The sequence below is a fragment of the Streptomyces rectiviolaceus genome (genome assembly GCF_039533825.1).
GTDB lineage: Bacteria > Actinomycetota > Actinomycetes > Streptomycetales > Streptomycetaceae > Streptomyces > Streptomyces rectiviolaceus.
In genome coordinates, this window is record NZ_BAAAUG010000025.1 from 41,821 (window position 1) to 99,491 (window position 57,671).

The following is a 57,671-nucleotide window of genomic DNA, read 5'->3' on the forward strand; positions in this document are numbered from 1 at the left end:
GGCGCCTCCCAGGCCAAACGCCGGACGGGCTGGATTTCCAGCCCGTCCGGCGTTTGAGGACGAACTCGGCGGAGCCGGTGATCGACGGTGCGGTGGAGCGGCGGGGGCTCAGCCCTGCGGGTGGTGCGCCGGGACGGGAGGCAACTCGCCCGTGGTCTCGTAGGCCGACAGCATGTCGATCCGCCGAGTGTGACGGGCCTCACCCGAGTACGGCGTCGAGAGGAAGATCTCGACGAACTTCGTCGCCTCTTCCCGCGAGTGCATCCGGCCGCCGATCGACACCACGTTCGCGTCGTTGTGCTCACGCCCGAGCGCGGCCGTCTGCTCGCTCCAGGCGAGGGCGGCCCTGACCCCCTTCACCTTGTTCGCGGCGATCTGCTCCCCGTTGCCGGAGCCCCCGATCACGATGCCGAGCGACGACGCGTCCGCCGCCGTCTTCTCCGCGGCGCGGAGGCAGAAGGGGGGGTAGTCGTCCTGGGCGTCATAGATGTGGGGCCCGCAGTCGACGGGCTCGTGGCCGTGGCTCTTGAGCCACTCGACCAGGTGGTTCTTCAGTTCGTAGCCGGCATGATCCGAGCCGAGGTACACGCGCATGCGACTGAGTGTGGCACGTCGCGGGGCGGGTAGCGGCGACCGGGGGCCGGGCCTTGGTCACCCAGGTCTGGGCCATTGGGCCGGAATACAACGATCCGGAGTCGGGACTTCCGTCACGGACACCCCTGAGTTTGAATGCGGGGGCTCGTGACCCGAGAACTTAAGGATTCGTCCATGACCTCGCAACCCTCCCTTGCGAAGGCAGACAGCACTCCCCCTACGCCTGGGGATCCGCAGTCTGGAGACACCAGTGACGGCCTCAAGGCCGGGCTGAAGAACCGCCACCTCTCCATGATCGCCATCGGTGGCGTCATCGGAGCAGGACTCTTCGTCGGCTCCAGCTCCGGAATCGCCGCCGCAGGGCCCGCCATCCTCGTCTCGTACGCCCTCGTCGGCACGATGGTCGTCCTCGTGATGCGGATGCTCGGTGAGATGGCCGCCGCACGGCCCACATCGGGCTCCTTCTCCACCTACGCGGACCAGGCGCTCGGCCGCTGGGCCGGTTTCTCCATCGGCTGGCTGTACTGGTTCTTCTGGGTCGTGGTGCTCGCGGTGGAGGCCACCGCCGGCGCCGTCATCCTCAACGGATGGATACCGGCCGTCCCGCAGTGGGGCTGGGCGCTCATCGTGATGGTGGTGCTCACCCTGACGAACCTCGTCTCGGTCGGCTCCTACGGCGAGTTCGAGTTCTGGTTCGCCGGCATCAAGGTCGTCGCCATCGGCGGGTTCGTGATCATCGGTCTGCTCGCCGTCTTCGGCGTGCTGCCCGGCTCCGACAACCCCGGCGCCGGATTCGCGCACCTCACCGACGCGGGCGGATTCATGCCCAACGGCGCGGGCGCCATCCTCACGGGCGTGCTCATGGTCGTCTTCTCGTTCATGGGCTCCGAGATCGTCACGCTGGCCGCCGGTGAGTCCGAGGACCCGCAGCGCGCCGTCACCAAGGCGACGAACAGCGTCATCTGGCGTATCGGCGTCTTCTACCTGGGCTCGATCTTCGTCGTCGTCACGCTGCTGCCCTGGGACGACAAGTCGATCCTCAAGGACGGTTCGTACGTCGCCGCGCTGAACTCGATCGGCATCCCGCACGCCGGTCAGGTCATGAACGTCATCGTCCTGACCGCCGTCCTCTCCTGCCTCAACTCCGGGCTCTACACCGCTTCCCGCATGGCCTTCTCGCTCGGCCAGCGCGGTGACGCCCCCAAGGCCTTCGCGCGCACCAACTCGCGCGGTGTGCCGCAGGCCGCGATCCTCGGGTCCGTCGTCTTCGGCTTCGTCGCCGTCTGGTTCAACTACCAGTGGCAGGACACCGTCTTCGACTTCCTGCTGAACTCGTCGGGCGCGGTGGCCCTCTTCGTCTGGCTGATGATCGCGTTCACGCAGCTGCGGATGCGCGGCATCATCCTGCGCGAGGAGCCGGAGAAGCTCGTCGTGAAGATGTGGCTCTTCCCGTACCTGACGTGGGTCACGATCGCGATGATCTCGTTCGTGCTCGTCTACATGCTGACCGACGAGGCCGGGCGCAAGCAGGTGCTGCTCTCGCTGCTCGCCGCGGCGTTCGTGGTGGCGTTCTCCGTCATACGCGAGAAGGTGCGGCCCCGCGTCGACACCGACAGCAGTGTCGACACCGACAACGACCCCGACACGGTGAGCGTCGACGCCTAGCCGGTGCCGTCCGACGGTGGTGTGGTCGACGTACCCGCCACCGTCGGCGGACGCGTGCTCGGTCCGGGCGGCTCCGTGCCGCCCGGATCGCGCGCGGTGAAGAACATGACGGCTGCCACGGCGGCCGCGACCAGCAGGACCAGGGCGGTCAGGACGCGGCCCCGCCAGTCGGCGGTCTGAACCTGCCCGGCCGATGTCTCCCGCGGCCTCGGTGGTGCCGCGAGCACCGCCCGCAGGGCCGCCTCCGTCTCGTCGAGGCCCGGACGCCGCTGCGGCTCCTTGGCCAGGAGCGCGGCGAGCAACGGATACAACCCGCTTGATTCCGGCGGCAGTTCAGGCGCCTCGTGCAGGACAGCGACCAGCGTGTTCAGCGCCGACGCACGGGCGAACGGCGAGCTGCCGCGCAGCGCGGTGCACAGCGTCGCCCCCAGGGACCAGAGGTCGGACGGCGGGCCCTGCTCAGCCCCCGAGACCCGCTCGGGTGCCATGTACTCGGGCGAGCCCACCAGCTGGCCCGTCAGCGTGAGGCGGCCCGTGTCCTGGAGCGCGGCGATGCCGAAATCGGTGAGGACGACCCGGTCGGCAGGCCCTCCGGGGCCCAGCAGGACGTTCTCCGGCTTGATGTCACGGTGCAGGACGCCCGCCGCGTGCACCCGGCGCAGCGCCGCCACCAGGGCGAGGCCTACGCGGGCCGCCTCGCGCTCGTCCAGCGGCCCCTCTTCGCCGACGTACCGGGCCAGAGAGCGCGCGTCGACCAGCTCCATGACGATCCAGAGGCGGCCGTCCTCCTCGGCGACGTCATAGACGCGTACGACACCGGGGTGATCGATCCGCGCGGTGGCCCGCGCCTCGCGCAGCGCGCGTTCTCTGCGGACGTGGGCGTCCCCCGTCTCGGGGCCGTCGAAGGCTCCTTCGATCCGCATCTCCTTGACCGCGACGCGGCGGTCGAGGAGTTCGTCGGCCGCGCGCCACACGCGGCCCATGCCGCCCTGTCCGATGACATCGAGCAGGCGGTAGCGGCCCGCGACCACGCGAGGCTCCGGCATGGGTTCACCCCCAACCCTCCTTTCATGACAGCACAGTTCACGCGGTTTCCCGAAGGCCCGGAAGGGCCCGGAAACGGCCCGGAAAACTTGACGGCAGATGTCAGGTTTTCCCGGGAAGCTCTGAGGTGTCAGCCAGCACTCCTTGGAGGATCACCGTGGACTTCACCGCTCAGCGACTCGTGTTCCGGCCCGGCGACGACGGGTACGACGAGGAGATCGCCGGATTCCAGACCGGTTTCGCGCAGCGGCCCTCGATCGTGTTCGCGGCCGGGAGCCCCGATGACGTCGTCGCCGCCGTCTCGTACGCCGCGGAGGCGGGGCTGCCCATCGGAGTGCAGGCCACCGGGCACGGACTTCCGGGGTCATCGGAGGACGGCGTACTGATCAGCACCCGGCGGATGGACTCCGTCCGGATCGATGCGGACGCGCGCACGGTCACCGTGGGCGCGGGCGTCCGCTGGGGCCAGGTCGTGGAGGCCGCGGCGGCGCACGGGCTCGCGCCGCTGAACGGGTCGGCGCCGGGCGTGGGAGCCGTCTCGTACACGCTGGGCGGTGGACTCGGCGTCCTGGCGCGGGAGTTCGGGTACGCGGCCGATCACGTCCGGTGGCTCGACGTCGTCACGGCGGACGGCACGCTGCGGCACGTCACGGCGGAGAGCGAGCCCGAGCTCTTCTGGGGGCTGCTCGGCGGGGGCGCGAACCTCGGGGTGGTGACAGCCCTGGAGATCGGCCTGGTGCCGGTGGCGCGGGTGTACGGCGGTGCGATCGATTTCGACGGGCGTGAGGTGGACCCCGGCCGGGTGCTCCGGGCGTACGAGGCGTGGACGCGGACGGTGCCGGACGAGCTGACCTCGTCGGTGGCGGCGCTGGTCTATCCGGACATCCCGCAGCTGCCGCCCCATCTGCGGGGCCGCTATCTCGTCACCGTCCGGGTCGCCTACACGGGCTCCGAGGCGGCGGGCGAACGGCTTGTGGCGCCGCTGCGGGAGATCGGGCCCATGATGTCGGACTCGCTGCGGGAGATGCCGTACACCGAAAGCCACACGATCCACAGCGACCCCGACTTCCCGCACTCCTACTACGGGGACAGCGTGGTCGTGCGCGAGCTGGATGTCGCGGCGGCGAGTGAGCTGTTCGCGATGACCGGTCCGGCCGCCGAGAAGATGCACGTCGTCCAGATCAACCAGCTGGGCGGGGCGCTGGCGAAGCCCGCGGGGACCGCCGAGAACGCGGTGCCGTACCGGGACGCGGGGTGGCTGGTGCGGGTGCTCTCGCCGCTGGACGGCACCGACCTCGACGCGGTGCGGGCCGTGCAGGCGCAGGCGTTCGGTCTCTTCGCGCCGGATGCCGCGGGGCGGTTGCTCAACTTCGCCTTCGGTGCGGGCGATCGGCCCGACGGTCTTTACGACGCCGGTACGCGGAAGAGGTTCGCCGGGCTGAAGGCCACGTACGACCCGGCGAACCTCTTCAGGCGGAACTACAACGTCAGTTGACCGCTCAGCGGTCGAGGAACTTCCACGCCGTGGGCAGCGCGCCCATCGCGAGCGCGGCCTTGAGGGCGTCGCCGATCAGGAAGGGCGTGAGCCCGGCGGCGACGGCCTGGGTCAGCGACATGCCGGTCGCGGCGGCGAGGTACGGGACGCCGACCGCGTAGATGATCGCGGAGCCGAGCACCATCGTGCCCGCGGTGCGCAGGACGGAACGGTCGCCGCCGCGGCGGGCGAGGGCGCCGACCACGGTGGCGGCAAGGAGCATGCCGAGGACGTAGCCGAGGGACGGCGCGGCGACGCCGGAGCCCGCCTCGGCGAACCACGGCATGCCCGCCATGCCGACGAGGGCGTACACGGCGAGGGAGAGGAAGCCGCGGCGGGCGCCGAGGGCGGTGCCGACGAGGAGGGCGGCGAAGGTCTGTCCCGTCACCGGTACGGGGGAACCCGGGACGGGCACGGCGATCTGGGCCGCTATGCCGGTGAGGGCGGCGCCGCCGAGGACGAAGGCCGCGTCCTTCGCGCGGGACGCGGGGAGCAGGTCCGCGAGGACCTGGCCGGGACGGGAAGAGACGGCGGCGATGCTCATCGGGACTCCGCGGGTTCTGGGACGGGCAGATGGGACCCCGCGACGCTATCTCAGGCGGGGGCGCCTTTCACCGGGGGTGGGCGACAAGGTCCCGGGTGGCCCGGTGGTGGGTTCCGCACAAAGTGCGGGAGGTACCCCTGCGGGGGGCGTGATGCTCGTCACTGAGGTGAGCGGCGTACGGGCCCCGTTTTGCGTACGGGGATGCCGTCCAGGGAGACTGTAGGTTCCCGCCAACTTCTTTGTGAGCCCGAGAGCAGCGCTAAGCACCATGCACGACGCACCCCCCGATGAGTCGGTACCCATGAAGGGGACGGCGGACCTGGAGCGCGAGCCGCTCGGCGGAGGCCTGAAGCAGCGGCACCTCACCATGCTCGGCCTTGGCGGTGTCATCGGGGCCGGTCTGTTCGTCGGGTCCGGGGCCGGGATCGCCGTCGCCGGGCCCGGCATCGTCGTCTCGTACCTCATCGCCGGTGCGCTCGCGATGTGCGTGATGCGGATGCTGGGCGAGATGTCGGCCGCGATGCCCGCGTCCGGGTCCTTCTCCGTGCACGCCGAACGCGCCCTCGGACGCTGGGCGGGGTTCAGCGTCGGGTGGCTCTACTGGTTCCTGCTCGTCGTCGTGCTCGCCGTGGAGGCGACCGGTGCCGCGCAGATCGCCAACAGCTGGGCGCCGGGCGTTCCGCAGTGGGCCTGGGTCCTTGTCTTCATGCTGGTGTTCACCGCGGCCAACCTCGCCGCCGTGAAGAACTTCGGCGAGTTCGAGTTCTGGTTCGCCGCGCTGAAGGTCTTCGCGATCGTCGCGTTCCTGGTGCTCGGGCTGCTCGCGATCTTCGGGGTCCTGCCCGACACGGACCCCGTGGGCCTCACCAACCTCACCGGACACGGCGGTTTCCTGCCCAACGGCTGGGAAGGCGTGACGTCCGGCGTACTGGCCGTCGTCTTCGCCTTCGGCGGCCTGGAGGTCGTGACGATCGCGGCGGCCGAGTCCGACGACCCGGTGCGCTCGGTCGCCCGCGCCGTGCGCAGCGCCGTCTACCGCATCCTCTTCTTCTACGTCGGTTCGATGCTGGTCATCGTGACGGTCCTGCCGTGGACGGCGGAGAAGGCAGGCGTCAGTCCCTATGTGACGGTCCTCGACTCGATCGGGGTGCCGTCCGCCGGCACGATCATGAACATCGTGGTGTTCGTGGCGCTGCTCTCGGCGCTGAACGCCAACCTCTACGGCTCGTCCCGGATGGTCTTCTCCCTCGCCGAGCGCGGCGAGGCGCCCAAGGCCCTGCTGAAGGTGTCGCGCGGCGGGGTCCCGCGCCGGGCGGTCCTCGCGTCGGTGGCCTTCGGCTTCGTGTCCGTCGTACTGAATCTGAAGTGGCCCGACTCGGTCTTCCTCTACATGCTCAACTCGGTCGGCGCGGTACTCCTTTTCGTGTGGGCGCTGATCGCGGTCTCGCAGCTGCGGCTGCGGCGGCGCATCGAGCGCGAGGCGCCGGAGCGCCTCGTCCTGCGGATGTGGGCGTTCCCCTACCTGACATGGGCGGCGCTCGCGGCGATGGCGGCCGTGCTCGGGCTGATGCTGACCGATGACGGGGCGCGGCCGCAGCTGCTGTGGTCGGCGGGTGCGACAGGGCTCGTCCTGGCGGTCGCGGGGCTGCGGGAGTGGCGCGCGGCGCGCATGAAACGGGCGTGAACAACTTGTGCCCACTTCTTCACAACGTGTGAGCGTCGTGTCCGTATAGCGGTCAGGTGTTCCCTGTCAGCGGTGCCGGACTTCAGACTGTGGGCCGCTTGCCCACCGCGCCGTGGGCCGCTTGCTCACCCCGCTCAGCTCCCCCGTCTCAGCTACTGAACAGGGCACGCCCATGTCTCGGACGTCCACCCCCCAGGACGCATCACCCGACGCGGCCCCCGAGGCCCCCAAGGTCGATTCACCGCTCGTCCACGGCCTCAAGCAGCGGCATCTCTCCATGATCGCCCTCGGCGGCGTCATCGGAGCGGGCCTCTTCGTGGGCTCCGGAGCGGGCATCGCCGCGGCCGGTCCCTCGATCGTCCTCGCCTACGCGATATCCGGCGCGCTCGTCATGCTCGTGATGCGCATGCTCGGCGAGATGTCGGCGGCGAACCCGGCGTCCGGCTCCTTCTCGGTCCACGCCGAGCGCGCGATCGGCCCATGGGCGGGCTTCACCGCGGGCTGGGGCTTCTGGTTCCTGCTCTGCGTCGCCGTCGGCCTCGAAGGCATCGGCGCCGCGAAGATCATGGTGGGCTGGTTCCCCGACAGCCCCGAGTGGGCCTGGGTCGCGCTCTTCATGCTGGTGTTCTGCGGGGCCAACCTGACGGCCGTGAAGAACTTCGGCGAGTTCGAGTTCTGGTTCGCCGCGCTCAAGGTCGGCGCGATCGCGCTCTTCCTGGGCATCGGCGTCCTGGCGATCCTCGGCATCCTGCCCGGCTCGGACGCCTCCGCCCCCGGCACGGCCAACCTCACCGGTGAGGGCGGGTTCATGCCGCACGGCACGGACGGCCTGATCATCGGCCTCCTCGCGTCGGTCTTCGCGTACGGCGGTCTGGAAACCGTCACGATCGCGGCCGCGGAGTCCGAGAACCCGGTCCAGAGCGTCGCCAAGGCCGTGCGCACGGCGATGTGGCGCATCGCCCTCTTCTACGTCGGCTCGATGCTCGTCGTGGTGACCCTGCTCCCCTGGGACAACAAGGAGGTCGTGGCGAAGGGCCCGTACGTCGCCACCCTCGACCACCTGGGCATCCCCGGCGCCGGCCAGATCATGAACGTCATCGTCCTGATCGCCCTGCTCTCGGCGATGAACGCCAACATCTATGGCGCGTCGCGCATGTCGTACTCCCTGATCGCGCGCGGCCAGGGCCCCAAGGTGCTCGGCCGCGTCTACAGCGGCGTCCCGCGCCTCGCGGTCCTCGCCTCCTCGGTCTTCGGCTTCGTCTGCGTCCTGCTCAGCTACTGGCGCCCGGACGACGTCTTCCCCTGGCTCCTGAACATGATCGGCGCGATGATCCTGGTCGTCTGGATCTTCATCGCCGCCTCGCAGCTGATCCTGCGCCGCAGGACGGAGCGCGATGAGCCCGAGAAGCTGGTCGTGAAGATGTGGGCCTACCCGTTCCTGACCTGGGTCGCCCTCGCCGCGATGGCGTACATCTTCTACCTGATGACGGAGCAGCCGGACACCCGCAAGCAGCTTCTGGCCACGGGCACGCTGACGCTGGTGCTCGCGGCGATCGGCTTCGTCCGCCAGAAGACGGCGGAGAAGCGGGCGGCGGAGAAGCAGGCGGCGGTCGCCGCCGAGTAGCGACACCTTTGCGCGAACAGGGCCCCGAGTCGACGGACTCGGGGCCCTGTTCGCGTTCCCTGCGGCCTCCGGTCCTAGGACGAAGGGCTGATCACCCCTGCCCCGTGGAGGCCCTCTCCTGCTGCTAGCCTGCACTTGCATATAGGTTGCAATAAGCGTTGCACTACAGCAGAGCAGCAGTCGGAGGGCTCGGACATGGCCATTTACACGCTTCCTGAACTTCCGTACGACTACGCGGCGCTCGAGCCGGTCATCAATCCCCAGATCGTCGAGCTGCACCACGACAAGCACCACGCGGCGTACGTGAAGGGCGCGAACGACACCCTTGAGCAGCTGGAGGAGGCGCGCGACAAGGAGACGTGGGGCGCCATCAACGGCCTGGAGAAGAACCTGGCCTTCCACCTCTCCGGCCACATCCTGCACAGCATCTACTGGCACAACATGAACAGCCCGAAGGACGGTGGCGGCGGTGAGCCGCTGGCCGCGGACGGTGTCGGTGACCTCGCGGACGCGATCACCGAGTCCTTCGGCTCCTTCGCCAAGTTCAAGGCCCAACTGACCAAGGCCTCGGCGACCACACAGGGTTCGGGCTGGGGCGTGCTCGCCTACGAGCCGCTCAGCAACCGCCTCATCGTCGAGCAGGTCTACGACCACCAGGGCAACGTCGGCCAGGGCTCGACGCCGATCCTGGTCTTCGACGCCTGGGAGCACGCCTTCTACCTGCAGTACAAGAACCAGAAGGTCGACTTCATCGACGCCATGTGGGCCGTCGTCAACTGGCAGGACGTGGCCAAGCGTTACGACGCCGCGAAGCAGCGCGTGAACAGCCTGCTGCTGGCTCCCTGACGCCCTGAGACGTCCCGCCTCGTGATCGTCTTCTCAACCTTCGCGCGGGCGGGCGGAAAAAGGACAGGCCCCCGTGAGGACATGACTCACGGGGGCCTGTCGGTATCCGGGGTTCCGGTGGACCGTGTCGACATGACGACACCACGGAACATGTACTGCAGTACCTGCAAACGGGACGAGCCGCACCACCCGCTGAGCAAAGGCGAGCAGAAGCAGCTCAAGGACGACTCCGGCCTGAAGTACACCGGCGACTACTGGGCCTGCGACGCACCGGGCTGCGGAACCCTGCGTACAGCCTTCGACAAGTCGCCCTTCTATCTGCCCCGCAAGCTCAAATAGCGAGGCTCAGTCGAAGATCGGTCCCTGCGTCCGCGTCCGCTTGATCTCGTAGAAGCCCGGCGTGGACGCCACGAGCAGCGTGCCGTCCCACAGCTTCGCCGCCGCCTCGCCCTTCGGGGTGGGTGTCACGACAGGGCCGAAGAAGGCGACCTGCTCGCCGTCGGCGCCGGGGACGGCGATGACGGGCGTGCCCACGTCCTGGCCGACCTTGTCGATGCCCTCCTGGTGGGAGGCGCGCAGCTGGGTGTCGTACTCGTCCGAGTCCGCGTAGTCCGCGAGGTCCTCGGGCAGGCCGACGTCCTTGAGCGCGGCGACGATCGCCTCGCGGGTCGGGCCCTCGCCCTGGTTGTGGAAGCGGGTGCCAAGGGCGGTGTAGAGCTTTCCGGTGTAGTCGTCACCGTGCTTCTGCTGGGCGGCGATGACCACGCGGACCGGGCCCCAGGCCTTCGTCTCGAGCATGTCGCGGTACTCCTCGGGCAGCTCGTCGAGCCTGTCCTCGTTCAGTACGGCGAGGCTCATGACATGCCAGCGGACCTCGACGTCGCGGACCTTCTCCACCTCGAGCATCCAGCGCGAGGTCATCCAGGCCCACGGGCACAGCGGGTCGAACCAGAAGTCAGCTGTGGTCTTGCCGGGCTTGCCGTTCTCGGACATGTCTCTCCCTAGGGAATGCGTGCGCGCTTGGCCAGGGGAACGTCAGTGATCTACCCGGGCATTCCCCGATACCGCGCGCTGGGGGCACATGCGAGGATCGTAGACATTCGTACAGGTCGTGCGATCCACGACTTCCACCTGCGAGTACAAGGGAGTACCGCCCGTGCCCGGTGAGAATCTTTCCCGCGACGAGGCCCAGGAAAGGGCCGCGCTGTTGTCCGTCGACGGGTACGAGGTCTTTCTCGACCTGCGCTCCGCGATCGGCGAGAGCGACCAGGAGCCGCGCACGTTCCGCTCCGTCACCACGATCCGCTTCCGCTCCGCCGAACCCGGCGCCACGAGCTTCGCCGACCTGATCGCCCCGAGCGTCACGGCCCTCTCCCTCAACGGCAAGGACCTGGACCCCTCCGAGGTCTTCGACGGCACCCGGATCACGCTTGAGGACCTGTCCGCGGAGAACGAACTGGTGGTGGACGCCCAGTGCGCCTACAGCCGCACCGGCGAGGGCATGCACCGCTTCGTCGACCCGGAGGACGGCGAGGTCTATCTCTACACGCAGTACGAGCCCGCGGACTCACGGCGCGTCTTCGCCAACTTCGAGCAGCCCGACCTGAAGGCGCCCTTCCGGTTCGAGGTGCAGGCGCCCGAGGGATGGACCGCCTGGTCGAACGGCGCCGGTGAACTGGCCGACGGCGTATGGAAGTTCGCCGAGACGAAGCCGATCTCGACGTACATCACAGCTGTCGTCGCGGGTCCGTACCACTACGTGACGGACTCCTACAGCCGCACGTTCGACGACGGCACGACGCTGGACATCCCGCTCGGCGCGATGTGCAGGAAGGGGCTCGCGAAACACTTCGACGCGGACGACGTCTTCCTGGTCACCAAGCAGGGGCTCGACTTCTTCCACGACAACTTCGACTACCCCTACCCCTTCGGGAAGTACGACCAGGCCTTCGTCCCGGAGTACAACCTGGGCGCGATGGAGAACCCCGGCTGCGTGACCTTCCGCGAGGAGTTCATCTTCCGCGGCAAGGTGACCCAGGCGTCGTACGAACGCCGGGCCAACGTCATCCTGCACGAGATGGCGCACATGTGGTTCGGCGACCTCGTCACCATGCGCTGGTGGGACGACCTGTGGCTCAAGGAGTCATTCGCCGACTTCATGGGCTCCTTCTCGATGGTCGAGGCGACGCGCTTCACCAACGGCTGGATCACCTTCGCCAACAACCGCAAGGCGTGGGCCTACCGCGCCGACCAGCTGCCCTCCACGCACCCGGTCACGGCCGACATCCGCGACCTGGAGGACGCCAAGCTCAACTTCGACGGGATCACGTACGCGAAGGGCGCCTCAGTACTGAAGCAGCTCGTCGCCTATGCCGGACGTGACGCGTTCCTCGAGGGCGCGCGGCGCTACTTCAAGCGGCACGCGTACGGGAACACCCGGCTCGGTGACCTCCTCTCGGTCCTGGAGGAGACCTCCGGGCGCGACATGGCCTCCTGGTCGCGGTCCTGGCTCCAGACGGCGGGCGTCAACTCCCTTACGCCACAGGTCATCCTGAACGCGGAGGGCAGGATCACAGAGCTCTCCGTGCTCCAGGAGGCCGCCGAGTCCCACCCCGAACTGCGCCCGCACCGCGTGGCGGTGGGTCTGTACCGCCGCACGCCCGAGGGTGAGCTGACGCGGTACGCACGCGCGGAGGTGGACGTCGAAGGGCCGCGCACGGTGGTGTCCGAGCTGGGCGGCGAGGAGGCTCCCGATCTTGTCCTGGTCAACGACGACGACCTGACGTACTGCAAGATCCGCTTCGACGAGACCTCCCTCGACACACTGCGGGCGCACCTCGGTGACATCACCGATCCCCTCGCCCGCGCGCTGTGCTGGTCCGCGCTGTGGAGCCTCACCCGGGACGCGCTCATGCCCGCGCGGGACTTCATCGGACTCGTGCTGCGGTTCGCGGGGCGCGAGAGCGACATCGGGGTCCTGCAGATGCTGCACACGTGGGCGGACTCGGCCCTCACCTTCTACGCCGCCCCCGAGTGGCGCGAGGAGGGCGGGCGCGCGCTCGCCGAGGGTGCGCTGCGGGAGCTGCGGATCGCGGATCCCGGCAGCCAGCACCAGCTGACGTGGGCGAGGTTCTTCGCCGCGGTGGCCTCGTCGGAGGCCGATCTGCAGCTGCTGCGGACCCTGCTTGAAGGGACGGCGAAGATCGACGGCCTGGACGTCGACCAGGAGCTGCGCTGGTCCTTCCTCGGCCCGCTGGCCGCGCACGGCATCGCCGACGAGCAGGTGCTTGCCGCCGAACTGGCCAGGGACGACACGGCTTCGGGCAAGCGGCACCAGGTGCGGTGCCTGGCCGCGCGGCCTTCCGCGGCAGTGAAGGCGCAGGCGTGGGCCTCCGTGGTGGAGTCCGACTCCCTGTCCAACGCGTTGGTGGGGGCGACGATCTCGGGGTTCGCACAGTCGTCGCAGCGGGAGCTGACCGCTGCGTACGCGCCCAAGTACTTCGCTGTCATTGAGCGGGTGTGGGCCGAGCGGTCCATCCAGATCGGCATGGACGTGGTGAAGGGGCTCTTCCCCCACCTCCAGGACGATCAGGGGACGCTGGACGCGGCGGATCTGTGGCTCGCCTCGCACGAGTCGGCCGCGCCTGCCTTGCGGCGGCTTGTGCTGGAGGCGCGGGACGACCTTGCCCGGTCGCTGCGGGGGCAGGCCTGCGACGCGGCTGCCGCGTAGACCTCCGGCCCAGGGTGGGCGCCCGTCGACGGCTGCCCGGCAGCTTCGGCGCTGCGCCCGCCCTCCCCCGGACTCCCCCGGGCTCCAATCGGACTCCCTCGAACCCCCTCGGACTCCCGGCGGAACGTACCGCGCGGAAACGGACCTTTTCGGCAGTCGAACGTCTGCACTTTAGTGCGGGGTTGTCCGGTTATGTCGACGGGCCTGTAACAGCGGTTAGGGGGCGGAGCGGCAGCGGGAATGGCCCGGTCATGAACCACAACACCCCGCTCTCCCCCCGCCCCCTCCGCCACCTCGCCGACGTCCAGCGCCGCGTCATGAGCACCGCCCAGCTACGCGCCCACGGAGTCTCCGCCGCGGACGTCTCCGCCCACTGCCGCCCGGAAGGGCCCTGGCAGCAGCTGCTCCCGGGAGTCTGCCTGCTGCACCCGGGGCCGCCGACCAGTGAAGAGCGCCTGCACGGCGCCCTGTTGTTCGCGGGGCGCCCGCCGGCCAAGGCGGCGAAGACCGTGCCCGCGCAGCCCGGCGCAGGCGAGCCCCACGCCCCGTACGCCGACGCCCTGATCACGGGACTCGCGGCGCTCGCCCTGCACCGCTTCTCGTCGGCTCCCCCGCTGCTCTCCCTGGACCGCATCGACGTCCTCGTCCCGCGCACCCGGCGGCTGCGCTCCACCGGTTTCATCCGGCTCGTGCGCGCCCAGGCACTGCCGACCGCCGTACAGATCGCCGGAGTTCCGGTGGCCCCCGTGCCGCGCGCGCTCGCCGACGCCGTGGCCGGGCTCGCCGAGGCGGGTGCGGTGCGCAGACTGCTCACCGAGGCGGTGCGCGGCAACCACTGCGAACCCGCCGCCATCGTCCGGGAGTTGAACCAGGCGCGGCTGCTCACCCGGCCGCATGTCGTGGACGCGGTGGACTCGCTGCTCGCCGAAGGGCGGGCCATCGCCGAGGACCGGATCTACCAGATGGTCGCCGAGCACGGCCTGCCCGATCCGCTGTGGAACGTCGACCTGCGATTGCCCGGTGGGCCGCACCTCGGGGGCGTCGACGCCTACTGGCCCGACCTGGCCGTCGCGGTCGAGCTGGACACGCGGGCGCCCCGGCACGGCTTCCGGCAGGACGACGACGCACTGTGGTCCGAATACGCCCGTAAGCGCGAGCACTTGGAGCGGCTCGGCATCACCGTCGTCCACCTGACGCCCAAGAAGCTGCGCGAGTCCCTCGAACAGCAGGCGACCGTCGTACGGACCGCCCTGATGGCGTCGGCGGATCGGGATCCGGCGGCGTACGTCGTCGTACTGCCCAGGTAGGGAAAGGGGGCGAGGCCGGCACGATGACAGGCGGCCCCGCCCCCATTCACGTACGCAACACCCCTACTCCCTACGTCACTTCGCGCAGAACTCCGCGTTCAGGACAGCGGACCAGTCGCCGTCCGGGCCGTTGAAGTTCGCGGCGAGCGCGTGGCCGCCGTTCTCGGTCGCCAGCGCCATCGACGTCGAGCCGTGGATGTCGCCGCCGTGCCCCCAGACGACTGTGCCGCAGGAGGTCTTGACGCTCTCCAGGGCGAGGCCGTAGCGGCCGCCCGTCTCGCCGCCCTTCGGGACGGTCGTCTTCATCTCGGCGAGCTGCTTCTTCGGCATGAGCTTGCCGCGCAGCAGAGCGGTGTAAAAACGGTTCAGGTCAGCCGAGTTCGAGATCATCGAGCCTGCCGCCCCCGCCACGGACGGGTTGAACTCCGTCACGTCATGGTTCTTGGCGTCCGGTGCGTCGGAGAGTTTCGTGTACGCCCGTGAACTGGGCCGCGGCATCGCGGCGTCCGTCCCCGGCAGGGTCGTGTGGCGCAGGCCCAGCGGTTCGATGACCCGGCTGCGGATCTCGTCCGCGTACGTCTCCCCCGTCACCTTCTCGATGATCATGCCGGCCAGGATGTAGTTGGTGTTGGAGTAGTTCCAGCCCTTGCCGGGCTTGAAGTCCGGCTTGTGGCGCATGGCGATCTCGACCTCCTCTTCGGGGGTCCAGGTGTCGTAGCGGTGCTCCAGGAACTTCTCCGTGAACACCTTCTCCTGGAAGCCGCGGTCGGCCGACACATCGAAAACACCGCTGGTGTGGTTGAGGAGTTGGCGCACGGTGATCTTGTCGCCGTCGTGGCCGTTGCCCTCGACGACGCCCGGCAGCCACTCCCCGACCTTGTCGTCCAGGTCGAGCTCCCCTTCGGCCTCCAGTTGGAGCAGCACAGTGGCGACGAACGTCTTGGTAATGCTGGCGACGCGGTAGTGGTCGTGGCTTCCGCGCGGGCTGTTGCTTTCGAGGTCGCCGATACCCGCGGCCGAGTTCCAGGGCCCGTGCCGGTCCTTGGCCTGCACGGTCACGCCGGGGGCGTTCTCGTTGACGGCGGCCTCCATCGCCTTCTGCGTCGCCCGGTGCCGGTCGCCGTGCCCGCCACCACCGGACTCCCCCGCGAGCGCGGGCGCCGCGAATGCCCCCGCGGTCACCGTCATGGCCACCCCTGCGGCCACGCCCATCAGGCCTCTCGCACGTGCTGACATCCGATCTCCTCCGTTGACGACTGCGGTCGGCCGGAGGGACTCACGGGTCCGGTGAGGAGGTTGACCGCCTCGCCGGGGTTGAGCGGGTTTCAGCCCTTCTTGAGGATGAGCTCCGTGTTCCGGTCGCCCGGCTCGCCGCCAAGCGCGGGCTTGGCCCCCGGGGCGTTGAAGGACAGTTCGCGGTAGAGCGCGGCGAGGCCGGTCTGCGAAAGATCGGCGTAATCCGTGCGGTGCGGCGCCGACGACTCGATGAGGGTGGTGAAGAGGGAGATCGTGCCGTCGTGGTTGTCGCTCACCTCCACGACGCGGGCCAGCTGCGGGAAGTCGATGTGCGAGGCCGTGGAGACCTCCCAGAAGGAGCCGCGCGGGGTCTGGTGCGCGGTGATCTTGTTCTTGTGGCTGTGACCGTTGACCCAGGCAAGGACGGAGCGGTGGCGGCCGAGGAGGGCGACGATCTCGTCGCCGCCGTGCCTTCCCTCGCGCGGGCGGTCCGGGTCCTGGCGCAGATTGCGCATGGTCCGGCTGGTGTGGTGGCTGAAGACGATGACGTACGAACCGCCGCCGTCCTTCTCCTCGTTCGCCTTCAACTCCCGCTCGAGCCAGTCCATCTGGGCCGTGCCGAGCGAGCCTTCGTAGTGACCGCCGGGGTCCGTCGAGTCCAGGCTGATGCCGAGTACGTCGTCGCTGATGCGGAAGGAGTAGTACTGGGTACCCGAGTCGAGGTTCTCCTGCGTGTAGCCGTGGCCCGCGGGACCGTGCCCCTTGTACGCCGGGTCGAGGTGAGCCTTGACGTACTCGGCGGGAGTGAAGGGCGCGCGGCTCTCGTCCGGGGTGACCGAGCGCATCCGCCGCGCCTCGCTCTTCAGGAGCTCCTTGAACTGCGCGCCCTTGGGGTCACGGCCCTTCTTGACGGCCTTCCACAGGGCGGCGCCGCGCGACTCGTCCAGGGACATCAACTTGCGTCCTCCGACGGCGAATTCGGAGAAGTACGAGTCGCCGGGCCCCCAGCAGCCGCCGGGCAGCGCGTCGTGATTGCCGACGGTCGAGTACCAAGGCAGCCCGAGACCGGGGCTGTTGACCTCACGGAGAGCGGCCTTGAGGAAGCCGTCGACCTGCGGGAAGCCGAGGGCCTTGTCGGAGTCGCGGAGGTCGTCGTCCGGGTGCCAGTACAGCTTCAGGCCGCTGTCCTGGACACCTTCGTAGCGGCGCGGGTCACCGGTGTTGGGGTTGATGCGCCCGCCGCTCATGGTCTTGAGGAACCAGTCGAGCTCGGAGCGCGAGTTGTTGTCCGTGTTGTCGCCCGTCGTCACCACGCAGTGCAGCGGCGATCCGGTGGCGGGCGCGCCGCGCAGTGCGTTGACCCGCTCGACGAGCGCGACCGCGCCGGCCACCGAGAGGGCCTCCTGCGGGCGCCAGGCGCTCGCGGTCTGGGCGCGCAGATACTCGTACCGCAGCGGATGCTGCACGTCGACCAGGTGCAGGTCGGTGAACTGGACGAACGCGGCGAGCGAGGTGCGCCGCCCCTCGCGGCCGTTCTTGGCGGCGGCGAGGTCACCGCGGACCACCCGGTCCCAGGCGGGCCCGTCCCCGAGACGCCGGTAGCCGGAGGTGCCGCGCGGGGCGGCGACGGCGGCCAGCGTGGTGCCGCCCCGGTAGGGCATCAGGGGCGCGGCGGGCGCCTGCCGCGAGAGTGCGACGGGGGCAGGACCGCTGGCGGCGGCATGGCTGGTGCCGGGCCGCAGGGCATAGCCGATGCCCGCGGAGAGGGAGACGGCTCCGGTGGTCGCGAGGAAGGCCCGGCGGTCCACGGATGAAGCGGCACGGGCGGCGGTGTGGGTGGCGGTCTGGGCGGCGGTGGCGACAGAGCGTATGCGCGACATGGCGCGGTCTCCCCGATTGCGAACGCGTCGGCAGTGGTCGCGGGCAGCTCCGCAGTCGGCGAAATTCCCGCTCGTACTGGATCGTTGACATCCGGGATGACCTGCACGTTAACGAGACCGCAACGGGCAACGCCGATCACCGTACGTGGATCATCCGACACCCTGCGCGGTCATCCGCCCCTCTCCGGGCGGAGAGGAGGCGGTCACTCCACGTTCATCTTGCGGGGAAGGGGAGGCGCTGCGGAGCCTCAGGAGGGCGCCGCCAGGTGTCCGTCGTCGGGCCGGGTCCGCCACAGATCGAGCCCGACATCGACGAGCCCGACCCGGTCGAGTCCGGCGACGGCGTCCAGCGCGTGCCAGGACGCGAGATCGGTGGAACCGCCCTGCTCGTGGCGCAGCTCGCCGCCGGTGATCCGCGCCTCGTAGACGATTCGCAGGCCGTGGAAGTCGGCGACGGCGCCGAGCTTGCGCGGATAGCGGCGGCGCAGCGAGTCGACGCCGAGCAGCGCGACGGGCTCGATGACGTACCCCGTCTCCTCGTCGGCCTCGCGGATCACCGTGTCGTACGGATCCTCCCCGTGGTCCATCCCGCCGCCGGGCAGCGTCCAGCGCTTGCTGCCGTCGCCCGCCACCCAGCGGGCGAGCAGCAGCTGCCCGTCCTGTACGCATACGGCGTAGGCCGCCACCCGGAGCTCTTTGTGCACAGAGTGACGCTAGTCCCCTTACGTGGGATTGGCAGGGGAGTACTCGGGCGGGGACCAACTCCAGGGGCTCGCGCGTTGGGTTTCCACCGCCTCGGTGAGGGTGAAGCGGACCGTGCGGGTCCCGTCGTCGCCGTATTCGGTGCGGGCCGTGCCGGTGAGCTGGAGGGTGGTGCCTGTCACCCAGTCGAGGAAGAGGAGCCCGGCGCGGGGGTCGGTGGCGAGGTTGCCGAGGGACAGGAACATGGAGTTGCCGGGGTAGTCCCGCCAGGTGAGTTCGTGAGGGGAAGGGACCTGGACGAAGCCGGGGTTGCCGCCCCGGTGGCTGGCGTCGGCGCCTTCCGCGTGGACGGTGGCGAGGAAGAAGGTGTCCGCTTCGGCGATGAACGCGCGCTGGTCGCCGGTGAGTTTCACTCCGTGGCGGGGTGCGGCCGGGCGGCCGGGCGCGGCGACCCCCGGAAGTTCCCGCTTCTGGAGGTACTTCGGGCAGTTCGAGAAGACCTGGTCGGCCTCGATCGCCAGGCCGCGCGGAGTCGGCCGCGCCCGGCCGTTCAGCCGCATGCGGCGCCGGGTGCGGGGGTCCAGGGCGATGGTGCCCACGGGGTTGCCCTCCTGAGTCTCCTGGGCGAGGGCCTGGGCGAGGGGGTCGGCCCGGCGCAGGCCGCCCGCTATCGATATCTGGTGCGGCCCCGTGGCCCGCACGAACCCGGGTTCACCGGTGAGCAGCGAGGCCCAGAGGGCGCCGGCCGGGTCGGCGCCGCCGATCACCAGCATGGGCTGGAGTTCGAGGAAGGCGGCGGCGACGGGGCGGATCCCGTCACCGATGGACCGCCCCACGTGGTCGGCCAGCTCCCGCACGCCGACGAGATCCTGCACGGCGCGGGAGCCGTGGTGGTACGGGGCGCGCGGGGTCATGTCGCTCCTGTACGAGTAGACGGGGGCGCCCGAAGGGGCGCGGGGAACTGCGCGACCAGCCACGAACAACCCGCGGACTGCAGACGACACACACTCCGCCGCGAAGCGGCATGGCACTGGGACTAGAAGAAACCACAGGTAGGCGCAGCCGGCACCGGAGCCCGGCCCGAGGCGCCCACGCCCGAAAAGATCTCCAGGCGCGTCCCGTCCGGGTCGTGGAAGAAGATCCCGCCGGACGCCGCGCCCTCGCCGTGCGGGACGACCCCCTCGTACGCGAATTCCACCCCGTACGCCCGCAGCGCGCTCTCGTACGCGCGGACCTCCTCGATGGTGTCCACCTCGATCGCCAGGTGGTGCAGGCCCGCGTTCGAAGCCGCGTACGCCGCGTACGCCTGCTGCCAGAGCGTGAGCGAGGGGGCCCCGCCCTCCCCCAGAAAAGCGAACCTGCGGCCCTCCTCCTTGCCCTCGCCGATCACGCCGTAGCCGAGCACGTCTCGGTAGAACGCGAGCGAGCGCTCCAAGTCGGTGACGTTCAGGCCGATGTGGCCGGTGCGGAGCGCGCTGGTCACGGTCATGACTCTCCCCTCGTCGGCGGTGGCCCGCCTCACGCGGGCTAACCATTGAATGCGACGTTAATGGTTAGACGTGCGAGCGTCAACCGGTCACGTACGCTTTACTGGTTAGCCTCGAAGGGAGCCCCCCATGACCACCGCACCCCGCGACCCCCGCCCGCTCGTCGGCGAGCCGCTCTCCCTCGACCTGCTCAACACCCGGTGGGTGACGGACGGCGCGCGCCGGGATCTGCTGACCGATGCCGAGGGGCTCGCCATCTGGCTCGCCGCCCATGGGCTCGACGACCGCTTCGAGGCGGACGAGGCGACGCTGGACCATGTGCTGCGGGCGCGCGACGCGCTCGCCTCCGCCGTGGACAGCCCCGGTGACCCCGCCGCCATCGCCCGCGTCGACAAGGTCCTCGGACATGGGCGCATCCGGGCGACCCTGACCGCGCAAGGTCCGGGCGAGGAGCCCGAGTTCAAGGACGCGACGTGGGGTGCGGCGTGGCTGGCGGCGCGGGACTACCTGACGCTCCTCGCCACCGCGCCGGACCGGATCCGTCCCTGCGCCCACGAGGCGTGCGTCCTGCACTTCTTCGACACCTCGCGGAACGGGACCCGGCGCTGGTGCTCCATGGCGGCCTGCGGCAACCGCGCGAAGGCGTCGCGGCACTACGCACGCTCGCGCGAGAGCTGACCCGCCCCCCCGGAAGTTCGGGGAAGTTCCCTGAAGTTCCCGGTGCAAGTCACCCTATGAACCGCCTTGTCCGCCATGGCGGATGGCGGAATTGCGTCACGCATCGATCACAGCTCGGACAACTCTCCCCAAACAGCAGTCACTTACGTAAGGCTGAGCGGTCATCCGGTTCCGGATTCCGGACCTTTTCGACCTTTACGTACAGGGATGCTGATGCACAGATCCAGTGCTAGACGCACGACCCGTCTCGCGATAGCCGTCGGCCTCACCGCCGCGCTCTCCGCCGCCGGGCCCATACCCATGGCCCTCGCGGCCGACGGGAGCCCCGGAGATCCTGGGGGCCAGACCACCCCCAAGTCCGCAGCGAAGAAGCTTGGTTCGGCCGACGCCGATCTCCTCGCGGACGCGAAGGCGGACGGCGAGAAGACCGTCACGATGATGGTCGCCACCGCGCCCGGCGCCACCGAGCAGGTCGCCGGCCAGCTCGACGCCGTCAAGGGCGGCTCGGTCGGCCGGACGTACGACAAGCTCGGCTACGTACGCGCCACCGTGCCCACCGCGAAGGCCGAAGCCGCCATCGAGGCGGCGGGGAAGCTGTCGTCCGTGCACGGCATCGACCTGCGGCACGAGATCGAGCTCGACGACCCGACGCCCGCCGCCGACCGCGCCAAGGGCGCGAGGACCGCGGCCGAGGGGACGTTCGCCGGGCCCGGCAAGAACACCCCGGCGAAGAACCCGTACAACCCGTCCTTCGAGACGGGCGCCGTCGACTTCGTGAAGAAGCACCCGAAGGCGGACGGCCGCGGCACCACCATCGGCATCCTGGACTCCGGCGTCGACCTGGGTCACCCCGCGCTCCAGAAGACCACCACGGGCGAGCGCAAGATCACCGACTGGGTGACAGCGACCGACCCGATCGTGGACGCGGACGCCACCTGGCGGCGGATGACCAACCCCGTCACAGGACCCGTCTTCACCTGGGACAGCGAGACGTGGAAGGCCCCCGCGGGCTCCTTCCAGGTCAACCGCTTCCGCGAGTCGGCCACCACCGGCGGCGACGCCAAGGGCGACATCAACCGTGACGGCGACACCACCGACAGCTGGGGCGTGCTCTACGACCCGGCCGCAGGCACCGTCCGTGTCGACCTGAACGACAACAACGACTTCACCGACGACGAGACGATGAAGCCGTACAAGGACGGCCACCAGGTCGCCTACTTCGGCAAGGACGACCCGGCGACCGACGTCGTCGAGCGCGTCCCCTTCGTCGTCGAGATCCGCAAGGACGTCCCGACCGACCCGTACGGCGGCGACTGGGTCGGCAAGAAGGCCGACTTCGTCAACATCGGCGTCATCGAGTCCGAGCACGGCACGCACGTCGCGGGCATCACCGCGGCCAACGGCCTGTTCGGCGGCAAGATGAACGGCGCGGCGCCCGGCGCCAAACTCGTCTCATCGCGCGCCTGCACCTGGACCGGCGGCTGCACGAACGTCGCGCTCACCGAGGGCATGATCGACCTCGTGACGAAGCGCGGCGTCGACATCGTGAACATGTCGATCGGCGGCCTCCCGGCGCTGAACGACGGCAACAACGCGCGCGCCGAGCTCTACAAGCGCCTCATCGACGAGTACGGCGTGCAGCTGGTGATCTCCGCGGGCAACTCAGGCCCCGGCGCGAACACCATCGGCGACCCGAGCCTCGCCGACAAGGTCATCTCGGTCGGCGCCTCCATCTCCAAGGAGACCTGGGCCGCCAACTACGGCTCCGCCGTGGAGAAGTCGTACGCGATGATGAACTTCTCCTCGCGCGGACCGCGTGAGGACGGCGGCTTCGCGCCGATCATCTCCGCGCCGGGCTCGGCCATCAACACCACGCAGACCTGGCTGCCGGGCTCCCCGGTCGCCGAGGCGGGCTACCAACTGCCCGCCGGTTACTCGATGTTGCAGGGCACGTCGATGGCGTCCCCGCAGGCGGCGGGCGCCTCGGCGCTGCTGCTCTCCGCCGCCAAGCGCGAGCACGTCGACCTGACCCCGGCGAAGCTGCGTACGGCGCTGACCTCGACCGCGGACCGCATCCGCGGTGAGCAGGCGTACGCGCAGGGCACCGGCCTGATCAACGTGGTCGACGCCTGGAACGCCATCGAGGACGACGCGAAGGCGCACACGTACACGGTGAAGGCCCCGGTCGACACCGCCCTGGAGCAGGAGCTGAAGAAGCCCGGCACCGGCATCTACGACCGTGAGGGCGGCCTGAAGACCGGCCAGAAGCGGACGTACGACGTCACGGTCACCCGCACATCGGGCCCGGACCGCTCCATCCGCCACGAGCTGGACCTGGTCAACAACCACGAGGGCACCTTCCAGCTGCTCGGCGACGGCGACGTGACGCTGCCGCTGAACAAGCCGGTCACCGTCAAGGTCCAGGCGAAGGCCAAGTCGGCAGGTCTGCACAGCGCGATCCTGACCGTCGACGACGAGCGCAGCGAAGGCATCGACCAGCAGATCATGTCGACGGTCGTCGTCTCGTCGCCGCTCGCCAAGCCCGCGTACACGTTCTCGGCGTCCGATTCGGTGCAGCGCAACAGCACCAAGTCGTACTTCGTGACGGTCCCGAAGGGCGCCAAGTCCCTTGAGTTGGCGCTCGGCGGTCTGAAGGACAAGAGCCAGACGCGGTTCATCGCGGTGCACCCGTACGGCGTCCCGGTCGACTCGACGTCGTCGCTGGTCTGCTACGCGAACTACGACAACCCGGCCAACACCTGCCGCCCCGACCTGCGTTCGTACGCGGATCCGCAGCCGGGCGTGTGGGAGATCGAGGTCGAGTCGCGCAGGACGTCCCCGCTTCTGGACAACCCCTACAAGCTGGACGTCGCCGCTCTGGGTGTCGCCTTCGACCCCGCCGTGCAGACGGTGCCCGAGGCGAAGGTCGGCACTCCGGCCCCCGTCTCCTGGAAGGTGACGAACAACTTCGCCGCGGTGGACGGCAAGTTGAAGGGCGGCCCGCTCGGCTCGGCGAAGGCCGCGAAGCCCTCGATCAAGCAGGGCGAGACGCAGACGACGACCGTGGTCGTGCCCGAGGGCGCGGAGCGGCTCGACGTCGCCATCGGTTCGACGGCGGACACCGCCGCCGACCTCGACCTGTCGGTCTCGAAGGACGGGGCGGTCGTGGGTTCATCGGCTGACGGCGACTCGGAGGAGTCGGTCAGCCTCAAGAAGCCCGCGGCGGGTACGTACGAGATCGAGGTGGCGGGCTACGCGATCCCGTCCGGCACCACCGCGTACGACTACCGGGACGTCTTCTTCTCGGCCGCGCTCGGCTCGGTGAAGGTCGACGAGTCGGCGCCGGTGAAGCTGGCGAACGGGGCTTCCGCCCAGGTCTCGGCGGAGGTCGCGGCGGACGCGCCTGCGGCTGAGGGGCGTCAGCTGTTCGGTGAGGTGTCTCTCTTGAACGGGCGGGGCACGGTTGCCGGTACCGGCAGTGTCCTGATCGAGAAGGTGGCAGCTCCGTAGGCTGCGCCTGAGCCTTGGGCGCCGTCGATCACCGGCTGCGCCGAGTTCGTCCTCAATCGCCGGACAGGCTGATGAATCAGCCTGTCCGGCGATTGAGGCCCACCTCGACCCCCACCTCGTGCACCGAATTACGCGCCCCGTCCAGTGGCTGCACGCGCCCCGCGAGATCCCGCGCACGGCAGCGGATCCGATGCGGGCCAGGCGCCAACTCCCGCATGAGGGAGAAGCGTTGCCAAGTCGGACCGGACCCCGGCGCCTCCACCTCGGCGGCCTCCCAGGCACCCCCGTCGACCGAGACATCGACGCCCACGATCTCCGTCGTGCTCCAGGCACGGCCACTCAACTCGGCGACCCCGGCAGGGAGTTCATCCCCCTCCCCCGGCACGAACAACTTGCTGCTGACATCAACCTCCCGCACCGGGCTCGGTGCCGAGTCCCCCGGCAGGACGCGGTTGTAGAACTGCGTGGTGAACACCCCGTCCGCCCTGCGGTCCGCCAGGACGATCCGGGTCAGCCACTTCACCGAGTTCGTGCCGAACATCCGCGGCACCACCGCCCGCAACGGAAACCCGTGCTCGGCACGGAGCGGCTCACCGTTCATCCGGTGCGCGAGAAAGACATCGCCGCGGGCCACCGACAGGGGCAGGTCCTTGACGTACGTGAGGCCGTCCTGCCCTTGGAAGGACCCCGTGTCCGCGCCCTCGAACCAGACGTGCCGCGCCTCGGCCAGCGGCACCGCCCGGTCCAGGAGCACGGCGAGCGGCACGCCCGCCCACTCCACCTGCGCCACCGCCCGCGTCGGCACGTCCGGTGCGAACGGGCTCCCGAAGCACTCGTGGAAGGCGGGCAGCCGCTCCGTCCCGAGGGCGAGGACGGCGTCCATGTCCAGACGCAGCGGACGCTCGACCAGCCCCTCCACCACCAGGGTCCAGTCCGTGACGTCGATGTCCGGCACGCCCAGGTGCTTCCTGACGAAGACGTCGTCGAGGGGGGTGAAGTCGGGCTCGGACGCGGACACTTGGGTCGTCATGTAGTAACCATAAGTCCACAGTGACCCTTACGCCCAGCTCATTGTCCCGCGCGTTTCGCCCGGCACATCTCCTCCCTCAGCACTTCATCCCCTTGCCTTTCCCCTTCCCATGCCGCAGCTCCCGCTCGATCCACGCCCGGTCCTTGGCGACTCCCGCCTTGCTGTTGGACCAGATGTCCGGCGACGCCTCCCCCTTCGGGATGCCGATCAGGGTCCGGTCGCCGGTCCTGAGCCGCGGGTCCACGTCGACGTCCATCACGAACGTGACCTGCTTCGACCCCTGGCTCGGCTTGTAGTAGCGGGTCACGTCCAGGACGATCCGGTCCTGTACGCCGCCGGGGATCGGCTCGACGCGGTTCACCGTGCCCTCCACGATGAGCCGGGCGCAGGCCACGTACACCCCGGGCTTCTGGTCCATGTCGTTCGAGCCGCCCCCGTCCTCCTTCTGGTCCCCGGCTCCCTCCTTCTGGTCCCCGGCCCCCGGCGCCGCCCCCTTCGCCGCGTCGGAGTCGGCGCTCTCGCTGATGCCGCCCCCGCTCTCCACCGCGAGCCAGGCGACCCCGCCCACCAGCGAGGCGGCGGCAGTGGCCGCGGCAAGGCCGAGCGCCAGCGTCAAGCGCCGCCGCCGGACCCCGGCGGGGCGTACGGCGACGCCAGGCTTCGGCACAGGCCCCCGCTCCGGATCCGGCTCAGGCTCAGGTTCCGGAGCCGCGAGCGCGGCACCCACCGCCCCGATGTGCTCCCGAAGCAGCGCGACATCCGCCACGGCCGCCGCGTGTTCCGCCACGAGCTCCGAGTCTCGCCCGGCGTCTTCGGGCAGCGGCTCGTCCGTGAGGGCGAGCATCAGCGCGTCGTACTGGTCCTCGCACTCGTCCTTGTACTCGTCCTTGTACTCGTCCTTGGCCACCGTCACACCACCTCGCCCTCGTGCAGCCGCGTCCGCAGCACCCGTACCGCCGTATGCAGCCTGCTCTTGACCGTGCCCTCCGGTATGCCCAGCTCGTCGGCTATCGCCCGCACCGGAAGATCGGCGTAGAAGCGCAGGACGACGACCTGCCGCTGGGTGGCGGGCAGCGCGTCCAGGCCCTGGGTCACGGCCATCGAGAGCGCCCGCGACTCCGCCCCGTCCTCGTCCGTCGCCTCACGCCACAGCACGGCGAGCCGCTCCCCGAGCCGCTCCTGGCGGCGGCGCGCCCGGTGCCAGTCCATGGCGAGGTTCGAGGCGACGACCGCCGCCCACGCCGAGACGTCACGGGGCGCATCGCGCCCGTCCGCCGCCCGCTCCAGGAGCTTGAGCCTGACCTGCTGGACGCCGTCGGGCAGATCGGCGTGCGGCACTCCGCCGAGCGCGAGCACCGCCCGCACCCGGTCCTCCTGGGCCGCGTCGAGCGGATCGGCCCTCTCCCGCCGGTCCCGTCGCGTTTTTCCGCGCAGCAAGACACCCCTCCCGTCCCCACGTTTCCCCTAGGACGCCGGGAGCGCCCGAAACGTTCGGCTCAGGGCCACGGGAATGTGACATCCCGAACTTCGGACAATGGATTGGACAAGGCGGCCGTGGACAGACGCATGATGGAACCGGCGCAGGCCAAAGCCTGTGCCCATGCACATACGGAGGGTGTCCCTGTGAAGGTCGGAATCGTCGGAGCCACCGGTCAGGTCGGCACGGTCATGCGCAAGATCCTCGTCGAGCGGGACTTCCCGGTGGACGAGCTGCGCCTGTTCGCATCGGCCCGCTCGGCCGGCACGGTCCTCGACGGCGTGACGATCGAGGACGCGTCGACGGCCGACTACACCGGTCTGGACATCGTCCTGTTCTCGGCGGGCGGCTCGACCTCGAAGGCGCTGGCCGAGAAGGTCGCGTCGCAGGGCGCCGTCGTGATCGACAACTCCTCGGCCTGGCGGATGGACCCCGAGGTCCCCCTGGTCGTCTCCGAGGTCAACCCGCACGCGATCGCGGACCGCCCCAAGGGCATCATCGCCAACCCGAACTGCACGACGATGGCCGCCATGCCCGTCCTGAAGCCGCTGCACCTGGAGGCCGGGCTCAGCGCGCTCGTCGTGGCGACGTACCAGGCCGTGTCCGGCTCGGGTCTCGCCGGTGTCGACGAGCTGTTCGAGCAGGTCAAGAAGGTCGGCGAGGACGGCCCCAAGCTCACGCACGACGGCTCGGCGGCGGAGTTCCCCGCGCCGAACAAGTACGTCGCCCCGATCGCGTACAACGTCCTGCCGATGGCGGGCTCCATCGTCGACGACGGTCTGAACGAGACCGACGAGGAGCAGAAGCTCCGCAACGAATCCCGCAAGATCCTGGAGATCCCGGCCCTCAAGGTCTCCGGCACCTGCGTCCGCGTGCCGGTCTTCACCGGCCACTCGCTCCAGGTCAACGCCCGCTTCGAGCGTCCGCTGAGCGCCGAGCGCGCCACCGAGATCCTCGCGTCGGCCGAGGGCGTCGTCGTCACGGACGTCCCGACCCCGCTGGTCGCTGCGGGCAAGGACGACGCCTTCGTGGGCCGTATCCGCAACGACGAGACGGCGGAGAACGGCCTGGCCTTCTTCATCTCCGACGACAACCTCCGCAAGGGCGCCGCGCTGAACGCGGTGCAGATCGCGGAGCTGGTGGCGGCCGAGCTCAAGGGCTGAGGTCGTCTTACGTACGTTGATGGGGGCGGGCACCGCTACGACGCGGTGTCCGCCCCTTTCGCGTACCCGGTGTCCGCCCCTTTGGCGCACCCCACGACGAGCAGGGCCAGCGCCGCGAGGCCGCCCCCGAGCCACAGCACGTCCGTCGTCCCGAAGCCGTCCGCGACCAGGCCGCCGGTCAGCGCTCCCAGGGCGATAGCCGCGTTGAACACCCCGGCGAAGAGCGCCGACGCCGCCTCGCGGGCGCGGGGCGCGGCGGCGAGGACCCAGTGCTGGGTGGAGACCGAGACGCCGCCGTAGGCCAGGCCCCACGCGACGAGGAGCGCCACCGACGCGAGGAGCGAGCCGCCCGCGGGCCCGAGCAGCAGGACCACCGCGGCCAGACCCGCGGAGATGGCGCGCAGCGCTCGGCGCGGGACGCGGGCCGCGAGCGCGCCGCCCGCGAAGTTGCCGACGATGCCCGCGATCCCGTACGCGAGGAGCAGGCCGCTGATCAGCCCTGCGCCCAGGTCGGGCACGCGCTCCAGGACGGGCCGTACGTAGGTGTAGGCGGCGAAGTGCCCGGTCACCAGAAGCAGCACCACAAGGAGCCCCGCCCGCAGCGGCGCATTCCGCAGCAGCCCGGGGAACGTGCCGAGCCGTACCGCCGCCGAGGCGGGCAGTGGTGGAAGCAGCGCCACGAGCAGCCCGGCGACCGCGAGCGCGAAGGCGCCCATCACCGCGAACGCCCAGCGCCAGCCCGCGAGTTCACCGAGGAACGTACCGGCGGGGACGCCGAGCACGGACGCCACCGCGATCCCGCTGAAGATCACCGTGGTGGCGCGTCCGGCGGCTTCCTCGCGCACGAGCCGTACGCCGAGCCCGGCCGCGATCGCCCACACGCCCCCGATGCAGACCCCCACCAGAACCCGCGCGGCGAGCAGCACGCCGAAGGCGGGTGCGAGCGCGGAGAGGAGATTGGCGGCGGCGAGCAGGGCCATCAGCGCGCACAGCACCGTCCGCCGGTCGGCACGCCGCACAGCTACGGGCAGCACCAGGGCGGCTAGCGCCGCGACCACGCCGGGGAGCGTGACGGTCAGGCCCGCGGTCCCGTCGGACACACCGAGCCCGGAGGAGAGTGAGGTGAGGAGGCCGACCGGCAGCATCTCCGTGGTGACGACGGAGAAGGTGGTGGCGGCGACGGCAAGGACGGACAGGGGCAGGGAGCGCTGCGGCTCCGCGAGTCCGGGGAGTGTGTCCGGGGCGTCCGGGGTGTCCGGGGTGGTCTTCATACGGTCAAGCCTTCGTCGGACGCCCTGCCGGGAACAACGGCGAAGATCTCATCCTTGAATGAGCGAGGCTAATGGATGGCCCGTGGATGAGGGGGTTGCCGATGCTCGAGATACGGGAGTTGGAGTGCTTCATCGCACTCGCCGACGAGCTGCACTTCGGCCGTGCGGGCGAGCGGCTCTACGTCTCGCAGAGCCGCGTCAGCCAGCTCCTTCGGGACCTGGAGCGGCGGATCGGTACCCGCCTCGTGGAGCGGTCGAGCCGACGGGTGCGGCTGACTCCGGCGGGCGAGCGGTTCCTGGCCGAACTGCGCCCGGCGTACGAGACGTTGAGCGCCACGGTGGACGTGGCGCGGGAGTCGGCGCGGGGCGTCACGGGGCGGCTGCGGATCGGCTTCCAGGGCACGGCGGACGCACGCCTCATGGGGGCGATCACCGACTTCCAGGAGCGGCATCCGGGCTGCGTGACGGAGATCGTGGAGGTGCCGTTCGCGGATCCCTTCGGGGCGGTGCGGCACGGGGACGTGGACACGGCGATCGTGCTGCTGCCCGTCGAGGAGCCGGACCTGGTGCTCGGCCCGCTCTTCTCCCGACAGCAGCAGACGGTCGCGGTGTCGGTACGCCATCCCTTCGCGGGCCGCGGTTCGCTGCACGCGGACGAGCTGAGCGGGACCCCGCTGATCTCCGCGACGGCTCCGGCACCCGCGTACTGGCGCGCGGCGCAGGCTCCCTCTTCCGCCCCCGCGCCGGAGGTGCGCACCCTCCAGGAGGGGCTGACGCTGGTCGCGGCCGAGCGCGGGGCGATGCTGCTGTGCCGTCCCACGGCGGAGTACCACGGGCGGCATGACGTCGTGTTCGTGCCGGTGGAGGGGGTGCCGGATTCGGTGCTCGGGATGGTGTGGAGGCGGGACGCCGAGACGGAGCGGGTGCGGGCGTTCGCGCGGGCGGTGGGTGCGGTCGCCTAAGGGCGGCGGACCTCGAAGTGGAAGCAGCCGTACTCGACGGCCCTGACGTGCACGAGGGCGACCTCCGGGTCGGCGAAGGCCTCCGCGAAGGCGGCGTCGAAGCCTTCCGTGGCCGGGTCCGGGATCTCCATCAGGCGGCCGCCGATGATGCGGCCTTCGGCGTTGTAGCGGCGGAGGGCGCGGAGGGCTCCGGGGCGGGCGAAGGGGTACTCGCCTCTGCCGGGCGCCGGGCCCGCGCAGTCCTCGGCGTGGATGAAGACGGGGCCCTGCTCGTCGTAGGCGCCGGGGGTGGCGCCGGTCTCCGCTGCCCAGCGGCGCAGGGGTGCGTACGAGACGAGGGCGACGTGTTCGCCGGGGGCGATGGGGCGCAGGCAGCAGCGGAGGGGGTCGCCTCCCTCGGCGTCGACGTAGGGCTCGCAGGGGCGGCCTGCGTCGTCGGTCTTGCGGAGTTGCTCGAGGGCGAGGGGGGCTATGGGGCGAGCGGCGTAGGCAGTGGTTGCGTTCATATACCGAGGGTCGCGCGTGCGGGGTGGGTGGGGCTGGCGGAATCCAGACGTTGTTTTCCCCAACCCCGCCCCTTCCCGGCTGCATCCATTGGCGGCTCCGCCGCGCAGGGGGCTCCGCCCCCAGACCCCCGCTCCTCAAACGCCGGAGAGGCTGAACCAATCAGCCCGTCCGGCGTTTGAGGACGAACTCGGCGGAGCCGGTGATTGACGGAAGCCAAGGCCCCCGCGCCAGAGCGGGTTTTGGGGAAGGGGCGGGGTTGGGGAAAGAAAAACCGCTACCAACAACCCCGCATACGCCGATACCCCTCCCCCAACCCCCCCAACTCCTCCCCCGTCAACACGTCCTCCACCCGCGAGAACCCCTCCGGCGCCCGCTCAGCCACAGCCCGCAGCACCTCGTCCACCGGCATCGCCCGATTGGCCAGGGCCACGGCATTGGCGGGGCCCCACCGCTCCGCCTCGTAGGCCCGCAGCCCACTCACCCGGTCCACCCCGGCATGGGCCATGCACCGCGCGAGCACCCGCGCGTCGAGCACCGCCTCCGAGCCCCCGCTGGATCCCACGGGGTACATCGGATGAGCCGCGTCGCCCAGCAAGGTCACGGGGCCCCGCCCCCACCACGGCAGCGGGTCCCGGTCCACCATCGGGTACTCCAGGATCCGCCCGGTCGACCCGGTCGCGGCAAGGAGCGCGGGCACGTCCAAGTCCCCGATCCGCCACCCGGAGAGATGCGGAAGGACATCGGAGAGGCGGCCCGAGCGGTTCCAGTCCACCGGGCCCGGCGCCCCGTGGTGATGCACCGGAAACCGCACCTCCGCCACCCAGTTGAGCAGCGCCCGCCCCCGGAGCTCCGCCTCCCGCGAGATCGGGTAGACGACGAGTTTCGTGGTCGCGTTGCTGCCCGCGAACGCCATCGCCCGGCCGCCGAGCACCGGCTCCCACTCGGTCACGCCCCGCCACATCCGGATGCCGTTCCACAGCGGCGGGCCCTCCCCGGGATGCAGCCGGGCCCGCACCGCCGAGTACAGTCCGTCGGCCCCGACCAGGGCCCGCACCGGCACCGCGAACTCCCGCCCGCGCCGCACGTCCCGCAGGGTCACCCGCAGCGCCCCCGACCCCTCCGATTCGGCGTACCGCACGAACGCCGTACCGGTCTGGACGGCGTTCTCGCCGATGCGGTCGCGTACCGCGTCGAGGAGGATCAGTTGCAGGGCGCCGCGGTGCAGGGAGTACTGGGGCCAGTGGTGGCCTCGCGCGAGTCCCAGGGGCTCGCCCCAGATGTGGTTGCCGTGCCGGTCGAAGTGGAGCGTCTCGGCGAGCGGCACGGCCGTGGCCGCCAGCTCGGCGCCGAGGCCGAGCTCCGTCAACTCCCGCACCGCGTGCGGGAGGAGGTTGATCCCGACCCCGACGGGCCGCAGCGCGTCCACCCCGTCGATGACCCGTACCCCGATGCCCGCGGCGTGCAGGCTGAGCGCGGCGGTGAGCCCGCCGATCCCGGCTCCCGCGACGAGTACGTCGATCATGGGGCGCACCTCGCACCACGCAATCGCGGTAATCGTTGTAATCGCAGTGACCGTCGGAGTCCCATGAACGCTCCCCCCGGGGCGTGAGTCGACGCGCGGATGCTAGCGGCACGGCAGCCCGCGAACAATGCCGCATGGCGGCCCATGGACGATGCCCCGCCACACTCGCGGACCCACGTGGAAGGATGGCCGGAAACGCCACAAGTCGTACCTGACGTTCCTGAGGAGATGACCGCGTGCCCGGCACCAATCTGACCCGCGAAGAGGCGCAGCAGCGGGCGAAGCTGCTCACCGTTGACTCGTACGAGATCGATCTCGACCTCTCCGGCGCGCAAGAGGGCGGCACCTACCGGTCGGTGACCACGGTGCGCTTCGACTCCGCGGAGGCGGGCGCCGAGACGTTCATCGACCTGGTCGCCCCCGCGGTCCACGAAGCCGTCCTGAACGGGCGCTCGCTGGACGTGGCCGCCGTCTTCCGTGACTCGCGCATCGCGCTGAAGCACCTGGAGGCAGGGCCCAACGAGCTGAGGGTGGTCGCCGACTGCGACTACACCAACACGGGTGAGGGGCTGCACCGGTTCGTCGACCCCGTCGACCAACAGGCCTACCTCTACACGCAGTTCGAGGTGCCGGACGCACGCCGTGTCTTCGCGTCCTTCGAACAGCCCGATCTCAAGGCGACGTTCCAGTTCACCGTGAAGGCGCCGTCCGGCTGGACAGTCGTCTCGAATTCGCCGACGCCCGAGCCCAGCGGTGATGTCTGGGTCTTCGAGCCCACGCCGCGCATGTCGACGTACATCACGGCGCTCATCGTCGGTCCGTATCACTCGGTCCACAGTTCGTACGAGGGTCCTGGCGGCCAGTCGGTTCCGCTCGGCATCTACTGCCGTCCCTCGCTCGCGGAGTTCCTCGACTCGGACGCGATCTTCGAGGTCACGCGGCAGGGCTTCGACTGGTTCCAGGAGAAGTTCGACTACGCGTACCCGTTCGCCAAGTACGACCAGCTCTTCGTGCCGGAGTTCAACGCGGGCGCGATGGAGAACGCGGGCGCGGTGACCATCCGCGACCAGTACGTGTTCCGTTCGAAGGTGACGGACGCGGCGTACGAGACGCGCGCGGAGACCATCCTCCACGAGCTGGCCCACATGTGGTTCGGCGACCTGGTGACGATGGAGTGGTGGAACGACCTCTGGCTGAACGAGTCGTTCGCCACGTACACGTCCATCGCCTGCCAGGCGTACGCGGAGAACTCGCGCTGGCCGCACTCGTGGACGACGTTCGCCAACTCCATGAAGACGTGGGCGTACCGCCAGGACCAGCTGCCGTCCACGCACCCGATCATGGCGGACATCCGCGACCTCGACGACGTCCTGGTCAACTTCGACGGCATCACGTATGCCAAGGGCGCTTCGGTGCTCAAGCAGCTGGTCGCGTACGTCGGCATGGACGAGTTCTTCCGGGGCGTGCAGGCGTACTTCAAGGCGCACGCGTTCGGCAACACGCGCCTGTCCGATCTGCTCGGCGCGCTGGAGGAGACCAGCGGGCGCGACCTGAAGACCTGGTCGAAGAAGTGGCTGGAGACCGCGGGCATCAACGTCCTGCGGCCGGTGGTGGACGTCGACACGTCCGGCAGGATCACGTCGTTCGCGGTGAAGCAGGAGGCTCCGGCGCTGCCCGCCGGCGCGAAGGGCGAGCCGACCCTGCGCCCGCACCGGATCGCGATCGGCCTCTACAACCTCGACGACGAGAGCGGCAAGCTGGTGCGCACGGACCGCGTGGAGCTGGACGTGGACGGCGAACTGACGGCGGTGGACGCGCTGGTGGGCCGGGAGCGCCCGGCGGTGATCCTCCTGAACGACGACGACCTGTCGTACGCGAAGGTGCGCATGGACGCGGAGTCGCTCGCCTTCGTGACGGAGCACATCGGCGACTTCGAGGCGTCGCTGCCGAGGGCGCTCTCATGGGCGTCGGCGTGGGACATGACGCGGGACGCGGAACTCCCCACGCGCGATTACCTCTCCCTCGTCCTGTCCGGCATCGCCAAGGAGTCGGACATCGGGGTCGTCCAGTCCCTGCACCGCCAGGTGAAGATGGCGCTCGAGCTGTACGCGGCGCCGTCCGGGCGCGAGGAGGCGCTCGCCCGCTGGACCGAGGCGACGCTCTCGCACCTCCGCTCGGCGGAGCCGGGCAGCGACCACCAGCTGGCGTGGGCGCGGGCGTTCGCGGCGACGGCGCGTACGGAGGAGCAGCTGACGCTCCTCGAGGAGCTGGTGTCCGGCAAGCAGTCGGTCGAGGGCCTCGCGGTGGACACGGAGCTGCGCTGGGCCTTCGTGCACCGGCTCGCGGCGACGGGCCGGCTCGACGAGGCCGGGATCACGGCGGAGCTTGACCGCGACAAGACGGCCGCGGGCGAGCGGCACGCTGCCGCGGCTCGGGCGGCGCGGCCTACGCCGGGGGCGAAGGCGGAGGCGTGGGCGTCCGTGGTCGACTCGGACAAACTCCCGAACGCGATTCAGGAGTCCGTGATCAGCGGCTTCGTCCAGACGGACCAGCGCGAACTCCTCGCGCCGTACACGGAGAAGTTCTTCGCGGCGGTCAAGGGCGCGTGGGACTCGCGCTCGCACGAGATGGCGCAGCAGATCGCGGTGGGCCTGTACCCGTCACTCCAGATCTCCCAGTCCACCCTGGACGCCACGGACGCGTGGCTGTCCTCGGCGAACCCGTCGGCGGCCTTGCGCCGCCTGATCACGGAGTCCCGCGCGGGCGTCGAGCGGGCCCTGCGGGCGCAGGCGGCGGACGCGTAGTTCCGGCCCACCGGCCGGGGGGACACTCGCTCCCCCCCCGGCCGAACCCACCTTCTCCGCGCTCCGCGCGGATATCTCCCACCCGCCCGCCCGTTTGCCCCGCAGCTACGGGGTAATCGGGTGGGTGGGCGGGAAGGATCCGCGCGAAGCGCGGGAAGTTCGGCCGCAGCCCGCAGGCGAAGGCCCGGCCTCCCGGGGGCGCGGCGCACGCCCGGCGGAGGGGGCGCCCCTACTCCGCCCCCGCCCCCCGCGCAGGGACCGCGTCGCGGAGTGCCGACAAGACCCTGCTGACCGCCGCACCACCGGCGGCCCCGCGGCGAACCGCCGCCACCACATGCCGCCGAGGCCGGTCCGCGGACAGTTCCCGCATCACCACGCCGTCACGGCGGACCGCCGCCATCCGTGGGACCAGAGCGACCCCCATCCCCGCCTCCACCATCGCGAGGATCGCCGTCCAGCCGGAGGCGGAGTGCGCCTGCTCTGGCGTGAATCCGGCCCCCTCGCACGCCGCCCGCGTGATCTCCGACCAGGGGCCGCTGCCCCCGAAGATCCACGGCTCACCCGCCAGGTCCGCGAGCCGAAGCCCCTCCGACGCCGCAAGCGCGTGGTCCACCGGAAGCGCCACGTCCAGCGGGTCCGCGAGCAGCGACTCCCGGGTGAAGCGCGTGTCCGCGTCCGGCGATGCGGGGGCCGTCACCGCCAGGGAGAGCGCCACGTCCACCTCCCCCGCCGCAAGCAGCTCGTACGCCTCCGCCGCCTCCACCTCACGGACCCGCACCGAGATCCCCGGCGCCGCCGCCCGCAGCTCCCGCACCGCGGGTACGACGAGCGCGGGCACCGCGGTCGAGAAGGCCCCGACCCGCACCTCTCCCGCCTCGCCCTGCGCGTACGCCGCCAACTCCGCGTCCGCCAGCTCCAGTTGGGCGAAGACGGCCTCCGCGTGACGGAGGACGAGCTGCGCCGCGTCCGTCAGACGGACCCGCCGCCCGTGCGCCTCGAGGAGCGGTACCCCCAGTTGCTTCGCGAGGTTGGACAGCTGCTGCGACACCGCCGACGGCGTCATCCGCAGCGCCCGCGCCGTCGCCGTGACCGTGCCCCGCTCGCTCAACGTACGCAGAATCTGCAGCTTCTTGATGTCCCACTCGCTCATGGAGTCAACGTACCCACTGGTCAGGAGAGGCGTTCCCACGGGACGCGCCCCCTTACTTCGCGCGCGCCGCGCCAAGGACGACACCGCCCAGGATCAGCCCCATGCACATCACCTGCAGCCACCCCATCGCCTCGCCGAGCACCGCGAAGGAGAGCAGGGCGACGCAGACCGGCTGGAGGTAGTAGATGACCCCGGCGCGGGCGGCGCCGATGATCGAGATCGCCTTGTTCCAGGCGAAGAAGGCGATGGCGGACGAGACGACACCGACGTACAGGAGCGGGGACACCGTGCCGACGGTGGGCTCGAAGCCGCCCTGCATGACGAAGCTGGCCACGAACACCGGGAGCAGCATCAGCGCGCCGAGCGTGAACGTCGCGAAGAGGAACGGCAGTCCGCCGATCTCGGCGGGCTTGCGCTTGAGCAGGGCACTGTACGAGCCGAAGGAGAGGGCCCCTGCGATCACCCACAAGTCGCCCGCCGCGAAGTCCATGGAGAGCGACCCCCCGGAGACGAGGACCAGGACGCCCGCGCAAGCGATCAGCATGCCCGTCACACGGCGCGCACCGAGCTTCGCGCCGCCGAGTCGTTCGTACACCGCCATGAGGACCGGAGACGCCGCCATGATCATGCCCATGTTGCCCGCGGTCGTGGTGACACCCGCCTGGTTGACCAGGGTGTTGTAGATGGTGACGCCGAGGAGGGAGGCGAGGAGCAGGAAGCCGATGTGCTTGCGGAGCACGGCCCGCTGCCGCCATGCCTGGCGTGCCGCGAACGGCGCCACCGCCACGATGGCGATGATCCACCGCCAGAACGCGTGCTGGATGGGCGGCACGCTGTCGGCAAGCGCACGCGAGGTGACGAAGCTGCCCGACCAGACGACCGTGGCGAGCGCAGCGAGGGCGAGGCCGAGGCCGATGGGGCGTGCGGCCCGCTGTGCCTTGCTCGCCCTCGTCGCGTCCGACGCGGTGCGGATGGGGGTCGTCCGGTCCAGGACAGTCACTGATATCCCTTGTCTCTCTCCCGGTCGGCCCGGGAAAACACGGACCCCGCCGAGGTGGGCACCACCCGGCGGGGATCTCTTGGCTGGTTGCGGGACTACCGTCGCACCCCCGCACCCATCAGGTCCATCGAATCTTTTGGAGATTTCTTTGAAGCTAAACTGAACGGTATCGACCCGCGCGCCCCCTCAGGCCACCGCACCCCACTCCACAAGCGCCGCCCGCACCGCCCCCGCGTCCGCCTCTTCCGTCGCCCACGCCACGTACCCGTCGGGCCGGACCAGGGCGGTCGTACGCCGGTCGCTCGCCCAGTGCGCCGCGACGGCCCGCCTCGCGTCGTACTCCACGCCCTGCGGAGCGATCAGCACGAACTCGCCCTCGCGCAGAGCCTCGTAGAGCCGTCCCTCCTTGAGCGCGACGTCCGGAGCGCGGTGCCCGGACAGGCGGTGGGCGCCCTTCGGGGCGGCGTACCTGTAGCCGATGCCCGTGATCCGGCCGATCGCCTTGTCGCGGACGGGGGCCACCGCCCCGATGAAGGACGCGAGGACGGCGCGGCCCGCGCGCGACCACGGACGCTTGACCATCGCGAGCCGCACGATCCCGCCGCTGCTGCGCAGGACCGCCTTGCCGATGGGGTGACGCTCGGACTGGTAGGTGTCCAACAGACCTTCCGACACACGGCCGTTGACCGCCGCCACCAGCTTCCAGCTCAGGTTCACGGCGTCCTGCAGGCCGGTGTTCATGCCCTGCGCACCGGCCGGGGTGTGGACGTGCGCGGCGTCCCCGGCGAGGAAGACCCGGCCCACCCGGTACGCGGGCGCCTGGCGCTCGTCGCTGTGGAAGCGGGACATCCAGCGGGCGTCGTGCATGCCGTAGTCACGGCCGAGCGCGAGCCGGGTGATCTCCTTGACCTCTTCGAGGTCGAGGGGCTCGCTGTCGGGGACGTTGTGCGCGCGGTTCCAGCCGATGACGCGGTAATAGCCGTCGGCGAAGGGCGCTATGAAGGCGAAGGCATCACCCGCCGCGTTCACCGTGAGGACCGACTCGGGCTTCTCGGCGAGCTTCACGTCGGCGAGGACGAGCGAGCGGATGGCGGACTTCCCGGGGAAGGGCAGGCCGACGGCCTTGCGGACCGGGCTGTGCAGGCCGTCGGCGCCGACGACGTACGCGGCCCGCAGCGTGCTCGACTCGCCGCCGGGGCCCCGGACTTGGACCGTCACACCGTCCGCGTCCTGGGTGAGTCCGGTGACCTCGCTCTCGTACCGGAAGTCGACACCGGCCGCGACCGCCCGGCGCTCCAGGACCCGCTCCACCTCGTACTGCGGCAGGACCAGGAGGTGGTTGTAGCGCGAGGGCAGGTCGTCGAGGCGCACCTCCAGGTGGGCGAAGAGGCGCAGGCGGTCGAGCTTCTTGCCCTTGGCCTCCAGTTCGTCGGCGAGGCCGCGCGCGTCGAGCTGTTCGAGGGTGCGGGCGTGAAGGACCAGGGCGCGCGAGAGGTTGCTGATCCCGTGCGGCCGCTTCTCCAGCAGGGTGACGGGGACGCCCGCGGCGGCCAGGTCCCCGGCGAGCAGCAGCCCGGTGGGGCCGGCGCCGACGACGATCACAGCGGGACCCTCTGTGCCGTCCGCGCCGGTCGTCGTGCCGGTCGTCGTGCCAGTCGTGTCCTGCGTTCCGTTCATGACGGCCTCCTTGTGCCAACAACTGTTGGTCAACGCTTGTTGGCTAACGTAGGACCGCCGTCATGGACTGTCAACACATGTTGGCCTACGCTTGTTGGCATGACTGAAAGTGCACCTGATTCAGCTACCGGGAAAGCGACCGAGGCAGCCGCGGCACCACCCCGCCGCTCCGATGCGACCCGCGGCGCGATCCTCGCCGCCGCCCGTGAGCGGTTCGCCGCCGACGGCTATGAACGGGCCACCATCCGCGCCATCGCCAAGGACGCGCGGATCGATCCGTCGATGGTGATGCGCTACTACGGCAACAAGGAGGGCCTGTTCGCCGCGGCCTGCTCCATCGATCTGCGCCTGCCCGATCTCGCCGCGGTGCCGCGCGAAGACGTCGGGCGCGCCCTGGTGACCCACTTCCTCGACGTCTGGGAGAACGACGGAGTACTGACCGCGATGCTCCGCGTCGGCATCACGAACGCGGCGGGCGCCGAGCGCATGCAGGGCATCTTCAGGGACCAGCTGCTGCCGGTCGCGCGCCGCGTCTGCCCCGATCCCGCCGACGCACCGGTACGGGCCGGGCTCTGCGCCTCGCAGATCCTCGGCATGGCGCTGACCCGCTATGTGCTGCGGTTCCCGCCGGCGGTCGCACTGTCCGGCGAGGAAATGGCGGACTGGCTCGGGCCGACGGTGCAGCGGTACCTCACGGCCGAGCGGCCGTGACGTACGTGGCCATGACGTACGTGGCCGTGATGTGCGTGGCCCAACGCATACGTAGGGGGCTCTTCGTCGGCGCGTACACATGCGTACGTCGACGAAGAGCCCCCTACGAAGAGCTCAGGAAGCGAAGTGGCGTCAGCCCTGCTTCTCCTGCTTGCGGGTCTTGTCACCGACCATGACCAGGCCCGCGATCACCAGGAACAGCACGATGGGCGCCACGACATAGAGGCCGAGCGTCTCGACCACGCTCAGGCCGGGACCCGGGTCGTCACCGTCGTCGCGCGTGAGCGCGAGCGCGGGGGACGACATGAGCAGCATCATCAGCGTCGTACCGGAAGCCAGGGCGCCGGCGCGCAGGGCGTTCTTCTTGTCCACGGTGCCAACGTAGCGAACTGCTAAACGGGCCGCGCGCCCGGGGGTGCCGTACGGGGCTCTTCGCGCGTGCGGAACACGTCCATGAACGCGTGCACGCGCGGCGAGGCGGCGAGTTCCTCCAGGGTGACGGGGCGGCCGTCGGCGTCGGCGATCGGCAGCCGCCAGTTCGGGTACTGGTCCCACGTGCCGGGGAGGTTCTGCGGGCGGCGGTCGCCGACCGCGTCCGGCAGCCAGACGCCGATCATGCGGGCCGGGGTGGCGAGCAGGAAGCGGTGGACGGCGCGGATCTCCTCCTCCTCGCGTCCACCGCCGCCCGGCAGCATCCCGAGGCGGGAGAGCAGCGCGAGCCACTCCGCCACATCGGCTGCGGCCTCGGCCCGCTCGACGGCCGCGGGGCGGGTCAACAGGCCGAGCCGGTCGCGGAGTTGGACATGCTCGCCGGTGATGCGGGCCGCCGTGGACGGCAGGTCGTGGGTCGTGGCGGTGGCCAGGCAGTCCGCGCGCCAGCGCTCGGGCGGCAGCGGCCGTCCCGTGCCTGCCCAGTCTCGCTCGAACCAGAGCACGGAGGTGCCGAGCACGCCGCGGCGCTGCAGGGTCTCGCGGACGCCGGGCTCCACGGTGCCGAGGTCCTCGCCGATGACGAGGGCGCCCGCGCGGTGCGCCTCCAGGGCGAGTACGGCGAGCATCGCATCGGCGTCGTACTGGACATACGTTCCCTCGGTGGGCGCGCGGCCCTCCGGGACCCACCAGAGCCGGAAGAGACCCATGACGTGGTCGATGCGGATGGCGCCCGCGTGCCGGAGCAGTCCGCGCAGGAGGGCGCGGTAGGGGGCGTACCCGGACTCGGCGAGGCGGTCGGGGCGCCAGGGCGGCAGACCCCAGTCCTGGCCGCGCGCGTTGAACGCGTCCGGCGGGGCGCCGGCCGACATGCCCGCGGCGAAGTGCCGCTGCTGCGCCCAGGCGTCGGCTCCGGACGGGTGCACGCCGACCGCGAGGTCGTGCACGAGACCGATGTCCATGCCCGCGTCCCGCGCCGAGCGCTGCGCGGCGCCGAGCTGGGAGTCGGTGAGCCAGGCGAGACGGCAGTGGAAGTCCACACGGCCCATCAACTCGCGGCGGGCGCGGGCGGTTTCGGGGGATGCGGGGTCGCGCAGGGGCGCGGGCCAGGCGTGCCAGTCGGGGCCGTGACGCTCGGCGAGTGCGTACCAAGTGGCGTGGTCCTCAAGGGCTTCGCCGTGCTCGGCGAGGAAGTCGTTGTAGGCGGCGCGCCGCCCGGGGCCGAGCGGGACCTCGTGGATCAGCTCCAGGGCCTCCAGCTTGAGCGCCCAGACCGCGTCGCGGTCGATCAACTGGTCCTGCCGGAGAACGGATTCGCGGAGCGCGGCGGCCCGGCGCGTGAGCCCGGCGGCCAGGTCGCGGGCCTCGCCGTCCAGGTGGGCGTACTCGGGAACGTCCTCGACACGGAGATGGACGGGGTCGGGGAAGCGGCGCGAGGAGGGCCGGTACGGGGAAGGGTCGGACGGCCCGTCCGAAGGCTTCGGTACCGCCGCGTGCAAGGGGTTGACCTGCACGAATCCCGCGCCCAGGGCCCGCCCTGACCAGGCTGCGAGCTCGGCGAGGTCGCCGAGGTCGCCCATGCCCCAGGAGTGGCGGGAGAGCAGGGAGTAGAGCTGGACGAGAATTCCGTACGTTTTCTCGCGCGGGGGCGGTAGGCGGTGGGGGGCGACGATCAGGTGGGCGGTGGCTGTCTGGGCGTCCGGGGTCTTGGCTCGGATTACGTGGACGCCCAGTGGCAGGGCAGGCGTTGTCCGTGGCTCGGCCCCTCCGCCGCTTCGCGGCGATGCTTCCAGCAGCGGCATCTCCCACTCCAGCCGCTCCCCCCGCTCCGTCTCCACGCACACCCGCGTGCCCGGCGGCAGCCCGGCCCAGGGTGGGGGCGTCTCGGGGCCGCCCTGCCACACCACCAGCGTCGGCGGCAGCAGGCGGGCGCTCAGCTCGGCCTCGCGGGCCGTGAGGGCGCGCCGCACCGCATCGGGTGTGCTCGCGTCCACCTCAAGGGCGGCCAGGGCCGCGATCACCGCGGCGTCGGTGGCCGGAACCGTGCGGTCCGGGGACGGGGAGTAAGAGGTCGCCACGCCGTGCAGGGCCGCAAGGCGGGAAAGTCCGGTGGGGCCGGTGGTCGGTCCGGTCGCTCCGGGTGGGGCCATCTAGACCCCCATGTAGTCCAGGCCCGACGCGGTGCCGGTGGAGGTCGGCTCGCTGGTCAGCGGGGCGGCGTCGGCGAGCGGCGGCTCGCTGGTCAGGGGTGCGGCGTCGGCCAGCGGGGGCTCGCTGGTCAGGGGCGGCTCCAGGCAGCCGCAGGAGCAGGATCCGTCGAGTCCCGAGTCGGGACCGGAAACCTGTTTGGAGAGAGCGGAGAGGAGGAGATTCGCGGAAGCGGGCACGTAGGGCTCCATTGTCAGGGGGCAGGTCTTCGGCAGCCCTACCCAGTGCGCGGGATCGCAGACATATCCGTTGTATGAACGTGCGCGTACTCACATTCGTTTCCCTGAGTGGGGGTCCGGGCGCAAGATCTCCTTTTCCCCGCTCCCGTCCCTTCCCCGATCCGGGGCAGTCATTCCAAGCCCCGTCGCCACTCTTGGGTGAACGCGGCACGACCCCGGCAATGTCACAGGAGAAGAAAACCCCCACAACACCCACGCCCGTTGACACCCCCGCCACGCGAGTGGTGGGCTCAGTGACACCCTGAGACAACAAACGCACCACACGTGATCACCAGGACGAGGGACAACGAGGAGAGGGCCGTGCAACTGCGGCGCAGGAAGGGCGCGGCGGCCATCGCCGTCGCCGTCATCGCGGGCGCACTCAGCGGTGCCCCCGGCGCCGTCGCCGCCCCCGGCCTCCCCGGAAAGCCCGGCACCCCGGCCACCTCCCCGGACGACGACCGGGAGACCGACGGCACTCTCCCCCCGGTCTGGCCCCGCCCCCAGTCGATGACCACGGCCGGGAGCACGGTCACCGTCACCGACGAGGTCGTCCTGGCCACCGGCCAGGACCCCGATCCGTACGCCATGGACGCCCTGCGCACGCTTCTCCGTGACGCGGGCGCCCGCGTCACGGAGATCAAGGACGGCGACCAGCTCCCCGCGGGCGGCGGCAACCTCGTCATCCGCGCCGGAGGAACCGGAGCCGACCAGGCCCTTCGCACCCTCGGCGCGCGCGCACGCGGCGACCTCCCGTCCGGCGGCTACCGCCTCGCGGTGGGCCGGATCGGCGGCCAGGACACCATCGCCCTGGCGGGCACGGGCGACGACGGCTTCTTCCACGGCGTACAGACCCTTCGCCAGCTGGTCACGAAGAACACCGGCAGCGCTAAGAGCACCGTCCCGGGAGTCCAGATCCGCGACTGGCCCGGCACCGCGGTCCGCGGCATGACGGAGGGCTTCTACGGCACCCCGTGGACCCGCGAACAGCGCCTTGACCAGCTGGACTTCATGGGCCGGACGAAGCAGAACCGCTATCTGTACGCCCCCGGCGACGACCTCTACCGCCAGGCGCGCTGGCGCGAGCCGTACCCCGCCGACCAGCGCGCCGACTTCCGCGCACTGGCCGAGCGGGCCAAGGCCAACCACGTGACGCTCGCCTGGGCCGTCGCCCCCGGCCAGGCCATGTGCATGTCGTCCGACAAGGACATCAAGGCCCTGAACCGCAAGATCGACGCGATGTGGGCCCTGGGCGTACGCGCCTTCCAGCTGCAGTTCCAGGACGTCAGCTACAGCGAGTGGCACTGCGAAGCGGACGCCGATGCCTTCGGTTCGGGGCCCGATGCCGCCGCGAAGGCGCAGTCACGCGTCGCCAACGCCGTCTCCGCGCACCTGGCCGAGCGCCACCCGGGCGCGAAGCCGCTCTCGCTGATGCCCACGGAGTACTACCAGAACGGCTCCACCGAGTACCGCGACGCCATCGCGGACCGGCTCGACCCCGGCATCGAGGTGGCGTGGACGGGCGTGGGCGTGGTCCCCAAGACCATCACCGGGCGTGAACTCGCGGGCGCCCGCAAGGCGTTCGGCTCGCACCCGCTCGTGACGATGGACAACTACCCCGTCAACGACTTCGCGCAGGACCGTATCTTCCTCGGCCCCTACACCGGCCGCGAACCCGCGGTGGCCACCGGCTCGGCGGCGCTGCTCGGCAACGCCATGGAGCAGCCGTCGGCGTCCCGCATCCCGCTGTTCACCGCCGCCGACTACGCCTGGAACCCCCGCGCCTACCGCCCGCACGAGTCCTGGCTCGCCGCGATCGACGACCTCTCGGACGGTGACACGAAGGCGCGGGGCGCGCTGCGGGCCCTCGCGGGCAATGACGCGTCGTCCGTGCTCGGCGCCGACGAGTCGGCGTATCTGCGCCCGCTGATGGACGACTTCTGGCGGGCGCGCACGACGACGGACACCGCCCGCGTCGAGAAGTCCGCGCAGGCCCTGCGGGATGCCTTCACCGTCATGAAGGAGGCGCCGAAGCGGCTGGCCGACAGCAAGAGCGTCAGCGGCATCGGCACCGAAGTGCGGCCCTGGGTCGAGCAGTTGGCGCGTTACGGCGAAGCCGGCGAGACGGCGGTCGACATGCTGCGCGCGCAGTCCGCGGGCGACGGAGCGGCGGCCTGGCGCGCGTCGCGCACCCTGACCGGCCTCCAGAAGAAGCTGAAAGCCGGCCGCGCGACGGTCGGCAAGGGCGTCCTGGACCCCTTCCTGACGCGGTCTCAGAAGGCGTACGGGACGTGGGCGGGGCTCGACAGCGAGCAGGCGTCGGACCGCGCGACGGTCCGTGTTCCCCGCGCCCGGCCCCTCACGGCGGTGACGGCGCTGACCGACCCCGGCACCAAGGGCAGCATCGAGGCCCACATCCCGGGCGAGGGCTGGCGCCGCATCGGCGCCCTGTCCGGCACGGGCTTCACCGAGGCCGAGCCCGCCAAGTCCGAATCCAAGCCCAACTCCAACTCCAAGCCCGACTCCAAGGCCAACTCCAAGGCCACTGACCCCCGCGCCGACGCCGTCCGCGTCACGGTCACCGAAGGCACGGTCCGCCACGTCGTCCCCTGGTACGCCGACTCCCCCGAGGCCCGCTTCTCCCTGGCCCGCACCGAGGCCGACGTGGAGATCGGCGGCGGCCCGCAGCGGGTCACGGCGAAGCTGCTGTCCCTGCGCCCCGGCGACGTACGGGGCAAGGTCACGGCGAAGGCGCCCAAGGGCATCGAGGTGCGCACCCCGGAGAAGACCACGCTGCCGCGCGGCACGCAGGTGGACGTCCCGGTCGACGTCACCGTCCCCGCGGGCACGCGCTCGGGGACGTACGAGGTCCCGGTGACCTTCGACGGCCAGACCAGGACGGTCTCGGTCCGCGCCTACCCCCGCACCGACGGGCGCGACCTTGCACGCGGCGCGAAGGCGTCCTCCTCGGGCGACGAGACGAAGGACTTCCCGGCGTCCGGCGCCAACGACGGTGACCCCAGGACCCGTTGGTCCTCGCCGGTCGAGGACGGCGCCTGGTGGCAGATGGAGCTCGCGGAGCCGGTCAGGCTCGGCCAGGTCGTCCTGCGCTGGCAGGACGCGTACGCGGCGGGCTACCGCGTGCAGACGTCCACCGACGGCAGGACGTGGCGCACGGCGGCGACCGTGAAGGACGGCAAGGGCGGCCGCGAGGCGGTCCGCATGGACGCGAAGGACACCCGCTACATCCGCGTACAGGGCGACAAACGGGCCACGCGCTTCGGCTACTCACTCTGGTCGGTGGAGGCGTACGCCGTCGCCGGCGCTTCCTGAGGCGGTCCGGGCCCGTCAGCAAGGCGGCTGCACCACTTGCCAGTTGGGTGGTCGGACACGCGATGATGGAGTCGAGGACTCATCGGGGGGATCGACATGCGGTTGCCGGCGCACCGACCGAATGCGCGGGTCTCATGTGCCGTTCTGCTGTACGAGGACGATCCGCACGAGCGGGACCGCCGTGAGCGCGACCGGCACGAGCGGGAACGCCGTGCCGAGCGGGAACGGCAGGAGCGCGAGCTTGACGACCGGGCGCGGCTGGAGCGCGAGCGGTGGCGGGCGCGGCTGGACCGGGGACAGCGCGAGCGCGAGCGGACCCGCCGGGAGCACCCGCGCCGCCGGCCCGGGCCTCCCCCCGCCACGCGGACCCTCCAGGACTCCCTGACCCGCTGGCCCGACAGCCTCTTCCACGCCGAACCGGAGCGCGTCGTCGTGCTCGGCAGCACGTCCTCGGAGAGCGCGTACCGGCTCCGCGATGCCGTCCGGGACGCACGCGATCTGCTGCTCGTCCACTACACGGGCGCCCTGGACACCGGCGACCCCGACGCCCGGGGCGGCATGCCCCTGCTCGAACTGTTCGATGCACTTGAGGCGGCCCCGGCCCGGCACATCGTCGTGGTCCTGGAACCCCACCGGCCGACCGAGACCCCCCATGTGGGGGAATTCCACTACCGGTACGCGCACCTGATGCGGCGCTTCGAGGGCCGCCTCACGCTGATCGTCGCCGAACCTGTCCCGGGGTACCCCCGGTCCTTCCTTGCCGACGCGCTCGGCGGCGACGGTCCGCTCACCGTGCGCGCGCTCTCCGCCCGCCCGCGGGCCCAGGTCCTGACGGGGGCGGACGGACGTGACGTACGACTCACCGGGTCCGGGCGGCGGGGCGGCCGGGAACCGGCGGTCGGGAACCGCGCCCGCCACCTCGACCAGTCGCTCGCCCGCACCCGCTCCTCGCTGACCAAGGCCCGCGAGTCCACCGCGTCCGCGCTGTCGGCCGCCGCGCCGTTCGCCCTCCTGCTGCTGGCCGTCGCGATGGTCGCGGGCGGTCTCTTGGCCCTGCTCCGTGCGTTGCCGCCGGTGCGGGGTACGTGGGGAGCGGTCGCGCTGCTCGGGCTGTGGGCGGTGCTCGCCGTCATCGGATTCCTGATGACCCGGGGGCGGACGCCGCCCGCCCGCGCCCCCGCCGCCCCGGCACCCGTACCCCGCCGTCACGCCTTCGTGGACGGCGTGTGGACGGCGTGGGGGTTCCCCGGCCCGTTGCCGGACACGGCTGCCGGGCGCGCCCGGCAGCCGGTCCCACCGCGCCCCACCCGTGAGGAGAGCCGGGCCGCGGTCGAGCGGTCCCTGAACGCCCTGTACGCCCGGCTGCCCGTGCCCCAGATGCGGGCGCCGGACCCACCCGTACCCTCCGCACGCCCCGCACCGCCCTCATCCCCTTCGCCCGACGACAACGGGACCACTCCATGACCGCCCCCGTCCCACCCCGATCACCGGAACCGGAAGACCCGCCGGCTCCGGAGACGTCACCGGAGCCCGCGGCGCCGCCCGCGACCGGTGATTACCGCGAGCTGCCGTCCGGCGAGCAGATGAGGATCTGGAACGAGCTGGTGTCGGACTCGGCCGAGCGGATGCTGACGCTCGTCGAGCAGGAATTCCAGATGAAGAACAAGCTCGTCGACCAGCGGGTCAGGGACGCCGAGCACAACCGCCGCCTCGACCTGGTCAATGTGTGGTTCCGGGCGGCGGGCGTGGTGACCGGCGTGGCCCTCGGCGCGGGCGGGATCGTCGGCTACCTCTGGATCGCCAAGTACTGCGTCGACCACGGCTCGGCGGGCGCGGGCGCCGGTCTGCTCGGCGGCGGCGTCGCGGCACTGGCGGCCGTGGTCACGGCCGTGCAGCGGCGCAACGGCCAGTGAGGGAGGCCGGGGCGGTCAGGGTCGGACGCCGGGGCGGGCGAGCCCGCCCCGGCCACACGTGAAAGCCCGGATCTCTCAGGCAGAAATGCCGTCGATCCGGGCCATCGCGTCGTCCGCGCCGAACGGCTGCAAGTACGGCAGCCAGCGCGGATCCCTATGCCCGGTCCCGATGATGCGCCACGCGAGCCCCGAGGGCGGCGCGGGCTTGTGACGCAGGCGCCACCCCAGCTCCAAGAGATGACGGTCCGCCTTGGTGTGATTGCAGCGGCGGCAGGACGCCACCACGTTCTCCCAGGCGTGCTGACCGCCACGGCTCTTCGGAATGACGTGGTCGACGCTGGTTGCGACGCCACCGCAGTACATGCACCGACCGCCGTCGCGGGCGAAGAGCGCCCGCCTGGTCAGAGGAACGGGCCCCCTGTAAGGGACCCGGACGAACCGCTTGAGGCGGACCACGCTGGGTGCGGGGACAGTGCGCGTTGCGCTGTGCATGAAGGCGCCGGATTCCTCGAGGCAGAGAGCCTTGTTCTCCAGGACGAGGACGAGCGCGCGGCGGAGCGGTACGACGCCGAGAGGCTCGTACGACGCATTGAGGACCAGGACGTGCGGCACGGATGCCTCCTTGTACGCCGGCGGCGCGTGGCTCGCGCCGGGACGATCTGTAGCCAGTCTCCCCTCATGCCTGGTCCAAGCGCCACCATGTGCTGGTAACGGGCTCGGAGTGTTTTCGACCACACCTGTGCGACACCCTCATCTTCCCCAGGTGAGCACTGTCTCTCCCTCGAACATGACAACGATCCACACACAATGCCCCGTTAGTGTGGTGTCTCTGCCCGGCGCATCTCCTGGGCAGACCGCTATGCCTGGAGGTACCTGCCGTGTTCCTGTCCGTCCTGTCAACAGCCGGAACGGACCCGGACGACAAGACGACGCCGAAGTCCCCGACCCTCGAGGACGCCCAGGAGAGCGCGACGAACGCCGCGAGCTGGGTGGAGCAGAACTGGTCGGCGTGGCTGGGCATCGGGCTCCGCATCCTGCTGATCGTCGCCGTCGCCGTCGTCCTGCGTGTGGTCATCCGGCGCTCGATCACCAAGCTCATAGAGCGCATGAACCGCACGGCGCAGTCCGTGAACGGCACGGCGCTCGGCGGTCTCCTCGTGAACGTGGAGCGCCGCCGCCAGCGCTCGCAGGCCATCGGCTCGGTGCTGCGCTCGGTGGCGTCGTTCCTGATCCTCGGCACGGCCGCCCTTATGATCCTGGGCACATTCCAGATCAACCTCGCCCCGCTGCTCGCCTCGGCGGGTGTGGCAGGCGTGGCAATCGGCTTCGGCGCCCGCAACCTCGTGACGGACTTCCTCTCCGGCGTCTTCATGATTCTTGAGGACCAGTACGGCGTGGGCGACTCCATCGACGCGGGCGTGGCGTCCGGCGAGGTGATCGAGGTCGGCCTCCGCGTGACGAAACTTCGCGGCGACAACGGCGAGATCTGGTACGTCCGCAACGGCGAGGTCAAGCGCATCGGCAACCTCAGCCAGGGCTGGTCCACGGCGGGCGTCGATGTCACCGTCCGCCCGGACGAGGACCTGGAGAAGGTCCAGGCGAAGCTGGTCGAGGTCGGCGAGACCATGGCCAAGGACGAGCCGTGGAACGAGCGCCTCTGGGGCCCGGTCGAGGTCCTCGGCCTGGACAGCGTGCTGCTCGACTCGATGGTCGTACGGGTCTCCGCGAAGACGATGCCGGGCAACGCGCTCGGCGTGGAGCGCGAGCTGCGCTGGCGCATCAAGCGGGCCTTCGACGCCGCGGGCATCCGCATCGTGGGCGGCCTCCCGCTCCAGGCGACGGAGGCGGTGGCCGACCCGTCGGCAGGCGTCGCGGCTCCGTCCGCGTACGCCTCGGCAACGTCCCCACAGTCCCTCGCAGCCTCACCGATAGCACCGCCGCCGAACTTGGCGAAGTAGTCCTCGTTGCTGGGTCGATGGGGACTTCGCTGGGCCTGTGGCTTTGCTTGGTGCCGGGGCCGCCCGGTTGTCCTGAGGTTGGCGGTTCCGGGCCGGGTGTAAAGGGCGCTCCGCTGCGCTACGCGTCGGCTGCGCCGATTCCGCTTCGCTTCACCCTTGACACCCAACCCTCCACCGCGCGAGGGAAGACGACCGGACGGCCCGAGGGGCGGGACTCTCGACCACTGCCGTCAGACCATTCCGCTTTCCGGCCGGGTGCGGACTAGTTCGTCGCAGGGCGCCGTCACGGGTCGGGGTGCGCGGTCGGTCCGGGGAGGGGCGCCCGTCTCGTCAAGCGACTGCCGACCGGATCTTCTGGGGCCAACATCACGGGGCCCATACCGTCCCGTCTCAGGGGCTCGCAGGCAACGACGAGCCCGTCCGCTGACGCGGCTTCCGCCGGGGGGTCCGGCACCTAATTCCGAGAAGGCGCGTTGCGAAACACGCGCGCCCCCCTTCTGCCGGAACGCAACTTTGCCAAAGTAGGTGCCCCGCGAGCCCGGATGCAGAAAAGTCGCACCAACACCGCCCCGGACGCCCACCATCGTGCGACTTTCTTGCAATCCGCCCTGCGCGACGCCTGGCCGCTGATGGCCAGACGCCTCCCGGCGACATGGACTGCCGATACCGGCGCTCACACGCGCCCTGCCCGGGCAGCCACACCGGAAGAACCAACCAGTCGGCAGCCGCTTGACGAGACCGGGACCCCTCCCCGGAGCGGCCGCGCGCCCCGGCCACCTGGCGGCCACCCCCGACGAACAAGTCCGCACCCGGCAGTCAGACCCGACGACCCCACGGCAGTGGTCGAGAGTCCCGCCCCTCGGGCCGTCCGGTCGTCTTCCCTCGCGCGGTGGAGGGTTGGGTGTCAAGGGTGAAGCGCAGCGCAATCGGCGAAGCCGACGCGACGCAGGAGCGCCCTTTACACCCGGCCCGGAACCGCCAACCTCGGGACAACCGGGCGGCCCCGGTACCAAGCAAAGCCACAGGCCCAGCAAAGCCCCCGCCCCGGCAACCCGCACCCCCAAGCACCCCGTGCAACACCGCACCCCCGCAGGTAACGACTTGGTTGCCGCGGGGGTGTTCGCTATTGACGCCTCATTCACGCCAGCCTTACGGTCCTCACGAATTGGAAAGTTTCCTAACAGTTAGTCGCCGCTGAAAGACAGGTGTCGTCATGGCAGCAGCAGGCAACACTCCGGGGGCCTCGGGGACGCCGGGAACCCCGGGCACGCCGAGCGTCCTGCGCGCCATGAACGACCGGGCGGTGCTCGACCTCCTCGTCGCGCACGGCCCGCTCACCCGGACCCGGATCGGTGAGCTGACCGGGCTCTCCAAGCCCACCACCTCGCAGCTGCTCGGGCGTCTGGAGGCCGCCGGCCTCGTGCACACCACCGGCAGCCTCAGCGGGCGGCCAGGACCCAACGCCCTGCTGTACGAGATCGACCCCGGCGCCGGACATGTCGCCGCGCTGTCCGCCGACCCCACCGGGATCACGGCGCTCGTCGCCGACATCACCGGCGCCGTACTCGGCCAGGCGCGCGTCGAGGCGGACGCCGTGGCCGAGGACGTGCGCCACCGCACCGCGCAACTGGTCACGGAGGCCGTCGACGAGGCGCTGCGTCAGGCGGGCCTCGGCCACGACGACCTGCGGGCCGCGGTGATCGGCACGCCCGGTGCCATCGACCCGCACACCGGTGAGCTGCGGTACGCCCCGCATCTGCCGGGCTGGCACTCGCGGACGCTGCGCGACGATCTCGCCGCCGTCCTCGGCACGCCCGTCGTCATCGAGAACGACGTGAACCTCGCCGCCGTCGCCGAGCAGTACGAGGGCGCCGCCCAGGACAACGACAACTACGTGCTGACCTGGCTCGACGACGGCGTCGGCGCCGCCATCGTGCTCGGCGGCACCCTGCTGCGCGGCGCGACCGGTGGCGCGGGCGAAATCGGGTACATGCCGCTGCCCGGCGCCCCCTTGGCCCGCGGCGGCCCCGAGGCGACGCGCGGCCCGGACGGGGGCGGCGGCTTCCAGAGCCTGGTCTGCGCCCCGGTCGTGCGAGAACTGGCGGGCGGCGCGGCCACCTTGGCGGACGCCTTCGCCGACGACACCGTGCTCGACGAGGTCGCACGCCGCCTCGCCACCGGCATCGCCGCGGTCGTCGCCGTCGTCGACCCCGAACTCGTCGTGCTCTCCGGCTCGGTGGCCCAGGCGGGCGGCGACAAACTGCGCGTCAGGGTCGAGGAAGAACTGACCGGGCTCGCACTGCCCCGCCCGCAGATCCGCATCAGCGAACTCGACGGCGACCCGATCCTCACCGGCGCCCTGCGCTCGGCCCTCACCCAGGCCCGCGACCAGGTCTTCGACACAGCCTGATCACTCCCTTTCTTCCCGCAGCTCAGCTCCCCTTCTCCCCTCCCCCGTAAAGGAAGCCCGCCATGCCGCGATGGCGCATGCCCACCTGCGCGTCCGCGGCGCTCGCCGCAGCCGGTCTCTTGCTCTCCGGCTGCGCCAATCCGAGCGTCGGCAGCGCGAACGACGACCCGACCAAGCCGGTCACCCTGAAGTTCTGGCACGGCTGGTCGACGCCCGGCGAGGTCAAGGCCGTCAACGACAGCATCGACCGCTTCGAGGAGCTGCACCCGAACATCAAGGTGAAGGCCACCGGGAACGTCTCCGACGAGACCGTCAACCAGGCCCTGCGGGCGGGCGGCGACAAGGCCCCCGACGTGGTGTCGTCCTTCACCACCAACAACGTCGGCCAGTACTGCGACTCCGGGATGTGGGCGGACCTCGATCCGTTCATGAAGAAGACCGGCCTCGACAAGCGCAAGACCTTCCCCAAGACGCTGATCGACTACACGAGTTACCAGGGCACCCAGTGCGCCCTGCCGCTGCTCGCGGACGCCTACGGGATGTACTACAACAAGGACGCCTACAAGGAGGCGGGCATCGAGCGCCCGCCGCGCACGATGTCCGAGTTCGAAGAGGTCGCCAAGAAGCTGACCGTGCGCAGCGGCAAGAACTCGTACAAGCGGGTCGGGTACATGCCCAGCTTCCGCTTCTACCAGAACACTCCGGACCGCCTCTTCGCGCAGTGGGGCCCCAAGTACTTCGACGCCGAGGGCAAGTCACGCCTTGCCGACGAGCCTTCGACGTACGAGTTCTTCAAGACCATGCGCCAACTGGCCGCAGCCCAGGGCGGTTTCAACGACCTGGAGAAGTTCCGGCTCACGTTCGGCGACGAGATGTCGAACCAGAACGCCTTCCTGACCGGCAAGGTGGCCATGCTCCTGGACGGTGAGTGGCGCGGCCTGATGCTGGACGAGGCGAAGGCGAAGTTCGACTGGGGCGTGGCCCCGCTTCCCGTCCCCGACGACCAGGCCGACACGTACGGGCGCGGCTTCATCACCGGCACCGTCGCCGGGATCGCGCACAGCAGCAAGCACCAGAACGCCGCCTGGGAGCTGGTGCGGTTCCTGACCGCGGACACCAAGCAGGTCGTGAAATTCGCGAACGCCATCCACAACGTGCCCTCCACGTTCGCGGCGCTCAAGTCGCCCGACCTGGACGCCGATCCGACCTTCCGGACCTTCTTCGACATCCTGCAGAACAAGCACAGCAAGGCCCTGCCGCCCTCCGTCAACGGCGGCGCCTATGTCGTCTCGCTCGCGGACTTCGCGTACGCCGTCGAGGCCGGTCGCGTGGGTGATCTGCGAGGGCGCCTGAAGAAGCTCGACGAGCAGATCGACGCCGACACCCTCCAGTCGAAGAGCTGAGCTGAGGACCCCGCCATGGCAATCTCCCTCTCCAACCCCGCGCGCCGCAGACTGCGCACGCTCGGCTTCCTCTCCCCCTGGCTGGTCGGCTTCAGCGTCTTCTTCGCGTATCCGCTGATCGCCACCGTCTACTTCTCGTTCATGCACTACAACCAGATCAAGGAGCCCACCTTCGTGGGCCTGCGGAACTGGAAGTACGTGTTCGAGCAGATGCCGCTGTTCGGTCCGGCCCTGTGGAACACCCTCTGGCTGGTCGTGATCATGGTGGCGGTGCGGGTGGTCTTCGGGCTCTCGCTCGGGCTACTCATCACGAAGATCAAGACGGGCGCCGGGTTCTTCCGCACCGCCTTCTACATCCCATATCTCGCCCCGCCGGTCGCCGCCACCGTCGCCTTCGTCTTCCTGCTCAACCCGGGCACGGGCCCGGTGAACGAGATCCTCGGCTCGATCGGGATCTCCGGGCCCAACTGGTTCAACGACCCGGACACCGCCAAGCCCTCGCTCGTGCTGCTCTCCCTGTGGGGCATCGGCGACCTGATGGTGATCTTCATGGCCTCGCTGCTCGACGTACCCAAGGAGCAGTACGAGGCCGCGGACCTGGACGGCGCCGGGGCGTGGTCCAAGTTCCGCTACGTCACCTGGCCCGCGATCACGCCGATCGTGATGTTCGCGGTGATCACGGGCGTCGTGCAGACCATGCAGTACTACACGCAGGCCCTGGTCGCGGGAAAGGTCGCGTCCGGCGTCAACATCGGCCCCGGCTCGGTGATCCAGCCCGGTTACCCGGACCACTCGACCCTCACGGTCCCCCAGCTCGTCTACCAGATGGGCTTCCAGAACTTCAACACCGGTGCCGCGTGCGTGCTCTCGCTCGTGCTCTTCGCCATCGCCATGGCCGTCACGCTGCTCCTGATGCGCAAGCGCTCCGGGCTGCTCGCGGCGGAGGACTGAGGATTCCATGACCACCACGACTCTCGACGCTCCCACCGCGCCCGAACGCACCGCCCCGGCAAGGGGCCCCGCCGCCGCCCGCGCCCGCCGCAAGCGGATCCTGCACTGGATCGCCGTCCACAGCGTGGCGATAGGCGTCGCGCTGCTCTTCGTCCTGCCGTTCGTCTTCGTCTTCCTGACGTCGGTGATGAGCGACTCGCAGGCCATGAGCGGCGACCTGTGGCCCGACTCCTGGCACTGGTCCAACTACAAGGCCGTGTTCGAGACGCCGGGATTCCTGGACTGGTGGCGCAACTCGCTCATGTACGCGGGCCTCGGCACCCTCTTCACCGTCTGCTCGGCGATCCCGGTGGCGTACGCGCTCGCCAAGTTCCGCTTCCGCGGCCGGCGCACCGCGATGCTGCTCGTCATCTCGACGATGATGCTGCCGCCGCAGGTCATCGTGATCCCGATGTACCTGGTGTGGGCCCAGCAGTTCCACCTGTCGGGCACACTGTGGCCGCTGATCATCCCGATGGCGTTCGGCGACGCGTACTCGATCTTCCTGCTCCGGCAGTTCCTCCTGACGATCCCCAAGGAGTACATCGAGTCGGCGAAGGTCGACGGCTGCGGCGATTTCCGCACCATGATCAAGATCGTGGTGCCGATGGCCAAGCCCGGCATCACCGCCATCGCGCTCTTCCAGTTCTTCTACTGCTGGAACGACTACTTCGGGCCGCAGATCTACGCCGCCCAGAACCCCGGCGCCTGGACACTGAGTTACGGCCTCGAATCCTTCAAGAGCGCCCACGCGGTCAACTGGAACATGACCATGGCCGCGACGCTGCTCGTCATGGCGCCCGTCATCCTCGTTTTCTTCTTCGCACAGAAGGCCTTCGTCGAAGGCGTCACCCTCACCGGAGTAAAGGGCTGAGAACCGATATGAAGCTCGCAGTGGTCGGCGGAGGGTCGACCTACACACCCGAACTCATCGACGGATTCGCGCGGTTGAGGGACACCCTGCCGATCGAGGAGCTCGTCCTCGTCGACCCCGCCGCCGACCGTCTCGAACTCGTCGGCGGGCTCGCACGGCGCATCTTCGCCAAGCAGGGGCACCCCGGCCGCATCGTCACCACGTCCGACGTGGACGCGGGCGTCGCGGACGCCGACGCGGTCCTGCTCCAGCTGCGCGTCGGCGGGCAGGCGGCCCGCAACCAGGACGAGACATGGCCCCTGGAGTGCGGCTGCGTCGGCCAGGAGACCACCGGCGCGGGCGGCCTCGCGAAGGCCCTGCGCACCGTGCCCGTCGTCCTCGACATCGCCGAGCGCGTACGGCGCACGAACCCGAACGCCTGGATCATCGACTTCACCAACCCGGTGGGCATCGTGACGCGGGCGCTGCTCCAGGCAGGACACAAGGCCGTCGGCCTGTGCAACGTGGCGATCGGCTTCCAGCGGAAGTTCGCGAAGCTGCTCGACGTCGCGCCGGGCGACGTGCACCTCGATCACGTGGGCCTCAACCACCTGACGTGGGAGACGGGCGTACGTCTCGGAGGACCGGGCGGTGACGACCTCCTGCCCAAGCTCCTCGCCGAGCACGGGGACGCGGTCGCCGCGGACCTGCGCATGCCGCGCGAGATCGTCGACCGGCTCGGCGTCGTGCCCTCGTACTACCTGCGCTACTTCTACCAGCACGACGCGGTGGTCGAGGAGTTGAAGACCAAGCCGTCGCGGGCCGCCGAAGTGGCCGAGATGGAGCGTGAGTTGCTGAAGATGTACGGCGACCCGACGCTCGACGAGAAGCCGGAACTGCTCGCCAAGCGCGGCGGCGCCTTCTACTCGGAGGCGGCCGTGGACCTGGCGGCCTCGCTGCTCGGCAACGGCGGCAGCCCCTACCAGGTGGTGAACACCGTCAACAACGGGACGCTGCCGTTCCTGCCGGACGACGCCGTCATCGAGGTGCAGGCCACGGTCGACGGCAAGGGCGCCAAGCCCCTGTCCGTACCGAAGCTGGACCCGCTGTACGCCGGGCTCATCGCCAACGTCACCGGGTACGAGGACCTGGCCCTCCAGGCCGCGCTGCACGGCGGCCGCGACCGCGTCTTCAAGGCGCTGCTCGCCCACCCGCTTGTCGGCCAGTACACGTACGCGGAGCAGCTCACCGACCGGCTGATCGCGCACAACCGGGAGCACCTGGCGTGGGCGTGAGCACGAGCGTGCTCGCGATCGACGCGGGCAACAGCAAGACCGACGTCGCGGTGGTCGCGGCCGACGGCACGGTCGTCGGCGCGGCCCGCGGCGGCGGGTTCCAGCCGCCGCAGGTCGGCGTCGAGGCCGCGGTGGACATCCTGGAGGAGGCGGTGACGCGGGCCCTGGCCGAGGCGGGTGCCGACTCCGTCGGGCACGTGTCCGCGTGCCTCGCCAACGCCGATCTGCCCGTCGAGGAGCGGGAGTTGGCTGCTGCCCTGCGGCAGCGCGCGTGGGGCCCTTCGGTCGACGTGCGCAACGACACCTTCGCCATCCTGCGGGCCGGCCTCCTGGAGGACGCCGAGCCGCGGGGCGTCGCCGTGGTGTGCGGCGCGGGCATCAACTGCGTGGGCATGCTGCCCGACGGGCGCACCGCGCGCTTCCCCGCCATCGGCCGGCTCTCCGGCGACTGGGGCGGCGGGGGCGGCCTTGCCGAGGAGGCGCTCTGGTACGCGGCGCGGGCCGAGGACGGCCGCGGCGACGCGACCGCACTGCGCGACGCGCTGCCCGCGCACTTCGGCCTGCCCTCCATGTACGCGCTGATCGAGGCGCTCCACCTGGGCGCCATCGCCCCGCTCCGGCGGCACGAGCTGACGCCGGTGCTCTTCGCCACGGCGGCGGCGGGCGACGCGGTGGCTCGCTCGCTGGTGGACCGGATGGCCGACGAGGTGGTCGCCATGTCGACCGTGGCCCTCGACCGCCTCGGCCTGCTCGGCGAGGAGACCCCGGTGTTGCTCGGCGGCAGCGTCCTCGCCGCCCGCCACCCGCAACTGGACGACCGCATCCGGGCATTGCTCGCAGACCGGGCACCCAAGGCGGTGCCCCGGGTGGTCGTCGCCCGTCCCGTGCTCGGCGCGGCGCTGCTCGGCCTTGACCAGGTGGGAGCGCCGACCGGGGTGCACGCGCGCGTGCGGGGGCACTACGAGGGTGACGTGGGAGTCTGGAGCGGCTGAGTTCATCCGGCCCGGAAGGGAACCGAACCGCACTGAATCGCGTATTCAAGGGCAGGGGTGGTGTGCGATCTTCGCGTGAGCCGGAGAGGGTGAGCCGGAGAAGGTGAGTCGGACAGGGTGAGCCAGACACCGTGATCCGGACACGATGATCCGAACAAGATCCAGTCAATGCCTGTGCGGATGTCAGTCCCTGCGGCGATACTTACGGCCGTGCACTTCTTCCCGCACCGCGCACGCCGGGCGGAAGTGAACGTCCGATGACCAAGGGGGAGGTCGAGGTCGAGGTGACATACCCGCCGAACGGCAGCGCCGCGCCGCCGGGACAGGCCG

46 protein-coding genes are annotated in these 57,671 nt (G+C 70.6%); 24 read left to right on the forward strand and 22 right to left on the reverse strand.

Going from position 1 to position 57,671, the window contains the following annotated elements; all coding sequences use genetic code 11:
- Positions 1-108: 108 nt before the first annotated feature.
- Positions 109-594 (reverse strand): ribose-5-phosphate isomerase, encoded by a 486-nt coding sequence (locus ABD378_RS08805; RefSeq protein ID WP_344519963.1) that lies wholly within the window; start codon positions 592-594, stop codon positions 109-111.
- A gap of 174 nt (positions 595-768) precedes the next feature.
- Here ABD378_RS08805 and ABD378_RS08810 point away from each other — a divergent pair, with 174 nt between their 5' ends.
- A complete protein-coding gene (locus ABD378_RS08810) occupies positions 769-2,259 on the forward strand; it encodes an amino acid permease (protein ID WP_344519964.1) in 1,491 nt (496 codons plus the stop codon).
- Here the strand turns inward: ABD378_RS08810 and ABD378_RS08815 are convergent.
- A complete protein-coding gene (locus ABD378_RS08815; RefSeq protein ID WP_344519966.1) occupies positions 2,256-3,305 on the reverse strand; it encodes a serine/threonine-protein kinase in 1,050 nt (349 codons plus the stop codon). The two genes, ABD378_RS08810 and ABD378_RS08815, sit on opposite strands and share 4 nt — an antisense overlap.
- Before the next feature lie 155 nt (positions 3,306-3,460).
- On the opposite strand from ABD378_RS08815, the gene ABD378_RS08820 reads away from it, so the two are divergent.
- On the forward strand, positions 3,461-4,798 hold the full coding sequence (locus ABD378_RS08820) for an FAD-binding oxidoreductase (protein WP_344519967.1): 1,338 nt from the start codon (positions 3,461-3,463) through the stop codon (positions 4,796-4,798).
- Positions 4,799-4,802: 4 nt separating this feature from the next.
- On the opposite strand, the gene ABD378_RS08825 is transcribed toward ABD378_RS08820, so the two are convergent.
- Positions 4,803-5,381, reverse strand: coding sequence for a biotin transporter BioY (locus tag ABD378_RS08825; RefSeq protein ID WP_344519968.1), 579 nt, complete (start codon positions 5,379-5,381; stop codon positions 4,803-4,805).
- Positions 5,382-5,649: 268 nt separating this feature from the next.
- Between ABD378_RS08825 and ABD378_RS08830 the strand changes: the two genes are divergently transcribed.
- The 4 genes from ABD378_RS08830 to ABD378_RS08845 all read left to right on the forward strand — a co-directional run bounded on the left by ABD378_RS08830 (position 5,650) and on the right by ABD378_RS08845 (position 9,874).
- Positions 5,650-7,065, forward strand: a complete 1,416-nt coding sequence (locus ABD378_RS08830) for an amino acid permease (protein ID WP_344519969.1) — start codon at positions 5,650-5,652, stop codon at positions 7,063-7,065.
- A gap of 172 nt (positions 7,066-7,237) precedes the next feature.
- The gene (locus ABD378_RS08835; RefSeq protein WP_344519970.1) at positions 7,238-8,689 is read left to right on the forward strand and encodes an amino acid permease; all 1,452 of its coding nucleotides are present in this window, start codon (positions 7,238-7,240) and stop codon (positions 8,687-8,689) included.
- Positions 8,690-8,884: 195 nt separating this feature from the next.
- Positions 8,885-9,535: a superoxide dismutase gene (locus tag ABD378_RS08840; protein ID WP_344519972.1), complete on the forward strand. Its 651-nt coding sequence runs from the start codon at positions 8,885-8,887 to the stop codon at positions 9,533-9,535.
- A gap of 132 nt (positions 9,536-9,667) precedes the next feature.
- The gene (locus ABD378_RS08845) at positions 9,668-9,874 is read left to right on the forward strand and encodes a hypothetical protein (protein ID WP_344519973.1); all 207 of its coding nucleotides are present in this window, start codon (positions 9,668-9,670) and stop codon (positions 9,872-9,874) included.
- A 6-nt stretch (positions 9,875-9,880) separates the two neighbouring features.
- Here ABD378_RS08845 and ABD378_RS08850 read toward each other — a convergent pair whose 3' ends face one another.
- A complete protein-coding gene (locus ABD378_RS08850) occupies positions 9,881-10,528 on the reverse strand; it encodes a mycothiol-dependent nitroreductase Rv2466c family protein (protein ID WP_344519974.1) in 648 nt (215 codons plus the stop codon).
- Positions 10,529-10,691: 163 nt separating this feature from the next.
- Here ABD378_RS08850 and pepN (ABD378_RS08855) point away from each other — a divergent pair, with 163 nt between their 5' ends.
- Together pepN (ABD378_RS08855) and ABD378_RS08860 are read left to right on the forward strand one after the other, a co-directional pair.
- Positions 10,692-13,265, forward strand: a complete 2,574-nt coding sequence (gene pepN, locus ABD378_RS08855) for an aminopeptidase N (protein WP_344519976.1) — start codon at positions 10,692-10,694, stop codon at positions 13,263-13,265.
- Between the two features lie 251 nt (positions 13,266-13,516).
- Entirely contained in the window at positions 13,517-14,572 is a 1,056-nt protein-coding gene (locus ABD378_RS08860) for a hypothetical protein (RefSeq protein ID WP_344519977.1), read from the forward strand.
- Between the two features lie 75 nt (positions 14,573-14,647).
- Here the strand turns inward: ABD378_RS08860 and ABD378_RS08865 are convergent, their stop codons facing one another.
- The 5 genes from ABD378_RS08865 to ABD378_RS08885 form a co-directional block, all read right to left on the reverse strand.
- Entirely contained in the window at positions 14,648-15,808 is a 1,161-nt protein-coding gene (locus tag ABD378_RS08865) for a serine hydrolase domain-containing protein (RefSeq protein WP_344519978.1), read from the reverse strand.
- 89 nt (positions 15,809-15,897) lie between these two features.
- Positions 15,898-17,688 (reverse strand): TIGR03767 family metallophosphoesterase, encoded by a 1,791-nt coding sequence (locus ABD378_RS08870; RefSeq protein WP_344519979.1) that lies wholly within the window; start codon positions 17,686-17,688, stop codon positions 15,898-15,900.
- 248 nt (positions 17,689-17,936) lie between these two features.
- Positions 17,937-18,392 (reverse strand): NUDIX hydrolase, encoded by a 456-nt coding sequence (locus ABD378_RS08875; RefSeq protein ID WP_344519980.1) that lies wholly within the window; start codon positions 18,390-18,392, stop codon positions 17,937-17,939.
- An 18-nt stretch (positions 18,393-18,410) separates the two neighbouring features.
- Complete coding sequence (locus ABD378_RS08880; RefSeq protein ID WP_344519981.1) at positions 18,411-19,304, reverse strand: pyridoxamine 5'-phosphate oxidase family protein; 894 nt, start codon at positions 19,302-19,304, stop codon at positions 18,411-18,413.
- 122 nt (positions 19,305-19,426) lie between these two features.
- Positions 19,427-19,879 (reverse strand): VOC family protein, encoded by a 453-nt coding sequence (locus ABD378_RS08885; protein WP_344519982.1) that lies wholly within the window; start codon positions 19,877-19,879, stop codon positions 19,427-19,429.
- 127 nt (positions 19,880-20,006) lie between these two features.
- Between ABD378_RS08885 and ABD378_RS08890 the strand changes: the two genes are divergently transcribed.
- Entirely contained in the window at positions 20,007-20,555 is a 549-nt protein-coding gene (locus ABD378_RS08890; RefSeq protein ID WP_344519983.1) for a CGNR zinc finger domain-containing protein, read from the forward strand.
- A gap of 207 nt (positions 20,556-20,762) precedes the next feature.
- Positions 20,763-24,065, forward strand: coding sequence for a S8 family serine peptidase (locus ABD378_RS08895; RefSeq protein ID WP_344519984.1), 3,303 nt, complete (start codon positions 20,763-20,765; stop codon positions 24,063-24,065).
- A gap of 76 nt (positions 24,066-24,141) precedes the next feature.
- On the opposite strand, the gene ABD378_RS08900 is transcribed toward ABD378_RS08895, so the two are convergent.
- The 3 genes from ABD378_RS08900 to ABD378_RS08910 form a co-directional block, all read right to left on the reverse strand.
- Positions 24,142-25,095, reverse strand: a complete 954-nt coding sequence (locus tag ABD378_RS08900; RefSeq protein WP_344519985.1) for a molybdopterin-dependent oxidoreductase — start codon at positions 25,093-25,095, stop codon at positions 24,142-24,144.
- Between the two features lie 76 nt (positions 25,096-25,171).
- On the reverse strand, positions 25,172-26,002 hold the full coding sequence (locus ABD378_RS08905; RefSeq protein WP_344519986.1) for a hypothetical protein: 831 nt from the start codon (positions 26,000-26,002) through the stop codon (positions 25,172-25,174).
- Positions 26,003-26,004: 2 nt separating this feature from the next.
- A complete protein-coding gene (locus tag ABD378_RS08910; RefSeq protein WP_344519987.1) occupies positions 26,005-26,532 on the reverse strand; it encodes a sigma-70 family RNA polymerase sigma factor in 528 nt (175 codons plus the stop codon).
- A gap of 186 nt (positions 26,533-26,718) precedes the next feature.
- Here ABD378_RS08910 and ABD378_RS08915 point away from each other — a divergent pair, with 186 nt between their 5' ends.
- On the forward strand, positions 26,719-27,735 hold the full coding sequence (locus ABD378_RS08915; protein WP_344519989.1) for an aspartate-semialdehyde dehydrogenase: 1,017 nt from the start codon (positions 26,719-26,721) through the stop codon (positions 27,733-27,735).
- 35 nt (positions 27,736-27,770) lie between these two features.
- On the opposite strand, the gene ABD378_RS08920 is transcribed toward ABD378_RS08915, so the two are convergent.
- Positions 27,771-29,006 (reverse strand): MFS transporter, encoded by a 1,236-nt coding sequence (locus ABD378_RS08920; protein ID WP_344519990.1) that lies wholly within the window; start codon positions 29,004-29,006, stop codon positions 27,771-27,773.
- A 95-nt stretch (positions 29,007-29,101) separates the two neighbouring features.
- Between ABD378_RS08920 and ABD378_RS08925 the strand changes: the two genes are divergently transcribed.
- Positions 29,102-29,968: a LysR family transcriptional regulator gene (locus tag ABD378_RS08925; RefSeq protein ID WP_344520015.1), complete on the forward strand. Its 867-nt coding sequence runs from the start codon at positions 29,102-29,104 to the stop codon at positions 29,966-29,968.
- Here the strand turns inward: ABD378_RS08925 and ABD378_RS08930 are convergent.
- Together ABD378_RS08930 and ABD378_RS08935 are read right to left on the reverse strand one after the other, a co-directional pair.
- The gene (locus tag ABD378_RS08930; RefSeq protein WP_344519991.1) at positions 29,965-30,474 is read right to left on the reverse strand and encodes a DUF1203 domain-containing protein; all 510 of its coding nucleotides are present in this window, start codon (positions 30,472-30,474) and stop codon (positions 29,965-29,967) included. The genes ABD378_RS08925 and ABD378_RS08930 overlap by 4 nt on opposite strands.
- A 275-nt stretch (positions 30,475-30,749) precedes the next feature.
- Complete coding sequence (locus ABD378_RS08935) at positions 30,750-31,997, reverse strand: flavin-dependent oxidoreductase (protein ID WP_344519992.1); 1,248 nt, start codon at positions 31,995-31,997, stop codon at positions 30,750-30,752.
- Positions 31,998-32,233: 236 nt separating this feature from the next.
- Here ABD378_RS08935 and pepN (ABD378_RS08940) point away from each other — a divergent pair, with 236 nt between their 5' ends.
- The gene (gene pepN / locus ABD378_RS08940; protein ID WP_344519993.1) at positions 32,234-34,801 is read left to right on the forward strand and encodes an aminopeptidase N; all 2,568 of its coding nucleotides are present in this window, start codon (positions 32,234-32,236) and stop codon (positions 34,799-34,801) included.
- A gap of 229 nt (positions 34,802-35,030) precedes the next feature.
- Here the strand turns inward: pepN (ABD378_RS08940) and ABD378_RS08945 are convergent, their stop codons facing one another.
- The 3 genes from ABD378_RS08945 to ABD378_RS08955 all read right to left on the reverse strand — a co-directional run bounded on the left by ABD378_RS08945 (position 35,031) and on the right by ABD378_RS08955 (position 38,628).
- Entirely contained in the window at positions 35,031-35,951 is a 921-nt protein-coding gene (locus ABD378_RS08945; protein ID WP_344519994.1) for a LysR family transcriptional regulator, read from the reverse strand.
- A gap of 52 nt (positions 35,952-36,003) precedes the next feature.
- Positions 36,004-36,951: a DMT family transporter gene (locus ABD378_RS08950; protein ID WP_425583822.1), complete on the reverse strand. Its 948-nt coding sequence runs from the start codon at positions 36,949-36,951 to the stop codon at positions 36,004-36,006.
- Positions 36,952-37,137: 186 nt separating this feature from the next.
- Complete coding sequence (locus ABD378_RS08955) at positions 37,138-38,628, reverse strand: FAD-dependent monooxygenase (protein ID WP_344519996.1); 1,491 nt, start codon at positions 38,626-38,628, stop codon at positions 37,138-37,140.
- A gap of 99 nt (positions 38,629-38,727) precedes the next feature.
- On the opposite strand from ABD378_RS08955, the gene ABD378_RS08960 reads away from it, so the two are divergent.
- A complete protein-coding gene (locus tag ABD378_RS08960) occupies positions 38,728-39,339 on the forward strand; it encodes a TetR/AcrR family transcriptional regulator (RefSeq protein ID WP_344519997.1) in 612 nt (203 codons plus the stop codon).
- Positions 39,340-39,471: 132 nt separating this feature from the next.
- Here ABD378_RS08960 and ABD378_RS08965 read toward each other — a convergent pair whose 3' ends face one another.
- The 3 genes from ABD378_RS08965 to ABD378_RS08975 are packed head-to-tail and all read right to left on the reverse strand — an operon-like array spanning position 39,472 to position 42,155.
- The gene (locus ABD378_RS08965) at positions 39,472-39,711 is read right to left on the reverse strand and encodes a hypothetical protein (protein ID WP_344519998.1); all 240 of its coding nucleotides are present in this window, start codon (positions 39,709-39,711) and stop codon (positions 39,472-39,474) included.
- Between the two features lie 20 nt (positions 39,712-39,731).
- Positions 39,732-41,918, reverse strand: a complete 2,187-nt coding sequence (gene malQ / locus ABD378_RS08970) for a 4-alpha-glucanotransferase (protein ID WP_344519999.1) — start codon at positions 41,916-41,918, stop codon at positions 39,732-39,734.
- Complete coding sequence (locus tag ABD378_RS08975; protein WP_344520000.1) at positions 41,919-42,155, reverse strand: hypothetical protein; 237 nt, start codon at positions 42,153-42,155, stop codon at positions 41,919-41,921. It lies immediately after the preceding gene.
- A 360-nt stretch (positions 42,156-42,515) separates the two neighbouring features.
- Here ABD378_RS08975 and ABD378_RS08980 point away from each other — a divergent pair, with 360 nt between their 5' ends.
- The 3 genes from ABD378_RS08980 (at position 42,516) to ABD378_RS08990 (ending at position 47,440) form a co-directional block, all read left to right on the forward strand.
- The gene (locus tag ABD378_RS08980) at positions 42,516-45,527 is read left to right on the forward strand and encodes a glycoside hydrolase family 84 protein (RefSeq protein ID WP_344520018.1); all 3,012 of its coding nucleotides are present in this window, start codon (positions 42,516-42,518) and stop codon (positions 45,525-45,527) included.
- Between the two features lie 96 nt (positions 45,528-45,623).
- The gene (locus tag ABD378_RS08985) at positions 45,624-46,991 is read left to right on the forward strand and encodes a hypothetical protein (protein WP_344520001.1); all 1,368 of its coding nucleotides are present in this window, start codon (positions 45,624-45,626) and stop codon (positions 46,989-46,991) included.
- A complete protein-coding gene (locus tag ABD378_RS08990; RefSeq protein WP_344520002.1) occupies positions 46,988-47,440 on the forward strand; it encodes a hypothetical protein in 453 nt (150 codons plus the stop codon). The genes ABD378_RS08985 and ABD378_RS08990 overlap by 4 nt, the downstream gene beginning before the upstream one ends.
- A gap of 75 nt (positions 47,441-47,515) precedes the next feature.
- Here ABD378_RS08990 and ABD378_RS08995 read toward each other — a convergent pair whose 3' ends face one another.
- Positions 47,516-48,052, reverse strand: a complete 537-nt coding sequence (locus tag ABD378_RS08995) for an HNH endonuclease (protein ID WP_190080400.1) — start codon at positions 48,050-48,052, stop codon at positions 47,516-47,518.
- 266 nt (positions 48,053-48,318) lie between these two features.
- Between ABD378_RS08995 and ABD378_RS09000 the strand changes: the two genes are divergently transcribed.
- The 7 genes from ABD378_RS09000 (at position 48,319) to ABD378_RS09030 (ending at position 57,341) form a co-directional block, all read left to right on the forward strand.
- Positions 48,319-49,398: a mechanosensitive ion channel family protein gene (locus tag ABD378_RS09000; protein ID WP_344520003.1), complete on the forward strand. Its 1,080-nt coding sequence runs from the start codon at positions 48,319-48,321 to the stop codon at positions 49,396-49,398.
- A gap of 1,213 nt (positions 49,399-50,611) precedes the next feature.
- On the forward strand, positions 50,612-51,808 hold the full coding sequence (locus ABD378_RS09005; RefSeq protein WP_344520004.1) for an ROK family transcriptional regulator: 1,197 nt from the start codon (positions 50,612-50,614) through the stop codon (positions 51,806-51,808).
- 62 nt (positions 51,809-51,870) lie between these two features.
- Positions 51,871-53,211 carry an ABC transporter substrate-binding protein gene (locus ABD378_RS09010; RefSeq protein ID WP_344520005.1) on the forward strand — a complete coding sequence of 447 codons (1,341 nt, stop codon included), beginning with the start codon at positions 51,871-51,873 and terminating at the stop codon, positions 53,209-53,211.
- Positions 53,212-53,226: 15 nt separating this feature from the next.
- Positions 53,227-54,162, forward strand: coding sequence for a carbohydrate ABC transporter permease (locus ABD378_RS09015; protein WP_344520006.1), 936 nt, complete (start codon positions 53,227-53,229; stop codon positions 54,160-54,162).
- Positions 54,163-54,169: 7 nt separating this feature from the next.
- Positions 54,170-55,075, forward strand: coding sequence for a carbohydrate ABC transporter permease (locus ABD378_RS09020; protein ID WP_344520007.1), 906 nt, complete (start codon positions 54,170-54,172; stop codon positions 55,073-55,075).
- An 8-nt stretch (positions 55,076-55,083) separates the two neighbouring features.
- Complete coding sequence (locus ABD378_RS09025) at positions 55,084-56,349, forward strand: 6-phospho-beta-glucosidase (protein ID WP_344520009.1); 1,266 nt, start codon at positions 55,084-55,086, stop codon at positions 56,347-56,349.
- Entirely contained in the window at positions 56,346-57,341 is a 996-nt protein-coding gene (locus ABD378_RS09030) for an N-acetylglucosamine kinase (RefSeq protein WP_386545080.1), read from the forward strand. The genes ABD378_RS09025 and ABD378_RS09030 overlap by 4 nt, the downstream gene beginning before the upstream one ends.
- Positions 57,342-57,671: the final 330 nt, after the last annotated feature.

Excerpts from the sequence above, each read along its gene's own strand:
- ABD378_RS08805 (WP_344519963.1), bottom strand. The coding sequence starts at position 594 with ATGCGCGTGTACCTCGGCTCGGATCATGCCGGCTACGAACTGAAGAAC.
- ABD378_RS08810 (WP_344519964.1), top strand. The coding sequence starts at position 769 with ATGACCTCGCAACCCTCCCTTGCGAAGGCAGACAGCACTCCCCCTACG.
- ABD378_RS08815 (WP_344519966.1), bottom strand. The coding sequence starts at position 3,305 with ATGCCGGAGCCTCGCGTGGTCGCGGGCCGCTACCGCCTGCTCGATGTC.
- ABD378_RS08825 (WP_344519968.1), bottom strand. The coding sequence starts at position 5,381 with ATGAGCATCGCCGCCGTCTCTTCCCGTCCCGGCCAGGTCCTCGCGGAC.
- ABD378_RS08830 (WP_344519969.1), top strand. The coding sequence starts at position 5,650 with ATGCACGACGCACCCCCCGATGAGTCGGTACCCATGAAGGGGACGGCG.
- ABD378_RS08835 (WP_344519970.1), top strand. The coding sequence starts at position 7,238 with ATGTCTCGGACGTCCACCCCCCAGGACGCATCACCCGACGCGGCCCCC.
- ABD378_RS08840 (WP_344519972.1), top strand. The coding sequence starts at position 8,885 with ATGGCCATTTACACGCTTCCTGAACTTCCGTACGACTACGCGGCGCTC.
- ABD378_RS08845 (WP_344519973.1), top strand. The coding sequence starts at position 9,668 with ATGACGACACCACGGAACATGTACTGCAGTACCTGCAAACGGGACGAG.
- ABD378_RS08850 (WP_344519974.1), bottom strand. The coding sequence starts at position 10,528 with ATGTCCGAGAACGGCAAGCCCGGCAAGACCACAGCTGACTTCTGGTTC.
- ABD378_RS08860 (WP_344519977.1), top strand. The coding sequence starts at position 13,517 with ATGAACCACAACACCCCGCTCTCCCCCCGCCCCCTCCGCCACCTCGCC.
- ABD378_RS08865 (WP_344519978.1), bottom strand. The coding sequence starts at position 15,808 with ATGTCAGCACGTGCGAGAGGCCTGATGGGCGTGGCCGCAGGGGTGGCC.
- ABD378_RS08870 (WP_344519979.1), bottom strand. The coding sequence starts at position 17,688 with ATGTCGCGCATACGCTCTGTCGCCACCGCCGCCCAGACCGCCACCCAC.
- ABD378_RS08880 (WP_344519981.1), bottom strand. The coding sequence starts at position 19,304 with ATGACCCCGCGCGCCCCGTACCACCACGGCTCCCGCGCCGTGCAGGAT.
- ABD378_RS08885 (WP_344519982.1), bottom strand. The coding sequence starts at position 19,879 with ATGACCGTGACCAGCGCGCTCCGCACCGGCCACATCGGCCTGAACGTC.
- ABD378_RS08890 (WP_344519983.1), top strand. The coding sequence starts at position 20,007 with ATGACCACCGCACCCCGCGACCCCCGCCCGCTCGTCGGCGAGCCGCTC.
- ABD378_RS08895 (WP_344519984.1), top strand. The coding sequence starts at position 20,763 with ATGCTGATGCACAGATCCAGTGCTAGACGCACGACCCGTCTCGCGATA.
- ABD378_RS08900 (WP_344519985.1), bottom strand. The coding sequence starts at position 25,095 with ATGACGACCCAAGTGTCCGCGTCCGAGCCCGACTTCACCCCCCTCGAC.
- ABD378_RS08920 (WP_344519990.1), bottom strand. The coding sequence starts at position 29,006 with ATGAAGACCACCCCGGACACCCCGGACGCCCCGGACACACTCCCCGGA.
- ABD378_RS08930 (WP_344519991.1), bottom strand. The coding sequence starts at position 30,474 with ATGAACGCAACCACTGCCTACGCCGCTCGCCCCATAGCCCCCCTCGCC.
- ABD378_RS08935 (WP_344519992.1), bottom strand. The coding sequence starts at position 31,997 with ATGATCGACGTACTCGTCGCGGGAGCCGGGATCGGCGGGCTCACCGCC.
- ABD378_RS08945 (WP_344519994.1), bottom strand. The coding sequence starts at position 35,951 with ATGAGCGAGTGGGACATCAAGAAGCTGCAGATTCTGCGTACGTTGAGC.
- ABD378_RS08955 (WP_344519996.1), bottom strand. The coding sequence starts at position 38,628 with ATGAACGGAACGCAGGACACGACTGGCACGACGACCGGCACGACGACC.
- ABD378_RS08960 (WP_344519997.1), top strand. The coding sequence starts at position 38,728 with ATGACTGAAAGTGCACCTGATTCAGCTACCGGGAAAGCGACCGAGGCA.
- malQ (WP_344519999.1), bottom strand. The coding sequence starts at position 41,918 with ATGGCCCCACCCGGAGCGACCGGACCGACCACCGGCCCCACCGGACTT.
- ABD378_RS08985 (WP_344520001.1), top strand. The coding sequence starts at position 45,624 with ATGCGGTTGCCGGCGCACCGACCGAATGCGCGGGTCTCATGTGCCGTT.
- ABD378_RS08990 (WP_344520002.1), top strand. The coding sequence starts at position 46,988 with ATGACCGCCCCCGTCCCACCCCGATCACCGGAACCGGAAGACCCGCCG.
- ABD378_RS09005 (WP_344520004.1), top strand. The coding sequence starts at position 50,612 with ATGGCAGCAGCAGGCAACACTCCGGGGGCCTCGGGGACGCCGGGAACC.
- ABD378_RS09010 (WP_344520005.1), top strand. The coding sequence starts at position 51,871 with ATGCCGCGATGGCGCATGCCCACCTGCGCGTCCGCGGCGCTCGCCGCA.
- ABD378_RS09015 (WP_344520006.1), top strand. The coding sequence starts at position 53,227 with ATGGCAATCTCCCTCTCCAACCCCGCGCGCCGCAGACTGCGCACGCTC.
- ABD378_RS09020 (WP_344520007.1), top strand. The coding sequence starts at position 54,170 with ATGACCACCACGACTCTCGACGCTCCCACCGCGCCCGAACGCACCGCC.
- ABD378_RS09025 (WP_344520009.1), top strand. The coding sequence starts at position 55,084 with ATGAAGCTCGCAGTGGTCGGCGGAGGGTCGACCTACACACCCGAACTC.